This window comes from Massilia sp. 01N410 (assembly GCF_056399665.1).
This window is the reverse complement of sequence record NZ_JBFTRV010000017.1, coordinates 1-54,397: the sequence shown is the minus strand read 5'-3', so window position 1 is coordinate 54,397 and position 54,397 is coordinate 1. Positions and strand designations below refer to the sequence as shown.

The window sequence follows — 54,397 nt, the reverse complement described above, 5'->3', positions numbered from 1 at the left end:
TGGCCCTGGGCGGCACCCTGAAGCAGGAGGAGCTGCTGAGCGTGGACGTGGAGACCCTGTTGAAGCGCCTGTTCTGGGAAGAGACGATCCGCGTGTTCGATCCGCTGCATCCGGAATTCCACTGCAGCTGCTCGCGCGAAAAGGTCGGCAATATGCTGAAGATGCTGGGCAAGGAAGAAGTCGATTCGGCCCTGCACGACCTCGGCCAGCTGGCCATCAACTGCGACTTCTGCGGCAAGCACTACGAGTTCGATGCGGTCGACTGCGCCCAGCTGTTCGCAGCCGACCTGACTGCCGACGCGATCGCGCCGGCCTCCGATGTGAAGCACTAAAAGGTCCGCATGCGCGACACGCCCCGCTCCGCCTTCCCGCATTTTTGCGAGATCGCTACCCGCTGGATGGACAACGACGTCTACGGCCACGTCAACAACGTCCATTACTACAGCTACTTCGATACGGCGGTGAACCGCTTCCTGATCGAACGGGGCGTGCTCGACATCCGTGGCGGCAAGACGGTCGGTTTCGTGGTCGAGACCGGCTGTTCCTATTTCCGCTCGATCGCCTTCCCGGACACCGTCCACGTGGGCGTGCGCGTGGCCAGGCTGGGCAACTCCAGCGTGCGCTACGAGATCGGCCTGTACCGCAACGACGACGAGCTGCCGGCGGCGGCCGGGCATTTCGTGCATGTTTATGTGGATCGGGAGAGCAACCGGTCGGTGCCGATTCCGGAAGAAACCAGGGCACTGCTCGGCACGCTTTCCTAGGGCGGGCTCTGCGAGCCCACGCGAACGCATGCATATCCATTTGTTGTTGCATTGACACATACATAATCCCCATACTTGGCAGCAATCCATCACCAAGGAGCTGCCATGCCGTCCCTGCGCCACCTCATCCTGCCCGCCCTGCTCGCGGGCCTGTCCCTGTCTTCCCAGGCCGCCGTCCACCAGGTCGACGTCGGCACGCCGCTGCCGCGCTTCGACCTGCTCAAGCCCGGCACCCACCACTATCTCCGCTACGTCAGGACGCTGGACGGCGCCAACACGCCGGTGGACATCTGGGCGCGCGAAGTGCGTTTCGATGAGCGCGACGGCAAGCGGCAACTGCACATCGTGCAGCGCTGGGATGGCGCGGCCGCTGCACCGGCCTCGCCAGGCTATGTCAGGAAGCTCGACTCCTGGTTCGACACCGCCACCTTCCGTCCGCTGAGCCACGTGCGCGTCACCGAGAAGGAGGGCAAGAAGGTGGTCGAAGGCTTCCTGTTCGCGCCGGACCGCGTGAGCGGCATGCAGGACCTGGCCGAGAACACGCAAAAGGCGCTGTCGGTCGCATCGGGCGAGCCGACCTTCAACTTCGAGACCGACATCGAATTCCTGCAGGCGCTGCCGCTGGCCGAAGGCTATGAAGCCAGCATCAATTTCTACCATCCGGGCGGGCCGGCGCCGAAACGCTACAACTTCAAGGTGGCGGGCTCCGAGCGCATCGCCGGACCGGGCGGCCCGATCGACTGCTGGGTGGTGACGACCGATTACGGCACGCCCGGCGCCGATGCGAAGTTCTGGTTCGCCAAGGGCAGCCAGGTGATGGTGCGCCAGGAAAGCGCGCCGCGCGACGGCAAGGTGATGGTCAAGGCCCTGATCGACTAAGAACCAATCCCAGCAGGGAATGAGTCGTTGCTGACGCGCCTGACAAGCGGGTGCTGCGTTGCTCGTCGTTGCATGGCGCGCCATGCGGCCTCCTCGCGCCTTGCCCGCGCTTGCCATGCTTCGTCATCAACTTCGCCCTCCCTACTGGGATTGGTTCTAAGAACCAGAAAGCGCTGTGTCGGAATTCCCTGAATCAAGAACGTGATTCCGGACAAGTTGAGCAACATCAATTGGTTTGAATCAACAATGCGGTCCAATGGCGGCCAGTGTACGAACCCGTGCACACCGTGCCGGGACAATGTCGCTTTTTTACAAAGGCGGCATTGGCCCGGTCAGTCGAATCCGTCGTTTTGGAGATCAGGATGAACAAGGCAGCACTCAAGGACACTTCGCATATTTTGCTCTCGCAGACACCGTACGGCGCCGCCCCGCTGCCGCGCAAGGTCGTCGCCCGCTACCCGATCGCGACCATCGGCTCGCGCACCAGCCGCGGCGGCGAGGTGGTACTGGCATCGAACGACCAGGTCGCCGACGATTACCGCATCGCCTGCGTCGGCGACCGCGTACGCTACCCGGACGGCAGCGAAAGCGTGATCACCTCGGGCGCCGGCCACGCATCGACCTTCGCCAACCGCCCGATCGCCCTGGTCGGCAGCCATGTCGCCAACGGCGACCGCATCGTCACCCGCGCCCAGAGCATCGGCGAAATCGTCGTCCTGGAAGGTGAGCCGGTGCCCGGCCTGCTGGAACCCGGCTACGTGCCGCCGCTGGCGGGCAGCGCCGCCTGAGCATCCGGCGCCCGGGCTGCCGTCGCCGGAGCGGCGTCGGCGGCTCAGGCCGGATTCGCCTTTCTGCTGATCTCGGCAAAGGTGACGATGTCGAGTGCGCCGGAAAACTCGATCACGTCGCCGCCCTTCACGCGCTCCGGATCGATCCTGAGGACCTTGCAGTTGCCGATGGTGGCGTCGGCCACCGATTTGCCGTCGATGAGGATGTCGCCGCCGGCGTCGAGGAAGCAGGCTTTAATGGCGTCGTGCTTGTCGCGCTTGAGGTGACGCAGGCGCTGGTTGAAGTAGGAAATCTTCCCCAGCAGCGTATCGATCTGCTGAGAGGCCTTGCCGAGGTCGGCGTAGCGGATGCGCTGGCCGGCGCCGACGCGCAGCGAAAAATACAGGTACAGGGGCTTGGTGGTCGGCTCCCTGAACAGGATGCTTCCCTCCTCCGTATATGCGGCCTCCAGGTCGGGCGGCACGAAATAGCCGCCGCGGCGCACCGGCACCGTCACGTCCACCGAGCGGCTGACGATGGCCACGCCCCACTTCTTGGGCAGGTAGGCGTCCTGTTCGACGTCGGACATCGACGGATAGCGTGCCCGCACCAGCACGTCGACCAGCCGCGGTTCCGGCGGCTGGTAGGACTGCAGCAGCCGGAAGCTGTCGATGAAGGGACGGTAGGGCAGCTCGCCGAATTTCCTCGATTCCTTGATCGTGACCGTGAACGCGGGCTTGGCCTCGGCCTCGGGCGCGGGCGCTTGCGGGGATGGCTCATGCTCCTGGGCCGCGCCATGGGCGGCGCCCAGGCAGGCCAGGATGCCGCACACGAGACGGGGAAGTGTCCAGAGGGGGACGAAATGCAAAAGGTCTCCTAAGCAATTGGCTTAAAGGAAACTATTGTATTTTAGAATGATTTAAACGTCACTTATTGTCGACTTAAAAGCGGGCGGCTTAAAAGCCAGCTCTGTCACGGCATGTGCAGGTCGATCACCTTCATGATCGCCAGCGTGGTGTCGAGGCTCATCTCGCCTGCGCGCATGGCGTCCGCGAGCTGGGCGCGCGGCAGGCTGGCGGCGGCTGCAAGCAGCGGCAGGCCGTCGGAGTCGGCCACCTTGGCCAGCGCCGCACTCATGGCGTCGGCATCCCCGCTTTCGAAGGCGGCGGCCAGGCAGGCGGCGACGGATTCCAGTGTGTTCAGGGTGTCGGACATGGGTTCAGTCGTCGGGCGGCTTTTGCGGTTTGGCGCCCTTGGCGCCCTTGGGTTCGCGCGGCGGCGGCGGCGGGGTCATCATGACCGCCGGCTTCTCGTCCTTGCGCAGCACCTGCACGAAGATCTCGTTCTGCTTGATCATGCCGAGTTCGTAGCGGGCACGCTCTTCGACGGCTTCGGTGCCGTCCTTCAGGTCGCGTACTTCGGACTCGAGCTTGGCGTTGCGCGCCTTCAGCTGGTCGGTGCGGGCGCGGCTGGCGGCGAGCGTGCGTTCCAGCTCGCCGACGTCGAGCCAGCCCCCTTTTCCCAGCCAGAGCGGGTACTGAATCAGCAGCAGCAAAGCGGCAAGGGCAAGGGTAATAATGCGCATGGTGAGGATGATGTAAAAATTCGGAAGACAATCCGGCCGGCCTTTGGCCGTGCGGAATGGCTCCCGAATCTTCGGCTACTGCATGACCCGATTACTTCAGGTTGTAGAACGCGTCGCGGCCCGGGTAGCTGGCGATGTCGCCCAGGTCTTCCTCGATGCGCAGCAACTGGTTGTACTTGGCCATGCGGTCCGAACGCGACATCGAGCCGGTCTTGATCTGCAGGGCGTTCAGGCCAACCGCGATGTCGGCGATGGTCGAGTCTTCGGTCTCGCCCGAACGGTGCGAGATCACGGCGGTGTAGCCGGCGCGCTTGGCCATCTCGATGGCGGCGAAGGTCTCGGTCAGGGTGCCGATCTGGTTGATCTTGATGAGGATCGAGTTGGCGATGCCCTTCTGGATGCCCTCTTTCAGGATCTTGGTGTTGGTGACGTACAGGTCGTCGCCCACCAGCTGCACCTGCTTGCCCAGGCGGTCGGTCAGGATCTTCCAGCCGTCCCAGTCGCCTTCGGCCATCGCGTCCTCGATCGAGATGATCGGGTACTTGTCGCACCAGGTGGCCAGCATGTTGGTGAAGTCGGTTGCCGACAGCTGCAGGCCGCCTTCGCCTTCCAGCACGTACTTGCCGTCCTTGTAGAACTCGCTGGCGGCGCAGTCCAGGCCGATCGCGATCTGGGTGCCGGCTTCGTAGCCGGCCTGCTCGATCGCCTGCATGATCAGCTTGATCGCTTCTTCATGGTTGGCGACCGACGGAGCGAAGCCGCCTTCGTCGCCGACGGCGGTGTTCAGGCCCTTCGAGTGCAGGATCTTCTTCAGGGTGTGGAACACCTCGGCGCCGTAGCGGACCGCTTCCTTGAAGGACGGGGCGCCGACCGGGATGATCATGAATTCCTGGATGTCCAGGTTGTTGTCGGCGTGGGCGCCGCCGTTGATGACGTTCATCATCGGCACCGGCATCTGCATCGCGCCCGAACCGCCGAAGTAGCGGTACAGCGGCAGGCCGGCTTCTTCGGCGGCTGCCTTGGCCACGGCCATGGAGACGGCCAGCATCGCGTTCGCGCCCAGGCGGCTCTTGTTCTCGGTGCCGTCCAGGTCGATCAGGGTGCGGTCCAGGAATGCCTGTTCGTTGGCGTCCAGGCCCATGATGGCTTCGCTGATCTCGGTGTTGATGTTCTCGCAGGCCTGCAGCACGCCCTTGCCGAAGTAACGCTTCGGATCGCCGTCACGCAGCTCGATCGCTTCGCGCGAACCGGTCGATGCGCCCGACGGCACGGCGGCGCGGCCCATCACGCCAGATTCCAGCAGCACATCGCACTCGACGGTCGGATTGCCGCGCGAGTCGATGATTTCGCGGCCGATGATATCAACGATAGCACTCATGGTTCTCAGTCTCCAGAAAGTAAAGAAATCGTTACCCGTCGTTCCCGCGGAGGCGGGAACCCAAGTTTGCAAGAGCAGTCGAGATGCAAGCAGAACCTGGCCCCCCGCCTTCGCGGGGGCGACGTAATTTATACGTGCGTGTTCTTAATACGTGCAGCAGCTTATTCGAAGTTGGATTCGATAAAGCCAGCTTTTTTAACGATACGATCGATCTCGACCAGGGTCGTCAGCAATTCCTTCATGCGTCCCAGCGGCACCGCATTCGGACCGTCCGACAGCGCGCAGGCCGGGTTCGGGTGGGTCTCCATGAACAGGCCCGACACGCCGGCGGCCACCGCGGCGCGCGCCAGCACCGGCACGTGCTCGCGCTGGCCGCCGGACGAGGTGCCCTGGCCGCCCGGCAGTTGCACCGAGTGGGTCGCGTCGAACACGATCGGGCAGTTCGATTCGCGCATGATGGCGAGCGAGCGCATGTCCGACACCAGGTTGTTGTAGCCGAACGAGACGCCGCGTTCGCAGGCCATGAACTGGTCCGGCAGGCCCACTTCCGCAGCCGCCGCGCGCGCCTTGTCGATCACGTTCTTCATGTCGCCCGGCGCCAGGAACTGGCCCTTCTTGATGTTGACCGGCTTGCCCGAACGCGCGACGGCGTTGATGAAGTCGGTCTGGCGGCACAGGAAGGCCGGGGTCTGCAGGACGTCGACCACGCTGGCCACCATCGGAATCTCTTCCTCGGTGTGGACGTCGGTCAGGACCGGCACGCCGATCTCCTTGCGCACGTCGGCCAGGATCTCCAGGCCCTTCTCCATGCCCGGACCGCGGAACGATTTACCGGACGAGCGGTTGGCCTTGTCGAACGACGATTTATAGATGTACGGGATACCCAGCGCGCTGGTGATTTCCTTGAGCTGGCCGGCGACGTCCATCGCCATCTGGCGCGATTCGATCACGCAGGTACCGGCAATCAGGAAGATCGGTTGGTCGAGGCCGACTTCGAATCCGCAAAGCTTCATGCCACTTCTCCTTGCACGGCCGGGGTGTTCGCGGCCTGTTTGTTGTCGGCCTGGTGGACCAGGGCCGCCTTGATGAACGAGGTGAACAGCGGGTGGCCGTTACGCGGGGTCGACTTGAATTCCGGGTGGAACTGCACGCCGATGTACCACGGGTGGTTTTCGCGCGAGAGTTCCATGATCTCCAGCAGGTCTTCGTTCGGCGTACGGGCCGACACCACCAGGCCGGCCGCTTCGATCTTCGGCAGGTAGTAGTTGTTGCCTTCGTAGCGGTGACGGTGGCGCTCGGTCACGACGTTGCCGTAGATCTCGGCGGCCAGCGTGCCCGGATTCACCGCGCAGGTCTGGGCGCCCAGGCGCATGGTGCCGCCCAGGTCCGAATTCACGTCGCGCTTCTCGACCTTGCCGTCGTGGTTCTGCCACTCGGTAATCAAGGCGACGACCGGCTGGTCGGTTTCCGGATCGAACTCGGTCGAGTTGGCGTTCGGCAGGCCGGCCACATGGCGCGCGTATTCGATCAGCGCAACCTGCATGCCCAGGCAGATGCCGAGGTAAGGGATCTTGTTCTCGCGGGCATAGCGCGCGGCCATGATCTTGCCTTCCACGCCGCGCTTGCCGAAGCCGCCCGGCACCAGGATGGCGTCGTACTTGGCCAGGTGGGCGCAGCCGGTGCTCTCGATCTCTTCCGAGTCGATGTACTCGATGTTGACGCGGCTCTCGGTGTGGATGCCGGCGTGGCGCAGCGCCTCGGTCAGCGATTTATAGGACTCGATCAGGTCGACGTACTTGCCGACCATGCCGATGGTCACTTCGTGCTTCGGGTTTTCCAGCGTGTGGATCAGCTTGGTCCACATCGACAGGTCGGCCGGCGGCGCATCGATGCCCAGCGCTTCCAGGATGATGTCGTCCAGGCCCTGGTCGCACAGCACCTGCGGCACCTTGTAGATGGTGTCGACGTCCCACACGGAAATGACGGCCTGCTCTTCGACGTTGGCGAACAGCGAGATCTTCGCACGCTCGTCGTCCGGGATGCGGCGGTCGGCGCGGCACAGCAGCGCGTTCGGCGAAATGCCGATCTCGCGCAGTTTCTGTACCGAGTGCTGGGTCGGCTTGGTCTTGAGTTCGCCGGCGGAGGCGATCCAGGGCACCAGGGTCAGGTGGACGAAGGCCGCGCCCTTGCGGCCCGAGCGCAGCGACAGCTGGCGCGCGGCTTCCAGGAAGGGCAGCGACTCGATGTCGCCGACGGTGCCGCCGATCTCGACCAGCGCCACGTCCACGCCTTCGGCGCCGCGGCGGATGAAGTCCTGGATCTCGTTGGTGATGTGCGGGATCACCTGCACGGTCTTGCCGAGATACTCGCCGCGGCGTTCCTTGCGGATCACCGATTCATAGATCTGGCCGGTGGTGAAGTTGTTCACCTTGCGCATGCGGGTGCTGATGAAGCGCTCGTAGTGGCCGAGGTCGAGGTCGGTCTCGGCGCCATCGTCGGTGACGAACACTTCGCCGTGCTGGGTCGGGCTCATCGTGCCCGGGTCCACGTTGATGTACGGGTCGAGCTTCAGGAGGGTGACTTTGAGACCGCGCGATTCGAGGATCGCGGCGAGGGAAGCGGCCGCGATCCCTTTACCCAGGGAAGACACGACGCCGCCAGTGACGAATACGAATTTGGTCATTGTGCAGAAGGTGCCGAACGGCACGCGCGGGAAATTGAAATTATACCTTAATCCTGCAAATACTTCTTCAATACAACTTGGCAACAGGTCGTAAAGGCGCACCACGGCGTCGCTTTCGCGCCAAGACGTGGCATATCCGACTCAGCCTGCATCGACAGCTCTTGCAAAAATTGCCAAAATGTGAAGACGGGCCTTACACTTGCATCTTTCTTCCATGCCAACATCGAACCCGGACCATGATCGAGCAAACCCTCGAAACGGACACCCCCCTGCAGCTGGATGACGAGGCGCCGCCGGCCTTCGGTTTCAGCGGCAGCGGCGCCGAATATTTCCGCATCTGGATCGTCAACCTGCTGCTGACCGTGGCCACGCTCGGCATCTACTCGGCCTGGGCCAAGACCCGCCGGCTCCAGTATTTTTACCGGAACACCCAGCTGGCCGGCGCGAGCTTCGACTTCCGCGGCGATCCGAAGGCCATCCTGCGCGGCCGCATCCTGGCCGTCGTACTGCTGGTGGCCTACCACTATGCCTTCGGCTTCTCGCTCGAGGCCGGGGTGGCCGTGGTCGCCGTGCTGCTGGCCGGGCTGCCCTTCATGATGCTGTCGGCGCTGCGCTTCCGGCTGTCGAACGTCTGGTACCGCGGCCTGCCCTTCGGCTTTCGCGGCAGCGTGCGCGATGCCTACCGCGTCTACCTGTTGCCGGTTGCCGTGTTCGTGCTGCCCGGCGCCATGATCGCGCTCATGCCCAATAGTAAATTCTCCGGCGCGGCCTTCCTGCTCTACCTGGCCTGGCCGCTGATCCACGGCGCCACCCGCTGCTACCAGCAGGAGCACCTCATGTACGGCAACCAGCGCGCCGGCTTTTCGCTGACCACCACCGAACTGGCGACACCCTATCTGCAAGCCGTGTTCGCCGCCATGGCATTGCTGCTTCTGTTCGCCGTCACGGTCATCGTAGGCATGAGCCTCGGCAAGCCGCAGGGCATGAACCGCTTCGTGTACGTCCTTATCGTCATCGTGCTGGCCTACCTGATGATCGTGCTGACCGGACCGCTCATCGTGGTACGCATGAACAACCTGGCGTGGTCGGCCACCGCCTTCCCCGGCGTCGAGATCGCCTGCACGATGCGCGCCCGCACCTACCTGCGCCTGCAGACCGTCAACGTGGTCCTGACCCTGCTGACCCTGGGGCTGTTCCGTCCCTTCGCCGCGGTGCGCACCTGGCGCTACCGGGTGGCCCACCTGAGCGTATCGGCCCCGGCCGGCCTCGAGCAGGCCGCCCGGATGGCGGTGCCGCGCAGCACGGCGGCCGGCGACGGCGTGGCCGATTTCCTCGGCGTCGACCTGTCCTGGTGAAGCGCATGATGACCGCTCACTTCTTCGACGGGCGCAGCGCGCGCCTGCATCCCGCCCGACTCGACGTGCAGGCCGGGCAGCTCCACGTGTCGACGCCCTCGTTCGTGCGCAGCTACCCGCTCGACGGCGTGCGCCTGGCCGAACCCTTCGCCGCCGCGCCCGCCGTACTGCGCTTCGAGGACGGCGCCAGTTGCGAAGTGCCGGCCGGCGACGCCCAGCGCGAACTGCTGGCGGCGATCGGCTACCGCAAGAGCCGCGTGATGCGCTGGCAGGAGCGCTGGCCGCTTGCCCTGCTGGCCCTGGTCCTGTTGCTGTCGCTGCTCGCCTTCGTCTATTTCCGCGTGCTGCCGGCAGCCGCCGAACGCATCGCCGCCAGCCTGCCGCCCTCGGTCGACGCCTCCCTCGGCAAGAGCGCGCTGGCCGCCCTCGAGGCCCGCGGCCTGCTGGCGCCTTCGCGCCTGAGCGACGAGCGCATCGCCGAGGTCCAGGCCCTGCTGCCGCGCGTGCTGCCGCGCCATCCGCGCATCCCGGTGCGCCTCATCGTGCGCGACGCGCCGAGGTGGGGCGCGAACGCCATGGCCCTTCCGGACGGCACCATCGTCGTCACCGACATGATGGTGCGCCTGGTCCAGAACCGCCGCAACGAACTGACGGACACCGGCCGGGAACAGCTGGTTGCCGTGCTCGGACACGAGGTCGGCCACCTGGAACTGAGGCACAGCGCGCGCATGCTGGCCAGGTCTTCGCTGACCGCCGCCCTGTCGGCAACGCTGTTCGGCGACTTCAGCGCGGTGGCGGCCGGCCTGCCGGCCGCTCTGTCGCAGGCGGAATATTCGCGCGCGATGGAAAGCGACGCCGACCGCTACGCCCTGGCCGTGCTGCGCCATAACCGGATTCCGGTGATGTCCTTCATCGAGGCGCTCGGCAAGCTGGAAGACCAGCACCGCGCGCGCGGCATTACGCCGCAATGGCTGCGCGAGGGCATGGACTATATGTCGAGCCACCCGAAGACGGCCAAGCGGATCCTGGACCTGCAGGACGCAACCGACGACGAGAAAGAGGAAGCTCGGCTTGCCGGAAAGGAGATTGAAGAGCTATTCCATGCGAAAGGCATGAATTGATAACGAACGGCTAAGGGATGTTGGGCCGATGCCGCAGAATGTTGCCAAGATGTTCCCAAAAGCAACAGGGATTACTGCATCGAAAGTACAATCTTTTGTGAATATTCACTAATGGTTTCGCTTTCGAGGACAGTCATGGGTTTTTTCAGTCAATTCAATATCGGTAAACGGCTCGCCATCGGCTTCTCGCTGACCCTGGTGATGGCCGTGCTGATCGCCGGCGTCGGCATGTCGCGCCTGGCCAAGGTGGCCAACGAATCCACCCAGGTGCTCACCGTCCCCCTGGCCAAGGAGCGCCTGGTCAATGAGTGGTACGTGCAGATCTTCGCGGCCGTGCGCCGCACCGCCGCCATCGTCAAGAGCAGCGATCCCTCGCTGGGCGACTACTTCAAGGAAGACGCGGCCGCCACCGGCAAGCGCGCGGCCGACCTGGTCAAGCAGATCGAACCGCTGATCGCCGCCGGCGAAGAAAAGGCGCTGTGGGACCGCATCGGCGAACTGCGCAAGCGCTATTCGACGGCGCGCGACGCCGCGGTCAAGGCCAAGGCCGACGGCGACACCGAGCAGGCAAGCAAGATCCTCGACGAGAAATTCACCCCGGCCGCCAAGGCTTACCAGGAAGCCGTGCAGCAGCTGGTGGCCATGCAGAACGCGCGCATCGATGCCGCCAAGAGCGACATCCAGGCCGGCGCCGGCGCCAGCGAACGCCTGATCACCGTGCTGACCGTGTGCGCGGTCGCCCTCGGCGCGATCAGCTCGATCCTGCTCACCCGCGGCATCGTCGGCCCGATCCGCGAAGCGGTGGAAGTGGCCGAGACCGTGGCTTCCGGCGACCTCACCCGCCACATCGAGTCGGACGCGAAGGACGAAACCGGCGCCCTGCTGCGCGCGCTGCGCCACATGAACGACAGCCTGGTCGGCATCGTCGGCGAAGTCCGCGGCGGCACCTCGGCGATCCACGGCGCGGCCGGCGAGATCTCGGCCGGCAACCTCGACCTCTCCTCGCGCACCGAGCAGCAGGCCGCCGCGCTGGAACAAACCGCGGCCTCGATGTCCCACCTGACCGACACCGTGCGCCAGAACGCGGACAACGCGCGCCAGGCCAACCAGCTGGCGATCACCGCCTCCAGCGTCGCCACCAAGGGCGGCGACGTGGTCGGCCAGGTGATCCTGACCATGGGGTCGATCAACGAATCGTCGAGGAAGGTCGTCGACATCATCGGCGTCATCGACGGCATCGCCTTCCAGACCAATATCCTGGCCCTGAACGCGGCGGTGGAAGCGGCGCGCGCCGGCGAGCAGGGCCGCGGCTTTGCCGTGGTGGCGAGCGAAGTGCGCACCCTGGCCCAGCGCTCGGCGGCGGCGGCCAAGGAAATCAAGGCCCTGATCGACGACTCGGTCGGCAAGGTCGATGCCGGCGCAAGGCTGGTCGACCAGGCCGGCGACACGATGGGCCAGGTGGTGGATGCGATCCAGCGCGTCACCGACATCATGGCCGAGATCGCATCCGCCAGCCAGGAACAGACCGACGGCATCGAACAGGTGAACCAGGCCATCGCCCAGATGGACGAAACCACCCAGCAGAACGCGGCGCTGGTCGAGGAATCGGCGGCAGCCGCCGGCTCGCTGCAGGACCAGGCTGCCAAGCTGGCCCACGCCGTGGACGTGTTCAAGGTCGAGCGCCAGGCCCGCCTGGCCCCGGCCGCACCCTCGCGCATCGAACCGGCCGCCGGCCTGCCCGCCGTGCGCCCGCAGCCGGCGCCGAATTCGACGCGCTCTGCAGCCGCCGTCGGCGATGGCTGGGAAGAGTTCTGATTCGTAGGGTGGGCTCTCCGAGCCCACGCCGTATCTGCCGCGCGTGTGCACGGTGTGCCCACCCTGCCTCCGTCTGAAGACCGTGCGCGTCCGAACAGAGTTTGTCCCGACTCGGGTTATCCTTGCGCTTCCAGATCAAGGAGGTGGAGATGTCCTACGAGGAAAGAGACGACTACGGCATGTACAAGAACAAGCACGGCAAGGGACCGGGCCCGGAAATGATGGGCGCGAATACCCTGATCGGCGACCATGTCCATAACCTGCAGAACGAGCACCTGGGCGTCATCAAGGAGTTCATGGTCGACATGCGCAGCGGTGCCATCGCCTACGCGGTGATGTCCACCGGCCGCTTCCTGGGCCTGGGCGAAAAACTGTTCGCGGTGCCCTGGCAGGCCCTCACGCTGGATACGCGGCACAAGCGCTTCACGATGGACATTCCAAAAGAGCGCATCGAGAACGCGCCCGGATTCGATACCGACCACTGGCCGGACATGGCCGACCTCGAATGGGTCGGCGCGGTGCATGACTACTTCGGTACGCAGCCGGTGGAAACCGGCGCATAAAAACGTCGCATGAAAAACGTCATCCCCGCGAAGGCGGGGACGACGGATCAAACGCTAACGGTGCTGACGATTACTTCTTCGGCGCCATCAGATCCAGCAGAATCGCAGTCTCGGCCTTGATGGTATTCACCACGGTCGGCTTGAAGTCCGGCGCCCATTGCGGCGAGTGGGTGCCCGGCAGCGGTTCGCCGGCCTTCCTGGCGGCTTCCAGGCGCTTGCCATCGACCGCGCCGACGTGCAGCAGGATCGCCTTCACGCCCGGCTGCAGGCCGTACTGCGAGAAGTCTTCCGAGGTCATCTTGGCCGGCATCTCCTTCACGAACTCGGGGCCGACGGCGCCCTGCACCACCTTCACCATGCGGCCGATCAGCTCCGGATCGTTGTAGACCGAATCGGTGCCCGGCTCGACTACCACCAGCGGCTCCTTCGGCGCGCCGGCGGCCATGGCTTCGCCCTTGGCTTCGCGCGCGATGCTCGCCAGGATGCGCTTGCGCACTTCCGGCTTGAAGGTACGCACCGACAGCTGCAGCTTGACCTGGTCCGGAATGATGTTGGCCACGGTGCCGCCGTGGATGCTGCCCACGGTGATGACGGCCGGATCGATCGGGTTGTTCTCGCGCGAGACCAGGGTCTGCAGCGCCATCACGATGCGCGCGGCGATCACGATCGGGTCGCGCGCCTCGTGCGGCACGGCGCCATGGCCGCCCTGGCCATTGACGGTGATGGTGACCACGTCCGACGAAGCACGGAACGGGCCGGCGTGGTACATGATCGTACCCGACGGCATGGTGGCGTCGTCGTGGAAGGACAGTGCGTAGTCAGGCTTCGGGAAGCGCTTGAACAGGCCGTCCTTCAGCATCGCTTCGGCGCCGTGCACGGTTTCTTCCGACGGCTGGCCGATCAGCATCAGGGTGCCGCTCCAGGCCTTGCGGTTTTCCGCCATCAGCTTGGCGGTGCCGTACCAGGCCGACATGTGCAGGTCGTGGCCGCAGGCGTGGGCCAGGGCGACGGTCTCGCCGGCGGCGTTCTTGGTGGTCGCCTTGCTGGCGAACGGCAGGCCGGTCTTTTCCTGGACCGGCAGCGCGTCCATTTCGGTGCGCAGCATCACGGTCGGGCCGGGGCCGTTCTTCAGGATCGCCACCACGCCGGTGCCGCCGACGCCGGTGGTGACCTCGAAGCCCAGGTCCTTGGCCAGCTTGGCCAGCTTGGCGGCGGTCTGGTGTTCGGCGAAGCCGATTTCCGGGTTGCGGTGCAGGTCCTGGTACAGGCTTTCGATCGCCGGGTAGTTGGCGTTCAGCTGTTCCGCGAACGGTGCGGGCAGCGTTGCGGCGCCGGCGCTGCCGCCGATGAGTCCGGCCAGGAACAGGGTGTTACGGAGGATGCTGGATGACTTCATTGCGTATTTACTCTTTGCGTGATGAGACAAAAAAAGCGGCGGACGAGCCCGGCCTTCTTTTTTACGCTAACAGATCATTCAGGATGTAACAATGTTCAATTTAACAATCCCACGGGTAAAGTGTCGGATATTCCCTACAAAATGTTGCAAAAATTTTTCCATAAAGAATTTTTTCATTCCTGAAAGAAATTTCCGTCAGTACAATTCAGTCTTCTCCGGCCCAGCCCCCAAGACACGTGTCCACGCTCCAGTTCGAGCTGCTTCCTTCACGCGTGGCCGGCCGCAATTCGTACAAAGGAATATCGATGGGATTCGTTGCAAACATCAAGATCGGCAAACGCCTTGGACTCGGCTTTGCCGTCATTCTCGCGATGACGGTGGTCATTTCCGCCGTCGGCGCCTGGCGCATGGCCCAGGTGGCCGACGCGACCAGGAACATGATGGCCGTGCCGCTGGCCAAGGAACGTTTGATTACCGACTGGTACACGCTGAACTTCGCGTCGATCCGCCGTACCGCGGCCATCGCCAAGAGCTCCGATCCGTCGCTGGGCGCCTACTTCAAGGAAGACTCGGCCGCCTCGGTGAAGAAAGCCGCCGAGCTGCTCAAGCAGATCGAGCCGCTGATCGCCGCCAGCGGTCCGGAAAAGGAGCTGTTCGCGAAGATCCTGGAACAGCGCAAGGTGTACAGCGCCTCGCGCGACGGCACCGTCAAGGCCAAGGCCGACGGCAACGCGGAAGAAGCGGCACGCATCCTCGACAAGGAATTCACCCCGGCGGCGCAGAAATACCAGGACCTGCTGCAGCAACTGGTCACCATGCAGCGTGACAGCATGGACGCCACCGCCAGCGGCATCGACGGCAACGCCGACGGCGCCACCAAACTGATCGTGATCCTGTGCGGCTGCGCGGTGCTGCTGGGCGGCGTGATCTCCTGGGTGCTCACCCGCGGCATCGTGCTGCCGATCCGCCAGGCGGTCGGCGTGGCCGAAACCGTGGCAAGCGGCGACCTGACCCACGACATCGTGGCCAACACCAAGGACGAAACCGGCGCCCTGCTGCGCGCCCTGCGCCACATGAACGACAGCCTGGTGGGCATCGTCAGCCAGGTCCGCGGCGGCACCGACACCATCGCCACCGCTTCGCGCGAGATCAGCGCCGGCAACCTCGATCTCTCCTCGCGCACCGAGCAGCAGGCGGGCGCGCTGGAAGAGACGGCGGCCTCGATGGAAGAGCTGACCACCACCGTGCGCCAGAACGCCGACAACGCACGCCAGGCCAACCAGCTCGCCATCGCTGCCTCCCAGGTGGCGACCCAGGGCGGCGCCGTGGTCGGCGAAGTCGTTACCACCATGGGCGAGATCAACGATTCGGCCAACAAGATCGTCGACATCATCAGCGTCATCGACGGCATCGCCTTCCAGACCAATATCCTGGCGCTGAACGCGGCCGTGGAAGCGGCCCGCGCCGGCGAACAGGGCCGCGGCTTCGCGGTCGTGGCGGGCGAAGTGCGCACCCTGGCCCAGCGCTCGGCTGCGGCCGCCAAGGAAATCAAGGAACTGATCACGGCCTCGGTGGCCAAGGTCGACACCGGCGCCAGGCTGGTCGACCAGGCCGGCGCCACCATGGAACAGGTGGTGACCAGCATCCGCCGCGTGACCGACATCATGGGCGAGATCACCAGCGCCAGCCAGGAACAGACCGGCGGTATCGAACAGGTCAACCAGGCCATCGGCCAGATGGACCAGGTGACCCAGCAAAACGCGGCCCTGGTCGAAGAAGCGGCGGCCGCCGCCGCCTCGATGCAGGACCAGGCCGCCAAGCTGGCCGAAGTGGTCAGCGTGTTCAAGCTGGATCGCTCGCACGACTTCGGCGCGGTGGCTGCGGCGCCGGTCAAGGCCGTGCCGGCGCGGCCGGCCCTGCCGCGCGCAAGCACCCAGGTGGTGAAGGCTGCGTCCGCCAGACCGGCGAGGACGTCGAAGCAGGCGGTTGAGGCGGATTGGGAAGAGTTTTAAGCGTTAGCTTGTAAACGTCGCCCCCGCGAAGGCGGGGGTCCAGGTTCTGCCGGCGCAGTCGAAACGCGAACAAACTTGGGTCCCCGCCTTCGCGGGGACGACGGTGGAGTTTCGCGGGAATGACGGCTACACGCTAACAAAAATCCCGGCTGCGCGTATCCAGATTCCCCAGCAGGTGCGACATATCCACCAGCCGCTTGGCTACCAGGTGGCGTACCTCCCCTTCCCTCTGCCAGATCCCGTACACGCCCAGCAGGTGCGCATTCAGCACCTCGCGGCGCTGCCGTTCGACCAGGCTGGCCCACACGATCACGTTCACGTTTCCGGTCTCGTCCTCGATAGTGAGGAAGAGCACGCCCTTGGCCGTGCCCGGGCGCTGGCGCACGGTGACGATGCCGCAGGCGCGCGCCAGCTGGCCGTTGGCGAAGTCCATCAGCACCTCGGCCGGCAGGAAGCGCTTCGCCAGTAATTGCGGCCGCAGCAGCGCGAGCGGATGGCGGCCCAGCGTGAGTCCCTGGGCGCGGTAGTCGCCGACGATCTCCTGTCCCTCGCTGGGCGCCGCCAGCACCGGCACGTCTTCTTCCAGCGAGGCGGGTCGCAGCAGGTCCTTGTCCGGCACCGACCCCACCGCCTGCCACAGGGCCTGGCGCCGGTGTCCGGCCAGCGCCTGCAGCGCATTCCCGCCGGCCAGCACCTGCAGGTCGCCGCGGTCCAGGTTCGCGCGCCGCGCCAGGTCGGCCGTGTCAAGGAAGGGGCGGATCGCGCGCGCCAGCTCGATGCGCTCGGCCGCCTCCTTGCCCATTCCCCTCAGCAGGTGCAGGCCGAGGCGCACCGCCGGCTGGGTGGACGAGGCCTCGCCCCTTTCTTCCAGCGCCGACTCCCAGCCGCTGACGGCGACGTCCACCGGGCGCACCTCGATGCCGTGGCGGCGCGCATCCTGCACCAGCTGCGAGGGACTGTAGAAGCCCATCGGCTGGCTATTCAACAAGGCGCACAGGAAGGCCGCCGGCTCGTGGCACTTCAGCCAGGAGCTGGCATAGGCCAGCAGCGCGAAGCTGGCCGCATGCGATTCCGGGAAGCCGTATTCGCCGAAGCCCTGGATCTGGCTGAAGATCTGCTCGGCGAACGTCAGGTCGTAGCCGCGCTTCAGCATGCCGCCGACGATGCGCTCGTAATACTTCTCGAGCCCTCCCTTGCGCTTCCAGGCCGCCATCGCGCGGCGCAGCTGGTCGGCTTCGCCGGGCGTGAAGCCGGCCGCCAGGATCGCCACCTGCATCACCTGCTCCTGGAAGATCGGCACGCCCAGCGTGCGCTCCAGCGCCACCTTCATTTGCGGACTCGGGTAAGTCACCAGCGACGGATCCTCGCGCCGCTTCAGGTAGGGGTGCACCATGCCGCCCTGGATCGGCCCCGGACGCACGATGGCCACCTGGATCACCAGGTCGTAGAACTGCCGCGGCTTCATCCGCGGCAGCATGCTCATCTGGGCACGCGACTCGATCTGGAATACGCCCACGGTATCGGCCGCGCGGATCATGCGGTAGGTGGCCGGGTCGTCGTGCGGGATGTCCTGCAGTTCGAACACCATGCCGTGGCGCCGGCCGACCAGCTCCAGGCAGCGTCTCAGCATCGACAGCATGCCCAGCGCCAGCACGTCGACTTTCATCAGGCCCAGCTCCTCGAGGTCGTCCTTGTCCCACTGGATCACGCTGCGCTCCGCCATCGTCGCATTCTCGATCGGCACCAGGCGCGAGAGCTTCCCGCGCGCCATCACGAAGCCGCCCGGGTGCTGCGAGAGATGCCGCGGAAATCCGAGCAGGCGCTGGGCCAGCGAAGCCCACTGCTGCGACAGCGTCGCTTCCGGATCGAGGCCGCTCTCGGCCAGGCGGTTCAGCAGGTCCGCCTTGCCGTCGAACCAGTGGTGCTGCTTGCAGACCTTCTCGATGATGGCGAGGTCGATGCCGAGCGCCCGCCCGCTGTCGCGCAGCGCGCTTTTCGGACGGTAGCTGATCACCACCGCCGCCAGCGCGGCGCGGGTGCGCCCGTATTTCTGGTAGATGTACTGGATGACTTCTTCGCGGCGCTGGTGTTCGAAGTCGACGTCGATGTCGGGCGGCTCGTTGCGCTCCTTCGAGATGAAGCGTTCGAACAGCAGGCTGGCCCGCGCCGGGTCGACCTCGGTGATGCCGAGGCAGTAGCAGACCGCCGAATTGGCGGCCGAACCGCGGCCCTGGCAGAGGATGTGCCGGGAGCGGGCGAAGCGCACGATGTCGTACACGGTCAGGAAGTAGTGCTCGTAGCGCATCTCGGAGATCAGCTGCAGCTCGTGCTCGATCTGGGCCTGCACCCTGGCCGGGATGCCGTCGCGGAAGCGCCGGTGCGCGCCGATCCAGGTTTCGCTGCGCAGGTAGCTGGTGGCCGTGTGGCCGGGCGGGACCACTTCGTCCGGGTATTCGTAGCGCAGCTCCTCCAGCGAGAAGGTGCACAGGCCGGCGATGCGCAGGGTTTCCTGCAGCGCCGCGCGCGGATAGATGTTGGCGAGGCGTACCCGCGAACGCAGGTGCTGCTCGGCGTTCTGGGCCAGCTGGTAGCCGCATTCGGCAACCGGCTTGCCGATCCGCGTCGCGGTAAGTAGATCCTGCAAGGGCTTGCGGGAACGTACGTGCATCACCACGTGGCCGACGGCGACGATCGGCAGGCCGTGCTGCCAGCCGACTTCCTCGACGGTGGCGCGGTGGGCGTCGTCGAAGGCGCGGTGCAGCAGGTTCAGGCCGATCCAGGCGCGGCCCGGAAAGGTCAGCGCCATCCAGGCCGCCTGGGCGTGCAGGCGGTCGACGCCTTGCTGGTCGTGGCCCGGATAGGCCGGCAGCAGGATCGCCAGGCAGTCCGGCATGCCGTTTTCCAGGTCGGCGGGATGCAGCAGGTAAGTTCCTTTCCCGCTGCGGGTGCGCCCGAGCGTGATCAGTTCCGACAGGTTGCCGTAGCCGTTGCGGTTCCGGGCCAGCAAAATGAGGGACAGCGCATCGGCGCCGTCCGCGTGCTTCAGGTGGAAATGGGCGCCGATGATGAGCGGCAGTTTTGCGCCCTTCGCCTCCGCATGCGCGCGCACCACGCCGGCCAGCGAGCACTCGTCGGTGATGGCCAGCGCCGCATAGCCCAGCTGCACGGCGCGCGCCACCAGTTCTTCCGCGTGCGATGCGCCCTGCAGGAAGGAGAAGTTCGACAGGCAGAACAGCTCCGCATACTGGGGCAGGCCAAGGTGCAGGCCAAATTGGGAAGATGGCTCGGATGGCATCGTGTGTCTGGGCAAATAGATCTACAATGGTCTTGGAAAAAGACAATACTGTATAAAAACACAGTATAACTGACGACTTCAGCATTTGCGAACATGCACGTACACGAATTGATTTGCTTCGGGGCCCACCCCGGCGACGGCAACCCGGCGCTGGTGATCGAAGACGACGGCATGGCCCCGGCCGCACGCCAGGCCTTTGCCGCCGCGCGCAACACCACCTGCGTCTTCCTGTCCCGGGACCGGGAGGTCGACTACTTCTATCCGCACATGCGCAGTCCGCTCTGCCTGCATGCGACACTGGCGGTGGCCGCCGTCCTGCTCGAACGCGAGCAGGACGCGCAGGCGATCACCGTGCGCACCGCCATGAAGGGCCAGGCACTGGAACTGTCGCGCGAGGACGGGCGCTATTTCGTGAAGCTGGCGCCGCAGACGGTGCCGCAGGCCGCCATCGGCGGCGACGGGATCGCGGCCCTGCTGAACGCACCCGGCCTGGTCCTGGCCTCGCGGCCGCGGGTGGCCTCGGTCGGCAGCCCCAAGCTGCTGGTCGAAGTGGAGGATGCGGACACGCTGTACGGCCTGGCGCCCGACCTGGCCGGCATCGCGGCCTGGGGCAAGGCGAACGGCGTGAACGGCCTGTATGTCTACTGCCGCTTGGAGGAAGGCGTTTATGAAGGCCGCAATTTCAACCACCTCGATGCGGCGCTGGAAGACAGCGCGACCGGGGTCGCGGCCGGCGCGCTGGCCGCGGCGCTGGGGCATGGCCTGGTGCTGCGCCAGGGCCGGGCGACGGGACGGGATTGCCTGATCCAGGCGCGGGTCGAGGATGGGGCCATCCTGGTCGGCGGAGCGGCCGAGGGCTAGCATGCATCCGGCCATCAGGTTCATCTCGCTTGCCGCCCTGCTCGCCCTGGGTGCCTGCGCCTCGAAGACGGTGTCGCGGATGGGCAGCGCCGCCGCCGCCCCGCTCAACGATCTCGGCATCACGAAACAGGATGTGCCGGCCGTGCTCGAGAAAGCCAAGGAAAATCCCTACCGGCCGCCGGAGAACCGCAGCTGCACCGCCATCGCGCGCGAGATCCGCGAACTCGACGAGGCGCTCGGTCCCGACTACGATGCGCCGCCCTCGGCAAAAGACGAGGACACTTTCATGAACAAGGCGTCCGACGTGGCGGAGGACCAGGCCGTCGGCGCGGTCCAGCGGACCGCCGAAGGCCTGATCCCCTTCCGCAGCTGGGTGCGCAAGCTCAGCGGCGCCGAGCGGCATTCGAAGCACGTGTCCGCCTGCATCACGGCAGGGTCGGTGCGCCGCGCCTACCTGAAAGGCCTGGCCGCCTCGCAGCGCTGCGCCTTCATGCGCAGGCCGGCGCCTTCGCCCGCTTCGGCTTCGTCTTCGTCTTCGTCTTCGCAGACGCATTGAGCGCGGCCGCGGCGCGGATCAGCGCCTTGAAGGCCTCGGCATCGACCTCCTCGCCTTCGCGGATGTCGATCGCGCGCCGCGCATTGCCGTCCAGGCTGGAATTGAACAGCTTCGCGGGATCGTCCAGCGAGGCCCCCTTCAGGAAGGTCAGCTTCACCCAGGACTTGTAGGACTCGCCGGTGCAGAGGATGCCGCCGTGTTCCCAGACCGGCGTGCCCATCCACTTCCAGCTCTCCACCACATCGGGGATGGCTTCGTGGATCAGCGCGCGCATCCGCGCCAGGGTGGTGCCGCGCCAGTCCCGCAGGCTGGCGATGCGTCCGTCGATCAGTACGGAGGCCTCGCTCATGCCGCCGCTCCCAGCCCCGCCAGCACCTGGTCGAGCGACGCGAAGAACTTGTTCCAGCCGTACCGGGCGCCGTGGTAGGCCTGGTCCTGGTCCGGACGGAAGCCGCTCTGTTCCATGCGCAGGCGGGTGCCGGCGCCGCTGGGCGTGAGGGTCCAGGTGACCACGCTGTCCAGGCCCATCGCGGCCCAGGTATAGGACAGGCTGCGCTGCGCTTCGATCTCGAGCACTTGGCAGTCGACCGAGCCCCAGTCGCCGTGCAGGCTGAAGCGGTGGTTCGCGGCCGGCACGAAGTCGTTCTTCATCAGCCAGGCCTCGATCAGGTGCGGCTGGGTGAGCGCGCGCCAGATCTTCTCGGGCGCATGCGCGAACTCGCGTTCGACGGTGACGGTGCGGAGTTCAGGAGCAAGCTGCGGCGAAGCATTCATCATTGGTCCATCCTTTTCAAAAGGTCATCGAGGTCATCGAACCGGTCTTCCCAGAACCGGGACATCTGCTGCGTCCAGTCGACCAGCGGGGCGAGCGCTTTCAACCGGGCGGAATAATGGGTCTGGCGTCCCTCGTGCCGGTCGCTGACGAGTCCGGCCTGCTTGAGGATGCCGAGGTGCTTCGACACGGCCGGCTGCGAGATCCCGGCCTGGGCCGTCAAGGCCCCGACGGTCTGCTCCCCTTCGCGGCACAGCCGTTCGAACAGGGCCCGGCGGGTGGGGTCGGCGAGGGTCCTGAAAATGGCGTCGGGGGTGTCGGGTGTCTGTTCCATCTGAATTCATAACTGCATGGTTATGGATTAAGTATAACCACGCGGTTATGAATAGGTCAAGCGGAACTAAAGCCATGTCTGCCAACTCTGCTAACAAGGGACGATGGACAAGGAGGAGCTCACGATGAACGGATCCGGAAAACTCGCCGGCAAGCGGATTGCCGTGCTGGCGGCGGACGGTGTCGAACAGGCGGAACTCGATGCCGCGCTGATGGCGCTGAAGAACGCGGGCGCGCAATCCGCACTGGTGGCCCTGCGCGCCGGCCGGATCCGCGGCATGAACGGGCACCAGCCCGCCGAGCTGGTGCGGGTCGACCGGACCATCGACGCGGTCCGCGCGGACGACTACGACGGCCTGCTGATTCCCGGTGGCTACATCGCGCCCGACCTGCTGCGCCAATCTCTCTCCGCGCGCGAGTTCGTGCGCGCCTTCGATGCCGCCGGCAAGCCGATCGCGGCGATGTCGCACGCGGCCCTGCTGCTGGTCTCCTGCGGGCTGGCGGCCGGGCGCACCCTGACCTCCTGGCCGGGCGTGCGCGACGACCTGGTGAATGCCGGCGCCATCTGGCGCAACCAGCAGGCCGTGCGCGACGGCCGCCTCCTGACGAGCCGGACGCCGCAGGACGCGATCGCCTTCGCCCATGAGCTGGCGCCCTTCCTGGCCGGCGAGGCCGCGCCCGTTCCTATCGCCACGCCCACCGATTCCGATCCGCCCCAGCAGGCGCCGTCCGAACTGCCCGACCAGTCGCTGCGCTGGCTGGCCGCGCCCTCGCTCGGCGCCATGCTGAGCCTGGCGATCGTCGGCGTCGGCGTGGTCGCCGCCAACCGCAGCCTGCGCAAGCGCGAAGCCCGCGAAGCGGCGTCCGTGCCGCCCTCGCCCCCGGCCGGCCCGGACGGCTGAGACCCGGCCGCGGATTGCCGTCACGCGCTTCTGGAGCAGGCACCGTCCTTCATGATATCTTCGCAAAAGCTGGCTAGCCCATCCATCGGAGCTGGCCCGCCTCTCCAGGAGCGTGTTCATGCGGGTCGTGCGCGTCATCGTGCTTGCCGTGCTGTGTCTTCCAGGCCTCGTTTGCGCGGCGCCGGTTCGTGTCGTGCTGGACGAAAACTATCCCCCCTTCGTCCACCGCAATCCCGACGGCTCGCTGGAAGGTTACACGGTCGACCTGTGGCGCCTGTGGGAGCGCAAGACCGGCAGGAAGGCCGAGCTGGTCGCCGTCAACTGGGCCCAGGCCCAGCCGATGCTGGAAGCCGGCCGCGCCGACGTGATCGACACCATCTTCCGCACCGACGCCCGCACCGCCACCCTCGACTTCTCGAAGGCCTACGCGACGGTCGCCACCGCCATCTACGCCGACGCCTCGATCGGCGGCATCCACGACATCGCCAGCCTCAAGGGTTTCGAGGTGGGAGTACAGGCCAACGACGCCTGCGCCGAGGAGCTGCTGCGCGAGGGCGTCACCGGCGTGCGGATCTACCCGACCTACCGGGCCCTGGTCGACGCCGCCGCCCGCCAGTCGATCAAGCTGCTGTGCATGGACGAATACTCGGCCGACTACCGGCTCTACCAGCTCGGCCTGCAGCGCCAGTACGTGAGGGCCTTCGAGGTCAGGCGCAACGGCCTGCGGCGCGCCGTCAGGAAGGGCGACGGCGCCACCCTCGCCATGGTCGAAGACGGCATGGCGAAGATCACGCCGGCCGAACTCGGCGCCCTGCACGACAAGTGGATGGGCAAGCCCCTGCCCTTCATGCGCATCGCCGAACGGCTGCTGGCGGCCCTGCTGGCGCTGGGCGTGCTGGTGCTGATGCTGGGCTTCTGGCTGCGCTCGGTGCGCAAGGCGGTGCGCGTCCGCACCGCCGAACTCGAACGCGAGAAGGCACTGCTGCGCACCCTGGTCGAGAGCAGTCCCGACGTGATCTGGCTGAAGGACCAGGCCGGCACCTACCTGGCCTGCAATGCGCGTTTCGAAGAATTGGTGGGCAAGCCGCGCGAGGAGGTCATCGGCAGGCGCGACGAGGACCTGTTCCCGCCGGCCTCGGCCGAATACATGCGCAGCACCGACCTCGCCTCCCTCGATTACGGCAAGCCGCTCGCCCACGACACCCACGTGACCTCGGCGAAGGATGCGAAAGAACATACCTACGAAACCATCAAGACCCCCATCGTCGAGGCGGACGGCAAGGTCCTGGGCGTACTGGGCTTCGCGCGCGACGTGACCATGCGCATCGAACACGAACGCACCATCCGCCGGCAGGAACGCCTGCTCACGGAGATGAGTTCCCTGGCCCGGATCGGCGCCTGGGAGCTCGAACCGGCGACCGGCCACCTGGAATGGACCGACGAGGTGATCCGCATCTACGAGCTGCCCGCCGGCCGCCCGGTGACGCTCGAAGCCTGCCTGGCCTGCTGCGTCGTGGACGACCGGATCCAGGCCGAGCGCGCGCTCGCCGAGGCCGAGACCGAGGGCAAGCCTTTCGACCTGGAGCTGCGGATCGTCACCCCCGCCGGCACCCGCAAATGGATACGCGTGCTGTGCAGTCCGATCACGGCGGACGGCCGCACGATCCTGAGCGGCACCGTGCAGGACGTGACCCACCAGCGCGACCTCGAAGAATCGATGCGCATGGCGAACCTGATCTACCAGACCAGTTCGGAAGCGGTGCTGGTCACCGACGAAGCCAACCGCATCGTCGACGCCAACCCGGCCTTCACGCAGCAGACCGGCTACACGCTGGACGAGGTGGCCGGCCGCGAACCCCAGCTGTTCGAGTCGAGCATGCACGACCAGGACTTCTATGCCTGCCTGCGCGGGACCCTGGCCGCCCGCGACCACTGGCAGGGCGAGATCCAGGACCGCAACAAGGACGGCAGCGTCACGCCGAAGTTCGTCAACATCCGCGTGATCCGCCATCCGGACGGCCGCATCTACCGCCATGTGATCCAGTTCCGGGACATCGGCGAGCAGAAGCAGAAGGATGAAGTCATCTGGCGCCAGACCAACTTCGATCCGTTGACCGGCCTGCCGAACCGGCGCCTCTTCCTCGACCGCCTGGGGCAAGAGATGCGCAAGGCCCAGGGCGCCGGGCAGCGGCTGGGCGTGCTGCTGCTCGACATCGACCGCTTCAAGGACATCAACGACGCCTACGGCTATGCCAGGGGCGACGAGGCCCTGATCCAGCTGACCCGGCGCATGGTGCGCCGCGTCCCGGCCGACGCCGGCATCGCGCGCCTGGGCGGCGGCATGTTCGCCATCGCGCTCGGCCAGGGCGACCAGCAGCTGCACCTCGAGACCGTCGCCGGCGCCCTGATCGACGCGGTGGCGGCGCCGCTCGGCCTCGGCAGCGACGAACTGGCCTACCTGTCGGCCAGCATCGGCATCAGCGTCTATCCCGACGACGCCTGCGACCCCTCCACCCTGCTGGCGAATGCCGAGCACGCGATGTACCTGGCCAAGCGCGCCGGGCGCGGCCACTTCCAGTATTTCACCGCCTCCCTGCAGCAGCAGGCCTCCTTCAAGCTCAGGCTGACCAACGAGCTGCGCATGGCGCTGGCGCGGCGCCAGCTGCACGTGCACTACCAGCCCATCGTCGAGACCACCACCGGGCGCGTGCGCAAGGCCGAGGCCCTGCTGCGCTGGGAGCATCCGGAGTTCGGCGCGGTCAGCCCGGCCACCTTCATCCCGCTGGCCGAGGAGACCGGCCTGATCGGCGAGATCGGCGACTGGGTGCTGGGCGAAGCCATCGCCGACATCGAGCGCTGGCGCCGGAAATACGATTGCACGATCGAGCTGAGCGTGAACATCTCGCCGCTGCAGTTCGAGCGCCAGGGTCCGCTGCCATGGCTGGAGCGCATCCTGCGGTCCGAGCTGCCGTCCTGTATTACCGTGGAGATCACCGAAGGGGTGCTGGTGAGCGACACCGGCCAGGTCTCGCGCTGCCTGGGCGCCCTGCACGAGGCCGGCGCCAGGGTCTCGATCGACGATTTCGGCACCGGCTTTTCCTCGCTCGCCTACCTGAAGCATTTCGACGTCGACTACCTGAAGATCGACAAATCCTTCATCGACCAGCTGGCCGACGACGACGGCGACAAGGCGCTGACGGAGGCCATCGTCGGCCTCGCCCACCGCCTCGGCATCGAAGTGATCGCCGAGGGCGTCGAGACCGGCGTCCAGCGCGACCTGCTGGCCGCCTTCGGCTGCGACTACATCCAGGGCTGGTTCCATGCGAAAGCCCTGCCGCGCGAGGCCTTCGAAGACTACCTGGAACGGCATATGGCGTTATCATAAGAGTATGAACCCACCTGCCAGCCAATACACCCTCCAGCAAAAAGTCTTCCTTTCCCTCCTGGCCGTCGTCACCATCGGCTTCGTCTGGATCCTGACGCCCTATTCGGGCGCGGTGTTCTGGGGCGTGGTACTGGCGATCCTGTTCATTCCCCTGTACCGCCGCCTGTTGCGCGCCACCGGCCAGAAAGCCAACCTGGCCGCCCTGCTCACGCTGGGTTCGATCGTGGTGATGGTGATCATCCCGGTGGCCCTGATCAGCGCCTCGCTGGTCCAGCAGGCGGTCGGGCTGTACAACATGATCAGTACCGGCCACATCGACTTCGGCACCTACTTCCGCCAGATCATCGGCGTGCTGCCCGACTGGTTGACCGGCCTGCTGGAACGCTTCGACCTCACCAACCTGGCCACCATCCAGGAAAAGCTGTCGAGCGTCGCCGCCCAGGCCAGCCAGATCGCGGCCAAGTACACGCTCAACTTCGCCAGCAATACCCTCGACTTCCTGGTCAGCCTGACCATCATGCTCTACCTGCTGTTCTTCCTGCTGCGCGACGGCCATTCACTGGCGGGCCGCATCAGGACCGCGGTGCCGCTGAGCCGCAAGTACAAGCAGCGCCTGTTCACCCATTTCACCACCGTGATCCGCGCCACCGTCAAGGGCAATGTGCTGGTCGCGATGGCGCAGGGCGCGCTGGGCGGCCTGATCTTCTGGATCCTGCACGTGCAGGCGCCATTGCTGTGGGCCGTGGTGATGGCCTTCCTGTCGCTGCTGCCGGCGGTCGGCGCCGCCATCGTGTGGGCGCCGGTGGCCGTGTACTTCCTGGTGACCGGCGCGATCTGGCAGGGCGTGGTGCTGATCCTCTTCTGCGTGTTCGTGATCGGCCTGGTCGACAATTTCCTGCGCCCCATCCTGGTCGGCAAGGACACCAAGATGCCGGATTACGTGGTGCTGCTGTCCACGGTGGGCGGCATGGCCCTGTTCGGCCTGAACGGTTTCGTGATCGGACCGGTGATCGCGGCGCTGTTCATCGCCGCCTGGGATTTGTTCTCGACAGCGGAAGAATTCCATCAGGAATAAGAGCGTCTGTACGAGATTGGGCCATCAAAAACGAGATCCTGTGAAAAGGATACTTGCAATCTTCTTGTTTGCTCTGGCGAGCACTGGTTCGGTTCCGATCCCATATCCTTGCTCGCCGAATTCAGAAATTTGAAGGCAAGACAGGAACCGGTTACAGGCAAATAAATCCCGGTTCGATTCGTTTGTCTACCTGTTCCCCACATCGAGTTTTTTGTATGATTTTGGCAGAGGATTCGCAAATGGGGTAATGCAGGGTCATTGAGACCCGGTTTGAACTTCTGCGTGTGTTTTATATGAAAAACCCCAAAAAGTGACACTCGACTTTTCGGGGTCCGTTCACCCTGCCGGGCAACCTGCAATTCGCTGACTATTTTTTACGGCGGCTGCTTGCGATGCCCAGTGCGCCAATGCCAAGCAAGGCCAGGCTAAAGGGCTCTGGAACCTCACTGGTATCGGCAGCAGCGACGGTAAGATTATCAATGCTGAAATGACTTCCGGTATTCGTCAGATGTACGCGATAAATGCCATCGAAACCCGCGAAGCCGGTGTCGGTATGAAGCGTAGTGCCAGACATGGCATAGCTGGCGACGAGATTGTTCGCAGCATCATAGGCCGTCCAGGTGCCAATTGCGCTGGAGCTGGCAAACGATACATCGACGGATACGAGGTTGAAAGCCTGGCCACCGAACGTAAAGTCATAGTCGGAATCGCCGAACCCGGCCGGATCCAGATGGAGTTGCCCGGCGCTGGGGTAGCCCCAGAAAACGCCACCGTTAGTCGATACTGCCGTTATGCCGTCTTCATTGTAACTCGCCAGCGTTACCTGATTACCCGGAATGCCGACGAAGGTCATAACTGCCGCAGACGCTGCACCGCTTACGCAGGCAAGCATCGAAGCGGCGAGTATCGCCTTTGCGATCTTTGCTTTCAAAAATTCCCCGTTTGCCCTGGTTTTCATTTGATCTCCTAAGTGAATGAATGTTGCGAAAAGTGCTCAGCAATATCCATGCCAAATAAAAAAAACCAGTTAAATCAAAAAGATATATCAATTCGGCGCAAATGAAAACCATAAGTGTAAAATAATTCGACGACTTCCAGTTATGAAAATCGGATATTCATAGCCAAATCAGCCCGAGCCGGGCCAGAAGCTGCCTCTCGATTCGCACTTCGTTTGGTCTTCAGTAAAAATCCTGCGGCGTCGATAATTCGGTGCAGGTGCGCTCGTTTAACCCAACTCAATCCGGATCCGCCTCCTGCAAACGGTGCGCATCCTTCGCCTCCAGCGTCATCCCGTAGATCCGTTTCAAATCCTGGATGCGGGACAGGCTCTCCTCGCCAAACGCGCTCTTCCCCTCGAAGGCATGCAGGACGATGCCCTCCACCAGGTCGCCGAGGCTCATGTCGTGGTATTCGGCCAGCCCCTTCAACACCTTCAGCATCCGCTTCTCGATGCGCAGGCCGGTCTGGACCCGCTCCACCGTCACTTTCTCAGCCATGCCTGCCTCCAGCGTTGACGAGGTCCGGCATGGCGAAGGTCTTGCGCGCGGCGCCGGAGGCCAGCAGCGCCGCCGAATAATAGCTGTCCAACAGCCCGCGCCGGCACAGCTCCGGGTGGGCGGCGATGAAGCCCTCCCAGTCGCCCGCACCGGACGACCGTTCCGCCACCAAGGCCATGAAGGCCACCGTCACGGTCTCGTGGTAGAGGTCCGGCTTGCCCAGCTTGCCGGCCAGCGCCTGCAGGCCGTCGCGCATCGCGATACAGGCTTCGAGGAAGGGACGTGAACGCAGCAGCAGGAAGGCGGCGCGCAGGTGGGCGCGGTGGTCGAATCCCGCCGGCGCGAGACGCCCGGCGACGAACGCGGCGATGAATTCCTGATCGGTCATGGCTGCCTCCAAAAATGGTCAATCATGTTACCAATGTACCAAAATAGCGTCAATATGAGACTGCCCTACAATATGAGTTCAACTTATAAGCATCACTGTTGTAGTTATGAGACGTTTAACTTATTGCCTCAGGTTGCCAGCTGGTAAATTCATGGAAATGCAATATTTTCCAAGGAGCCAGCACTTGAAACCCAACGCGATTCGTCAATCCCTTCTGCTCGCCTTTTACGGCAGCGCCGCCCTCGCCGCCATGCCGTCCGCCGCACTGGCCCAGAGCACGGCGCCGGCCGCTGCCGACGCCACCAATATCCAGAGCGTGAACATCGTCGGCTCGCGCCGCGTCGGCAACACCTCGGCCACCGATACCACGGTCCCGGTCGACTACATCCCGCTGACCAAGTCCGCCGAGCAAGGCGGCCAGTTCGACCTGGCCCAGACCCTGGCGAACATCTCGCCCTCGTTCAACTCGACCCGCCAGACCGGTGCTGACGGCGCCGACCTGGTCGACTCGGCGGCCCTGCGCGGCCTCGGCTCGGACCAGACCCTGGTGCTGGTGAACGGCAAGCGCCGCCACACCACCGCCCTGGTCAACCTGTTCGGCGCGCGCAACCGCGGCAATACCGGCACCGACATGAACGCGCTGCCGCTGCTGGCGATCAAGGACGTGCAGGTGCTGCGCGACGGCGCCGCCGCGCAGTACGGATCCGACGCCATCGCCGGCGTGATCAACGTCGAACTCAAGAAGAACCTGGGTTGCGAATCGATCGCCGGCTTCGGCGAGTACTCGAAGCACGACGGCAAGAACTGGCTGGCCTCGGCCTACTGCGGCATCGCGGTCGCCGATGGCGTACTCGGCATCACCGGCGAATACTATGACCGCGGCCGCTCCAACCGCGCCGAACCGGACAACCCGCGCACCATCGGCGACACCAAGGTCAAGAACCAGACCGTCTACGTGAACGGCGAATTCCCGATGGGACCGGGCAAGCTCTACCTGACGGCCGGCGCCCAGACCCGCGACGCCTCCTCGGCCGCCTGGGCGCGCGGCGGCATCGGTTCCGACGACATCCCCTCGCGTAACTCGGCCGCCATGTACCCGAACGGCTTCGTCCCCTACATCAACGGCGACATCGACGACCGCTACGGCATCCTCGGCTACCGCACCCGCATCGGAGAATGGGCCGGCGACTTCTCGCAGACCTATGGCTACAACCGCATGCGCTACAACATCGCGCACACGCTGAACGCCTCGATCGCGAATCTCGACCTCAGCAAGGGCGGCAAGGGCATCAGCCCCTCGCAGTTCGACGCCGGCGGCTTCTCCTTCCGCCAGCTGACCACCAACGCCGACTTCAGCCGCTTCTATCCTGAAGTCCTGGGTGGCCTGAACGCTGCCTTCGGCTTCGAATACCGCGCCGAGAACTACCAGATCTTCGCCGGCGAGCCGGGCTCTTACGTCGACGCCGACGGCGTGGGCGTGGGCGGCAATGCCGGCAGCCAGGGCTTCCCGGGCTTCCAGCCCGGCGACGCCACCAACCGCGACCGCCACAGCAGCGCCGCCTACCTCGACTTCGAGGCCGACCTGAACGCCCGCACCAAGCTGCAGGCCGCCGTCCGCCACGAGCGCTATTCGGACTTCGGCTCGACCACCACCGGCAAGCTGGCCGGCTCCTTCAAGGCCACCGACGATGTCCTGCTGCGCGCCTCGGCCAGCACCGGCTTCCGCGCGCCGTCGCTGCAGCAGGTCTACTTCTCGTCGACCTTCACCGACTTCATCAGCGGCGTGCCGATGGACGTGGTGCTGGCGCCGAACGGCGGCAAGGTCGCCAACGCGGCCGGCATCCCGCAGCTGAAGGAAGAGAAATCGAAGAGCTACACCCTGGGCCTGACCTGGACCCCGAGCAAATCGGTCTCGGTGACGGCCGACCTGTACCACATCGACATCGACGGCCGCATCGTGCTGTCGGGCCGCTTCGACGCCGACAACTACCCGGCGCTGGGCACGACCCTCCAGGCGCTGGGCGTGGGCCAGGCGCAGTTCTTCGTGAACTCGATCGACACCCGCACCCAGGGCCTGGACCTGACCGCCTCGCACCGCATGGACATCGGCGGCGGCAAGCTGGCCACCTACCTGGCGATGAACTTCAGCCGCACCGAAGTCACCGGCGTGCACGCACCGAGCGCGCTGGCCGGCTTCGAAGACGTGCTGCTGTCCGAGCGCGAGCGCCTGTTCATCGAACAGGGCGGCCCGCGCCGCAAGGCCACCCTGGACTTCGACTACACCAAGGGCAAGCTGGAAACCGACTTCCGCATCGTCCACTATGGTCCGCAGACCCTGGGCACTTTCTCGGGCCCGCCGGTGCCGAACCAGCACTACGAAGCCAAGACCTCGGCCGACCTGTCCTTCACCTGGTCGTTCACGGACAAGACCAAGCTGACCGTCGGCGGCACGAATATCTTCAACGTGCATCCGACCGTGCAGAATCCGGACGAGACCGACAACGGCTTCAAGTACGAGAGCGTGCAGTTCGGCCTGAACGGCGCGGCTTACTTTGCGCGCGTGGCGCACAAGTTCTAAATCCACCCGTCGAGCCGGGCATTGCCCGACCCGGCTTCCCGTGCAGGCGGGGACCAAGCTTGCAAGCCGCGCCATTCCGGCGCGGCTGCCTTTCGCTGCGCGCCAACGAGGCGAGCGCCTTTCACGAGTAGAATCCGTTTTCAATTCACGAACTACAAAGGGAAGCGATGAAAAAGACAGACCTGGCAAAGAGCGATGCAAAGAAATTGATGAACCAGATGGCTGCCAAGGGCGCTACTTTCGGCGCAGCCGCATCCGGACCTGCGCCCGACCGCCGCGAACAGCGCGAGCGTGAGCGCGCCCTGGGACTGGTACCATTTGCCGTCAAGCTGAACAGCGGCCTGGTACAGCAGTTGCAGACGCTGAGCAAGGAACGCGGGGTCGAGTTGAACCAACTGGTGGCGGAGCTGCTGCAAAAAGGCCTGTCCGCCTGACACTCCCGGCACCCCGGCGCATCGCGCGATACCCAAGGTGGCGGCACGCAGCCCCCAAGGGAAAGCGCTGACGCCGGTGCGCAAGCCTGCCAATAATGGCTGCATTTCCAACTCCGGAAGCGCGCCATGCCCCCACGTTACAGCCCCTCGCTCGTCAACGATATCCATTCCGCCCTGAACCTGACACGGGTCGCGGGCATCCACCAGCCGGACAGCATTGCCGGCATCCGCGCCATCGTTGCGGATGCGGCGCGGCGCGGCTTGCCGGTGGCGGTCTGTGGCGGGCGGCATGCGATGGGCGGCCAGCAGTTCGCCGCCGATGGCGTCCTGCTCGACATGCGGCACATGCGCCGCGTGCTGGCCTTCGACGCCGACGCCGGCCTGATCGAGGCTGAAGCCGGCATCGAGTGGCCGGAACTGATCGATTATCTCGACAGCGCATCGAAGCCCGACGGCCCACGCTGGGGCATTCGCCAGAAGCAGACTGGGGCCGACCGGCTGTCGCTGGGCGGCTGCCTGTCCGCGAACATACACGGACGCGGCCTGCGCTTGCGCCCCTTCATCGGCGACGTCGAGGCTTTCACACTGGTCGATGCGAACGGCAGCGTGCAGCACTGCAGCCGCACCGCCAACCCCGAACTGTTCTCGTTGGCGATCGGCGGCTACGGCCTGTTCGGCATCATCGCCAGCGTGACGCTGCGCCTCGCGCCGCGCCGGAAGATGCGGCGCGACGTCAGGCTGCTCCAGCTGGACGAACTGATGCCGGCCTTTGCGGAACGCATCGCCGCCGGCTATGTCTTCGGCGACTTCCAGTTCGCCATCGATCCGGACAGCCGCGACTTCATGCAGCGCGGCGTGTTTTCCTGTTACCTGCCGGTCGACGACGACACGCCGTCCGGCGCCGCGACGAAGGAGCTGTCCGAACGGGACTGGCGCGCGCTGCTGCGGCTGGCGCACACCGACAAGAGCGCGGCCTTCGAGCACTACGCACGCCATTACCTGGCGACGGACGGCCGTCACGACTGGAGCGACCGGCTGCAGCAGAGTACCTATCTGGACGGCTACCATGCCGGGATCGACCATGCGCTCGGCCATTGCGGCTCGGAGGTGATCGGCGAGATCTACGTGCCGCGCGAACGCCTGGCGGACTTCATGCGCGCCGCGGCGGCCGATTTCAGGCACCATGGCGTCGATCTGATTTACGGGACCGTCCGCCTGATCGAGCGCGATACGGAAAGCTTCCTGCCATGGGCGCGCCGGGACTACGCCTGCGTCATCTTCAACCTGCACACGCCGCACACCGCGGACGGCATCGAGGCGACGCACCAGGCCTTCCGCCGCCTGATCGACATGGCGATCGCGCGCGACGGCAGCTTCTACCTGACTTACGCGAGAGCCGCGAGCGCGGCCCAGGTCAGCGCCTGCCATCCGCGCTTCGCGCAGTTCCTGGAAGCGAAACGCCGCTTCGACCCGCAATTGCGCTTCCAGAGCAACTGGTATCGTCATTATGCGGCGCTGTTCGGCAGGGTGCCGGCGGAGCTGGCGGCATGAAGCCGGGCCGCCCCAGCAGGACCGCGCTGGTCGTCGCCGGCGGACTGCAGCTGGCCGGCGCACGCCCGGGGCTGCCCGCCGCCGCGCCGCTCGCTGCGCTGCGCCACGGCGAACGGGTGCTGCGCAGCGCCTGTCCGCGCCTGGCCGGCCTGCTGCGCCAGGCATGGTTCCGCGGCCTGTGCGGCCTGCTGGAAGCCGCCACCCTGCCCGGCATTTGCCTGCATTTCGCGCTGCGCAAGCGGCTGCTGCGCCGGCACGCGCAGGAACTGCTGGCCGCCAGCTGCACGCAAGTGATCGTGCTCGGCGCGGGCTTCGACACCCTGTGCACGGAATTGAAAGCGATCCGGCCGGACCTGTGCTGCATCGAGATCGATCAAGCCGCCACGCAATCGGCAAAGCGGGCCGCGGCCGGCAGCGGCATCGGCTACATCGCGGCCGACCTGGCGCGGGAAGAGCTGGGTGCGCTGCTGGCAAGCCATCCGGGCTTTCGCGCGGATGCCCCTACCCTGTTCGTCGCGGAAGGACTGCTGATGTACATGCCGATGGAAGCGGTGCGCGGGCTGTTCAAGCAGATGGCGGCTGCCGCGCCGCGCAGCCGGGTGGCTTTCACCTGGCTCGATCCCTTGCCGGACGGGCGTCCTGGATTCCGCCGCCGCAGCCGCCTGGTCGACGCCTGGCTGCGATGGCGGGGCGAGCCCTTCCTGTCGAGCCAGGCGCGCGGCGGCCTGGCGGACTTCCTGGCCGATGCCGGCTTCGTGCTGGAAAAGCTGAACGACAGCGGCGACCTGCTGGACGGCGCGGAGATGGCCGCGCGCCCCATCGAAGGCGAGTACATCGCACTGGCCTCGGCGGCCCCGCCGGCAGGCGGGTAGTTAGGCCGCCACGCTCTCCACCCGCCGCATCCCCAGCGCCTCGTACAGCGCGATCGCGGCGTGGTTGCCGGCGTCGACCTTCAGGGCCACCGCATGCGCGCCGCGCTTGCGGAAGGCCTGGCAGGCGTGGCCCATCAGGGCCGAGCCGAGGCCCAGGCGGCGGTGGACCGGCAGCACGACGAGATCCTTCACGAAGCCGGAGGTCCAGGCGATGCAGGCGGCGGCCAGGGTGCCGACCGGCGTCTCGACCAGCAGCACCAGGCGGGCGTCGAATTCCGGGTCGGTCGACAGCACGCGCCACCATTCCTCGCGCGGCGCGATGGCGCCGCCATTGGTGGCGTAAGCCTCCTGCAACAGCGCGTGCAGGGCCGGCACGTCGGCGGCGGACCGGAAGCTGCGCATCGTATACGGGTAGACGGAGACGGGCTCCTCGAGGGATGGGCCGAGTTCGCGGCGGTATTGGTGGATTTGCATGGCGCTCACACAGGTGGGATCGGGAGCGCTGATTCTACGGCCGCGAAAGGCGGCGCGAACGGCGGTGCCGGGCTTTCCCCCATGCGTGGTGTGGCGCCGATGCCTATCGCTCGCGCCACCAGGCCGGGCCGGCCTCCGGGCGCGCGACCGCCAGGGCGGCGCCGATCTCCGGCGTCGCCAGCGGCACGCCGGCAACCCCGGCCAGCGCCGCTATGCGCTCCAGCGGCTCATACCAGGGGTGGAAGGCCAGGTCGAAGGTGCCGTTATGGATGGGCATCAGCCATTTTCCCCGCAGCTCGAGGTGGGCCTGCAGGGTCTGCTCGGGATGCATGTGGACGTCGGCCCATTGCAGGTCGTAGCCGCCGGTTTCCAGCATGGTGAGATCGAAGGGACCGTAGCGTTCGCCGATCTCCCTGAAGCCGGCGTGATAGCCGGTGTCGCCGCTGAAGAACAGGCGCACGTCGCCGGCGTCGATGACCCACGACACCCACAGGCTGCGGTCGCTGTCGCCCAGGCCGCGGCCCGAGAAATGCTGGGCCGGCACGGCCGCCAGGCGCACGCCGCCCAGCTGGGTTTCCTGCCACCAGTCGAGCTGGCGCACCTTGCCCGCATCGACGCCCCAGCGGACCAGGCGGTCGCCGACACCCAGCGGCGCCAGGAACAGTCCGGCCTTCGGCGCCAGGCGCAGGATGGCGTCGTGGTCGAGGTGGTCGTAGTGGTCGTGCGAGAGGATCACGGCGCGCAGCGGCGGCAGGTCGTCGATCGCCAGCGGCGGCGCGTGGAAGCGCTTCGGCCCGGCGAAGGAAAACGGCGAGGCGCGCTCGGCGAACACCGGGTCGGTCAGCCACCAGCCGCCGTCCAGCTTGATCAGCACGGTCGAATGGCCGAGGCGGAACAGGGTCGCATCCGGCGCCCGTTCGAGCGTGGCCGCATCGAGCTTGCGCACCGGGATCGGCCGGTCCGGCACCGTCGTCGCCGGCTTGGCGGTCAGCATGCGCCAGACCAGGCCCAGGGTTTTACGCAAGCCCATCGCCTGGCGCGGGACCACGTTGCGGTAGGCGCCGTCGGCGCGGCGCAGCGAGCCGGCCTGCGCCGCCGCGATGGCGTCAAGGGAGGAAAGGTCGTTCATGCCGGGAAGCGCACCACCGCCTCGAGCCCGCCCAGGCGGGCCGACTCGCCCAGCGACAGGGTAGCGCCGTGGCGCTCGGCGATCGCCTTGATGATGGCCAGGCCCAGGCCGCTGCCGGCGGCCTCGCTGCCGGGCACGCGGTAGAAGCGGTCGAACACGCGCTCGCGCTCTTCCGCCGGGATGCCGGGGCCGCTGTCCTCGACCCTGACGCAGAGCTGCTTGCCGGCCGCGTCCTGCTCCGCCGTCACCGACACGTCGACCGTGCCGCCGCCCGGGGTGTACTTGATCGCGTTGTCGACCAGGTTACGCAGCAGGATCATCAGGGATTCCGGCTGGCCTTCGACTGCGCCGGGATCGGCGCGCTGCAGGCCGAGGTCGATGTGCTTGTTCTGCGCGACGCCGATCAGGTCGGCCACCGCGCGCTTCGCCAGCTCGGCCAGCATGACCGGCTGGTGCGGGGCGGCGCTGGCCTCCTGGCGCGCCAGCACCAGCAGCTGCTCGACCAGGCGGGTGGCGCGTTCGATGCCGGCCGACAGGCGCGAGATCGCCAGCTTGCGTGCTTCGGCACTGTCGACGCGCTGGTCGGAACGCTCCAGGCTCTGCACCTGCAGCTTGAGCGCGGCCAGCGGCGTGCGCAGCTCGTGGGCGGCGTCGGCCACAAAAGTCTGCTGGGTGTCGAAGGCCTGGCGCACGCGGCCGAACAGCAGGTTCAGTTCCTGCACCAGCGGCCTCACCTCGTCGGGCAGGCCGGCGTCCGACACCGGCGACAGGTCGTCGGCCTGGCGCGAAGCCAGCTGCTTGCGCACCCGCGCCACCGGCTCCAGCGAGCCACTGATGACCCACCACACGACCAGCATCAGGATCGGCATCATCACCGCGATCGGTCCCAGCGTGCGCAGCGCCAGGTTGCTGGCCATGCTCCTGCGCACGGCCAGGTCCTGGGCCACCTGCACGGTCTGGGCGCTGGTCTGGATCGAGAAGATGCGGTAGGTGGTGCCGTTGGCGCGCACGTTGGAAAAGCCGAGCACCGCGCGCTGCGGCAGGCGCGCGTGCGAGGCGCTGCGGAACACCTGCACGCCGTCCGGCGACCACACCTGCACCACCAGGTCGTCGCTGCCGCTCAGCGGGGTATCGACGTTGCCGGGTTCCTCGCTGTTGGCCAGCGGGACGCGCGAGCGCAGCGACAGCGCCATCTGCTGCATGTGGTAGTCGAAGATCTGGTCGGCGTCGGCCAGCGCGGTGCGGTAGGCGATCGAGGCCTGGGCCACGGCGGCGATGGTAATGGCCGCCAGCACGTACCACAGCAGGCGGCCGCGCAGGGAGTGCGTGAGCCGGCGCCGCGCTTTTTTCGGACTCATACCTTCGGCACCATGTAACCCACGCCGCGCACGTTCTGGATCAGGTCACTGCCGAGTTTCTTGCGCAGGCCGTGGATGTAGACCTCCACCGCGTTGCTGCTGACTTCATCGCGCCAGCTGTACAGCTTTTCCTCGAGCTGGGCGCGCGACAGCACCGCGCCCGGACGGGCGACCAGGGCTTCCAGCACGGCCCACTCGCGCGCCGACAGCACGACCGGCTGGCCGTCGACCAGGGTCTCGCGGGTGGCGGGATTGACGGAGATGTTCTTGTATTCGAAGACGGGTTCGGCGCGCCCGGCGGCACGCCGCAGCAGCGCACGGATGCGCGCCAGCATTTCGTCGAGGTCGTAGGGTTTGAGGACGTAGTCGTCGGCGCCGGCGTCGAGCCCGGCGATGCGCTGGGCGACCGAGTCGCGCGCGGTGGCGACCAGTACCGGGGTGCGGTCCTTGCGGGAACGCATGGAGCGCAGCACTTCGAGCCCGTCCTTGCGCGGCAGGCCCAGGTCGAGCAGCACCAGGTCGTAGTTCTGGTTCTGCATCAGGGCCGTGTCGGCCATCTCGCCGTCCTTGACCCAGTCGACGGCGTAGTGCTCGGCCCGCAACAGGTCGAGCACCACTTCGCCGATCATCGTATCGTCTTCCACCAGCAACAGCCGCATCAAATCCCCCGATTCTCAGAAAACCATGCGGATAGAAGAATCTTTCGAGCTTTCAGTTTACCGAGGGGAGCTTAAACTCCCCTTAAACCATCCTTAGCCAATCCGCACGGGAATAAAGATTTTGTCATCTCCACGCTGGATCAGCAAGGCAACCGACTTGCTGGACTTGCCGACCACGTCGCGCACCTGCTCGACGCTGTTGACCGGCTTGCCGTTCACCGACAGCAGCACGTCGCCCGGCTGCACGCCGGCCACCTGGGCCGGACCGCCCGCATCCTCGACCAGCAGGCCGGAAGGAATGCCGGCCTGGCGGCGCTCGGTCGGGTCCAGCGGACGCAGGGCCAGGCCCAGCTTGGCGCCCTTGTCGGTGCTGGCCAGGTTGTCGCGGTTGGCCGGGTCCGGCTTGTCGTTGGCGTTCGCCAGGGTCGCGTTCAGCTGGACGGCGTGGCCGTCGCGCCAGACGTCCAGCGCCAGCTTGTCGCCCGGCTTGGCGACCGCCACGATGGAGCTCAGGTCGCCGCCGCCGACGATAGGCTGGCCGTTGACCTTGCGGATCACGTCGCCCGACTTGAGCCCGGCCTTGTCGGCCGCGCTGCCGCGCTCGACGTTCCGCACCAGCGCGCCGTCCGGCGAGTCCAGCTTGAAGGAATCGGCGAAGTCCTGGCCGACGTCCTGCAGGCCGATGCCCAGCTTCGCATGCTGCACCTTGCCGGTGGCGACGATCTGGTCCTTGATGCGGACCGCGACGTCGATCGGGATCGCAAACGACAGGCCCTGGTAGCCGCCGGTCTGGCTGTAGATCTGCGAGTTGATGCCGACCACCTCGCCGCGCGTGTTGAACAGCGGGCCGCCCGAGTTGCCGGGGTTGACCGCGACGTCGGTCTGGATGAACTGCACGCCGTTGGTATCGATGTTGCGGCCTTTCGCGCTCACCACGCCGGCGGTCACGCTGCTTTCCAGGCCGTAGGGCGAACCGATCGCCAGCACCCATTCGCCGACCTGCAGGTTACGGGTATTGCCGAGCGGGACCACCGGCAGGTTCTTCGCATCGATCTTCAGCACGGCGACGTCGGTCTTCGGGTCCGAGCCCAGGACCTTGGCGCGGTATTCGCGGCGGTCCTGCAGCTTGACCGTGACCTCGTCGGCATCGCGCACCACGTGCGCATTGGTCAGGATGACGCCGTCCGGGCTCACGATGAAGCCCGATCCGGCGCCGTAAACGAGTTCGCGTCCGCCTCCGTTGCCGCCGTGAGGAGGCGTAGGCTGGAAGCGGCGGAAGAATTCAAAGAAAGGATCGTCCTCGTCGAACTGCGGCATCTGGCGCTGGGCCACCTTGGTGGTGCCGACGACGCGCACGTTCACGACGGCCGGGCCGTTGTGGGCGACGATCCTGGTAAAGTCGGGCAGGCCCACTGCCGACGAATTGCCTGCGACAGGCGCCGGTGCGGCCGCCACCGGGGCTGCCTGGTTTTGCGCCAGGGCCGCGGCTTCCGCGGCGGCGGTGGCATTGTTATGGTTGACTGCGACCGCGCCCACCGCTCCGCCAATGACACCGGCCGCGCACAGGGCCAGGGTGAGACGTTTTGCGGTGATGGCGGTGACTGCACCTTCGTTAGCCATTACGTACTCCTGGATTGGAAAAGAGGTTTGTGGAGACTGCTGTTTTGATGCGAGTAGTTTCTCGCAATACCCTTAAATCACTCTTAAGCTTGAGCTTAGGACGGGCTTAAATCGACGGACGTAAAAAGAGGCGCTCGTGGCGCCTCGATTTTTCATGGTGGGCACACCGTGCCCACCTTACGCTTATGCGGCTTGCTGTTGCGGCTGCTCCAGCACTTGCACGTTGTCGGTGTTGCCGTTCGCATCGGCGATCGCGATCTTGCGCGGCTTCAGGGCCTCGGGCACTTCACGCACTAGTTCGATGGTGAGGATGCCATTGTCGAAGGCGGCGCTGACGACCTTCACGTGGTTGGCCAGCTGGAAGCGCTGCTCGAAATCGCGCTGGGCGATACCGCGGTGCAGGTAGTGGCGCTGGACCTCGTCCTTCTGCTTGCGGCCGGTCACGTGCAGGGTGTCGCGTTCGGAGACGATCTCGATCTCGCTGCGGCTGAAGCCGGCGAGCGCCATCACGATGCGGTATTTGTCTTCGCTGACCAGTTCGACGTTGTACGGCGGGTAGCTCGGCGCGGCTTCGGCGCGCTGCTCGAGCATATTGACCAGGCGGTCGAAACCGATGGCGGAACGATACAGGGGGGTCAGGTCAAAAGTACGCATGGCAAGTATCCTTTTCAAGTAAGCGATAAGTTTCCGGACCTCATCGTGAGCATCCGTTGGGACCAATCTAATGCCCCCTGCATGCGTTTTCAAGGCATACAAAATATCGTTTTTAATATTGTTTTTCGAATTTTATTTGCATCGATGCGGCTGAGCATCTACCCTTGGCGAGCGATGCTACACTCGGCCATTTGTTGCATTTTTGATTCACCCACGACCGTTTTCTCAGCCATGACCGCACACCATCCGCATCGCCGTTTCAAGACGCTGGCCAGCCGTTCCGCCACCGCGCTTCTCTCTACTGCTGCCCTGGCGCTCACACTCGCCGGCCCGGCCCGCGCCGACGTCCCCGCGCCCGTCGACCAGCCCTATCCCGGCACCATCGTCCTGAACGTCGATGCGACCAATCTGTCGCAACAGATCTTCCGCATGCGCATGAGCATCCCGGTCAAGCCGGGTCCGCTGACCCTGCTGTACCCGCAATGGCTGCCGGCCAACCACGGCCCCAACGGCCCGATCACCCAGCTGGCCGGCCTGAAGTTCACGGCCAACGGCAAGCCGGTCGAATGGACCCGCGATCCGGTGCAGGTGTTCGCCTTCCACCTGAACGTGCCCGAGGGCGCCAGCGTACTGGAAGCCGAGTACCAGTACCTGTCGCCGCTCGACACCTCGCAGGGCCGCATCACCATGACCGACGAGATCCTCGGCGTGCAATGGGTGTCGATGACCCTGTACCCGGCCGGCTACGTGGCGCGCCGCATCACCGTGCAGCCGAACCTGAAGCTGCCCGCCGGCTGGCAGTACGCCACCGCGCTGGAGACCGCGAACCGCCAGGGCGACGAAGTCCACTTCGAGCCGCACGACCTCGAAACCCTGATCGACTCGCCGCTGTTCGCCGGCCGCTACTACAAGCAGTTCGACCTCGATCCGGGCGCCAAGGTGCCGGTGCGCCTGAACGTCTTCGCCGACAATCCGGAAAGCCTGGAAGCCAAGCCGGAACAGATCGAAGCCCACCGCAAGCTGGTGCAGCAGGCCTATAAGCTGTTCCGCTCGCACCACTACAAGCACTACGATTTCCTGTTCGCGCTGTCGGACGAATTCGGCGGCATCGGCCGCGAACACCACCAGTCGAGCGAGAACGGCGTCAAGCCGGGCTACTTCACGGAATGGGCCAAGGGCGAAGCCGGCCGCGACCTGCTGCCGCACGAGTACACCCACTCGTGGGACGGCAAGTTCCGCCGCCCGGCCGGCCAGGACGTCCCCAACTTCAACACCCCGCTGCAGAACGAGCTGCTGTGGGTCTACGAAGGCCAGACCCAGTACTGGGGCAATGTGCTGGGCGCCCGCTCCACCCTGGTGTCGATGGCCGGCGCACGCGATGCGCTGGCGGCCACCGCCGCGCGCTACGACCACGTCGCCGGCCGCGCCTGGCGCGCCATGCAGGACACGGTCAACGACCCGATCCTGAACGCGCGCCGCCCGCTCGGCTGGGCCAACTGGCAGCGCAGCGAGGACTACTATTCGGAAGGCCAGCTGATCTGGCTGGACGTCGACACCCTGATCCGCGAAAAATCGGGCGACAAGAAATCGCTGGACGACTTCGCCCGCCTCTTCTACGGCATCGACGACGGCAGCTTCCTGCCGGCCTTCTATACCTTCGACGACGTGGTGGCGGCCCTGAACAAGGTCGTGCCCTACGACTGGGCCGCCTTCCTGCGCGCACGCGTGGACGGCCACGGTCCGGGCGCCCCGCTGGACGGCCTGGCGCGCGCCGGCTGGAAGCTGGTCTACACCGACACCCCGACCGACACCATCAAGAGCTACGACGACCGCCTGAAAGGCGCGGACCTGAGCTACTCGGTGGGCTTCACCGTGACCTCGGACGGCAGCGTGCGCAACGTGATCTGGGACGGCCCGGGCTTCCGCGCCGGCCTGGCCGCCAACACCAGCATCGTCGCCGTCAACAACCGCGTGTTCAAGCCGGAGCTGCTGAAGAAGGCGATCAAGGAAGCCAAGGACGGCAAGGAGCCGATCCAGCTGCTGGTCAAGAAGGGCAACGTGCTGCGCACGATTTCGCTCGACTACCACGGCGGCCTGCGTTATCCGCGCCTGGAGCGCATCCCGGGCACCAAGGACCGTCTGGAGGGAATCTATTCCGCACTGAAGTAAAAGTAAAAAAGGAGACAGAGATGGACATGATGCCGATTCTGCCGGAAACCGAGGTCGAAGCGACAGCCGCCCTGCACCTGGGGCGCCTGCTGTTCGTGTTCGGCCGCCTGGAGTTGAACCTGGGGCTGGCCCTGGTGCATACGGGACCGGCGGATGAAGTCGGGCGAGCGTCCGCCAGGATCGAGCGTCTGTCCTTCGACGAGAAGCTGCGCGAATGCGAGGCCGAGGTCGCGCGCCGCCATGCCGGCGATGCCGCGCTGCTGGCGCGCTGGCAGCGCTGGTTCGCGGCGGCGCATGGCCTGCGCAAGCTGAGGAAGGCTTTCGCGGAAGGCTGCTGGGGCTTCCGCAACATGCAGCAGGAGATCGTCCATGCCTCCACCCTGCCCTGCAACCCGGAGCAGGACGAGGTCCGCTATACCCTCGCCGGGTTCGCGGCCCGCGTCGTCGAAGCCGAGGACCTGGCCGAGGAGTTCTGCGCGCTGACGGACCTGTACCGGGTCGATCCGGGTCGTCGATCGGTCAGCGGCTGCGAAGGCGACACCGTCTAGGCGCCCATGATCTCCCGCAGCTCGGCGGCGATCTGCCGGGCCAGCAGGTGGATGTGGTAGCCGTCGACGAAACCGTGGTGGGCCTGCACCGAGAACGGCAGCTCCAGGCGGCCGTCCTGGCCGTCGCGGAACCTGCCCCAGGCCAGCGACGGAATGTCCGGCGTGGCCAGGGCGGCCATCGGATGCTGGATCGAGGTGAAGTCCAGCCAGGGCATGCAGGTCACGAAGACCTGGTCCTTGGCGTCGCGCGGGGACATGCCGCGGTACTTCCGGTTCAGCTCCAGCATATTGCCCGCTTCCTCGCGCGCCGCCAGGCCGTTGGCGACGAATTCGCGCACGTCGTCGGACCAGTCGAACTGGGCGAAATTCAGGTCGAAGTGCTGGTTGACCACCGTGAACGAGGGATGCAGGCGCTCGATGCGGATCACCTCGCCCTCATGCACGCGGTAGCGGAAGTTCTCGACCTTCAGGATGGAGCGCAGCACGGCGCACAGCAGCACGTGGAAGGGCGCCAGGCCCTGCTCCTTGCACCAGGGCCGGAAATCCGGCAGGTCCATGCGGAAGCAGATGTTGACCGCCGGGCTCTCCATGTGGTCGAAAAACTCGAAGCGGTCGCGCCGCCGTTCAAACTCTTGCATAGCTATCATGATGATGATGAGTGATCAGATGTAACGCGCGCTCCAGGCCGCGATGATGCCCGCCACATAGGCCGCATCAATCCTGCCCGTCACCAGGTGGTCGATGCCGTCGAGCGAGATGAAGCTCTTCGGATGCTGGGCGATGCCGAAGATGCGGCCGGCATTGTCGACGTCGACGGTCGAATCCTGCGGCGCATGCATCACCATCAGCGCGCGGCCCAGGTTGGCGATCCTTTCATGCAGCTGGTGCCGGCTCGCATCCTCGACGAAGTGGCGGCGGATATTGAAATCGCGCCCCGCCAGCTTCACGCGCGCCTCACCGAGCTGCTCGATGGTGTCGACGTGCTCGGACAGCAGCTTGTCGACCACGTAGTGCGGATCGCTGGGCGACGCGATCGTCACCACGGCGGTCGATTCGGGAATGCGGTGGGCGGCCGCCAGCACCGCGGTGCCGCCCAGGCTGTGGCCGATCAGTAGTTTGGGTGCGGCGAATTTCTGGCGCAGGAAATCCGCCGCGGCCACCAGGTCTTCCACGTTGGACGAAAAATTGGTGTCGGCGAATTTGCCATGACTGTTGCCCAGGCCGGCGAAGTCGAAGCGCAGCACGGCCACGCCGAGGTCGGCCAGCCCCTGCGAGATGCGGGTCGCCGCCAGCACGTCCTTGCTGCAGGTGAAGCAGTGGGCGAACAGCCCATAGGCGCGCGGCGTGCCGTCGGGCGCATCGAGCTTGGCCGAGATCTTGCCGTGCGGCCCCTGAAAATCCATACGTTCGGTAAGCATACCTTCCTGTCCTTGCTGAAGATGGCGCCACTGTGCACGGGATTGGCCATGCTTGCAACGCGCCTGAGTATTTGTATATACTTCGTATATGGACTATATATGGAACATACAATGGGCATCGTAAACATCGACGACGAGCTGCACGACCAGATACGCAAGGCCACCTCGGTCTCGTGCCGCTCGATCAATGCGCAGGCAGCATTCTGGATCAAGATCGGCATGCTGTGCGAAATGCACCCGACCCAGAGCTTCAACGAGATCGTGGTGCGGGAGTTGCGCGAAGCGGGAGTCGAGGCCATGGCGCCCAGAATGGCCGTGTCATGACCAAGCGCCCCGAAGAAATCGTCCTGATGGCGGCGGCGGGCAAGCTGCTGGCGGAAGTGTTCGGCCACCTGGACAAGCTGGACCTGATCGGCATGTCGACGATGGAAGTCAACGATCTGGCCGAGCGCTTCATCGTCGAGACGCTCGCGGCGCGCCCGGCCAGCAAGGGCCAGTACGGCTATGCCTACGCCCTGAACTCCTCGCGCAACAACGTGGTGTGCCACGGCGTGCCCTCGGCCGCCGAGATCCTGCAAAGCGGGGATATCGTGAATTTCGATATCACGCTGGAGAAGGACGGCTACATCGCCGATTCCAGCAAGACCTACCTGGTCGGCGAGGTGGCGCCGGCGGCCAGGCGGCTGGTGCAGGTGACGTACGAGGCGATGTGGAAGGGGATCAGGGCCGTGCGTCCGGGCGCCCGCCTCGGCGACGTCGGCCATGCGATCGAGCGCCACGCGCGCCGCAACGGCTACTCGGTGGTCAGGGAATATTGCGGCCACGGGATCGGCCGCGAAATGCATGAGCCGCCCCAGGTGCTGCATTGGGGGAAGCCGCAAACCGGCCTGATGCTGCGCGAAGGCATGGTGTTCACCATCGAGCCGATGCTGAACCAGGGCCGCGACGACGTGTTCACCGAGGACGATGGCTGGACCGTCGTCACGCGCGACGGCAAGCTGTCCGCGCAGTTCGAGCATACGGTGGCCGTGACGCGGCAAGGCGTGCGGGTGCTGACCTTGCGCGCCGGGGAGAAGATGCCCGCATGATCTGGATCGTCACGAAATACCTGGTCACGGCCGCCGTGGTCGTCGCGGTATCGGAATTCGCAAAGCGCAGCGACAAGCTGGGCGCCCTGATTGCCGCCCTGCCGATGGTGACGGTGCTGACCCTGATCTGGCTGCACGTGGAAAAGCAGCCGGCATCGAAGGTCGCCAACCATGCCTGGTACACCTTCTGGTACGTGGTGCCGACCCTGCCCATGTTCCTGGCGTTTCCCGCGCTGCTCGCCAGGCTTGGGTTCTGGCCCACGCTCGCGGTCTGCGTGGTGCTCACGATCGTCTGCTTCGCGCTGTTTGCGATGTTCGTCAGGCGCTTCGGCATCACGCTCATGTAAGCGTGCGAAGTGCGGCGCCGAATGCGGCGTAGAATGCAGCTCATGCATGAAACCACTCTTCCGATCCGCACCCCGCTGACCCGCGACTTCATCCACGGCGCGCTCGACGTCGAGCAGACCGAAGCCGGCATCCTGCCGCACCGCCTGCCCGCCTGGGCGCGCGTGCAATGCCCGGACGCGCAGCTGGCGATGGCGGAATCGCAGCCGTCCGGCGTGCGCCTGGTGTTCCAGACCGCGGCCACCGCGGTGGAGCTGGACGTGCTCGCGACCAAGCGCGTCTACAGCGGCCTGGGCCCGCGCCCGGACGGCATCTTCGACCTGTTCATCGGCGGCCAGCTGGCGCGCCAGGGCAGCGTGCAGGGAGGCCGGATCCTGCACATCGACATGAGCACCGGCGCGACGACCGTCACCGGCGGCGAGGCGCGGACCCTGCTTTTCGGCGGCCTGCCTCCCGGGCAGAAGACGATCGAGATCTGGCTGCCGCACGACGAGATGACCGAGCTGGTGTCGCTGCGTTCCGACGCGCCGCTGGATCCGGTGCCGGCCGTGGGCAGGCGCCGCTGGGTGCATCACGGCAGCTCGATCAGCCAGGGTTCGAATACCACCCACCCTTCCGGCACCTGGCCTGCGGTCGCCGCCGTGCGCACCGGCTTCGACCTGCTGAATCTCGGCTACAGCGGCAATGCCCTGCTGGATCCTTTCGTTGCCCGCGCCATCCGCGAGCTGCCGGCCGACGTCATCAGCCTCAAGATCGGCATCAACCTGGTCAACAAGGACCTGATGCGCCTGCGCGCCTTCGGCCCGGCCATGCACGGCTTCCTCGACACGATACGCGAAGGCCATCCGGACACGCCGCTGCTGGTAGTTTCGCCGATCTTCTGCCCCATCCACGAAACCCTGCCAGGGCCATCGGTGTACGACATGGATGCGCTGGCCGAAGGCCGCCTGCTGTTCAAGGCGGGCGGCAGCGCCGACGAGGGCCGGCAGGGCAAGCTGACCCTCGGCGTCATCCGCGAGCAGCTGCGCGCGATCGTCGGGCAGCGCCGCGCCGGCGATCCGAATCTTCATTACGTCGATGGCCTCGAGCTGTACGGCCCGAACGACAACCTGCGGCTGCCGCTGCCGGACGAACTGCATCCGGATGCGGCCAGCCACCGGCTCATCGGCGAGCGCTTCGCCGGGCTGCTGCGGTCCGCCTCGCTGCGCTAGGCAGCCGCCGGATGATTCATGAAGAAGCGCAGCATTTCCTCGCTGGCGTTGGGGCCCTGGATATCGGTGTAGCTGCCATGCGGGTTGCCGCCCGACCAGACGTGACCGGTACCGTGCACGGTCCATTGCTCAGCCAGCACGCTACCGTTTTTTTTGCGGTGAATCTGGCGAGTGAACTTGCGTCCGCCGCTGCAGCCGGTTTCTTCCACGATCGCGATGTCGGCATGCTTGCCCCGCCTGTGCGCCGGATCGCTGTCGACGGATTGTCGCACCACGCCGTTGCTGTTCTTTCGATTCACCGTGGCGTCGGCATCGCCGTGAAAGACGATCACCGGCGGATTGGCGTGCGGGACGGTCGGCGCCAGCGCGGCCGGATCGTGACCGTCGCGCATGGCCAGCATCGCGCCGATGCCGCTGGTCGCGCTGCCGTGCGCCAGGCCGGAGTGGCAGCCGACCGCGCTGAACAGATCGGGATAAGTGCGTCCCAGGATCACAGCCATCGCGCCCCCCGATGACAGTCCGGCGACCGCGACGCGCCTGGCATCGACCGCATGCTCGACCATGATGCGCCGGGTGAGTCCTGCGATCAGCGCCGGCTCGCCTTCGCCGCGCCGCTGGTGGTCCTGATCGTACCAGTTCCAGCACCTGTTCCAGTGCGCGCTGCAGGACTGCTCGGGATACAGGACCAGGCAACCGTATTCCTCGGCCAGCGTGTTCATGCCCGTGCCGCGGGCGAAGTCGGCGGCGTCCTGCCCACAGCCGTGCAGCATCACGACCAGCGGCATCGGCTCGCTGCGCGCGTCGCTGGGAATAAACAGTCGGTAGCGGAGGGTTTGCCCTTCCTCCTCGTGGTATCCGGACGCGAATTCTCCGGCCGGCGGGGACGGGGCCGCATGACCGTTCCCCGAGAAAATGGCGAACGGTGGCCAAGCGTCGAATACTGTATTGAACATGGGCTGATTCCTGGGTGAGCTGATACGAGTCTCCTGTAGAAATGAAAAGCGGCGGCGAGACTGCGTGGTCATCGACGCCGCGAGGGATGGCCCTGCAAAAGCAGGGCCGGAAAAGGAGGTCAGCGCGGCTTGGCGGGATTCTTGTTGACGGATTCGTGCGCCTGGTTGCCCTGCATATTGCCCTGGGCGCTGACTTTGCCGGCCGGTCCCTCGGCCTCTACGCGGACACCGGCATCGCGTCCGCCGCTTTGCAGATTGCCCTGGAACTGAGCGCCAGCCCTTTCACCGCGCTTGCCTTCCTGCTTGAAAAGGTCGCGAAAGTCTTTCGCGGCTTCTTCTTGCTGGCGCATGCTCTTGCTCGTTTCTTCGACGGCGGCACGCGTCACGTCGTCCGCCAGCGCGCGGGCGGTACGCGACGTCTCCGGCACATGCCGTTCGGAGACTTGGGTCAGGTCGACCTGGGTGGCGGAAGCGATCTGGGAAAGATGCTGCTGGTAGACGCGCAGCGTTTCGGTGGCCGGCTGGGCGCGCGCTGCCGCCAACGACATCGCTTCGGTCGGATGCTCGGTCGTCAGCAAATGCTGGCCGGCCTTGGTGGCTTGCTCGAACAGAGACTGGGTCAGCTGCATGTTCAGTTGGCCGATCTGCTGGAAAGAGCGCGACATGGCCTGGGACAGCTCGTTGAAGAATGCGACCTGGGCATCGATGTGCAAGCGGAGGGCGGGATTGACGGATTGCGGGAATGGATACATGGAGTACCTTTAGAAAAACATACATGGAGTACGGAACATCCCGGATGGGATGGGCCGATGCGCCTGGGGGATTCATGGACAGGGCAGCACAGACTGCCTGGAGGGATCGCGATCCTGAAGACCGCGTGCAGAAGACATACTATGCGCTCTTTTCGACACGTGTGCCGAAAACGTGCAGGAGTATTTTTGTGTATTGGTTGCCGGAAAAAGCAGGCTCCGGGCGCGCCTTCCGGCGACGGTCAGGCAGCGGCGCTTCTAGCTTTCCTGCCTGCCTTCCGTCCCTACGAGTCCCGGTTCGTGCTTTGCATACTCGAGTGCGGCAGACAGCAGATCGTAGCGGTAAGGACCGTACAAGTAGTGGCCGCGCTCGTACACGATGCCATGCGCCGCCATTTGCAGCCGATCTTGCGGCGTCGGTCCGACCCATTGCTTCCAGTGGCGCGGCGTCTGGTCTTCGCGGAAACCGGGTCTGGCCCGGTCCAGCTTTGCGTAGCCGAACGCGTCCTCGAGCCGGTCGTAGCTGTACTCCCGGTAGTGGTACGTCCGTCCGTCGAAGCAGATGCCGACAGCGGCCGCGGCCGGTGGCAGAACAGATGATGAGTCCACGATGTCCTCACAGGAAGTCGTCGCGCACGAAGCTGGCGGGGAAAATAACAATACACCCGCGGCCCTTGCTTCACCTAGCATTTTTGGACTGCCACCGCGGACTTATCCGAACAGGCCGTGCAGGAACCAGCGCGGCTCGGACTCGTCTGCCCCGATCCTTTCCCGGTACACCCAGTACAGAGCGTGATCCTGCCCCTCGGCGATGAAGTAGTCGCGGGTCTCGGGTCCATTCCACCAGCCTGCCTCGATCCGCTCCGGGTTCGAGGCCATGCGCAGCGGCGATCCATAGAAGGGCCGGTGTTCGCGCATCAGCAGCGCGATCGGCTTGGCCAGCAGCCAGGTCGGACGCGGCAGGCTCATCACGTCGGGCGGCATCTGCGCATTGCGCGCGCGGTCGCTGACCTTCTGCTGCACCGGCACCCAGACATTCGCCTGCTCCGGACGGTAATCGGCCATCGGCCGCGCCTGCAGCACGTTGTCCGCGCCCAGGCGCGCCACCAGCAGCTCCAGCATGCGCATGCGGTCTTCCTCGCTGCCGCCCGGCTCCGGGAACAGGGAGTCGCTCAAGGGCGCCATCGGCTGCAGCTGCTTCGCCTCCAGGCCGAGGCCGATCACCGGCGCCTCCAGCACCAGCTTGGCCAGGCGTTCCTTCAGCAGGCGCACCAGATGCTCGTCGCGCCAGGCCGGCTCGGCCAGCGCCACCTCGACGCAGGTCGGCGGCCGCGCTTCCCTGCCCCGCTCGTGTTCGAGCCTGAGCACGATGCGCTCGACCGCCAGCTGGCGCGCGCACAGCCAGCCGGTCAGCTGCAGCAGCAGGCGGCGGGCGCCCGCCAGCAGCAGCTCGGCATCGTCGATGCGGTCGAACAGTTCGATACGCGCGGCAAAGGTTTCGGGGGCGGCGATCCACTCGTACAGTTCCGGACTCAGGCCGTAGGCGGCGTCCAGCAGGTCGAGCAATGCGCGCCCGCAGCGCCGCTGCAGGCCGGGACGCGGCAGGCGCCGCAGCTCGCCCAGGCTGGCGCAGCCGATGCCTTCGAACCAGGCCGCGAAGGGCCGCGCCGACGGCGCCAGCAGCAGGTCCAGCAGGTCGAGGCGGCGCACCAGGGTCGGCATCTTGAGCGTGCGCCGCATGCTCCTGTGACCGCCGGCGCGCGCCAGCAGCCAGGCGCCGCGCGCGGTCGGGGCGCAGGCGAGCGAGGCCGTGAAGCCCAGCGCGCGCACGTCCGCGCGCACGCGCCGGCACAGTGCGCGCACGCCGCCGAACAGGCGCAGGCTGGCGCCGACGTCCATCAGCAAGGTCCCCTCCTCGGCCTCGGCCACCTGCGGCGTGTACTGCAGCATCGCCAGCGCCACCGCATACAGGGCCTCGGCTTCACGCGGCGGCGAGCGCTCGTGGACCCTGGCATCGGGCATCAGCATCAGCACGCCGCCACGGCGCATGCCGGGCTGGACGCCGGCGGCGCGCGCCGTGGCGGACAACGCCAGCACGCGCTCCTGCTCGAGCACGACGCTGCCGGCGTCAGTGCACCAGCTGGGGCTGAAGACCTCGAGCGGCAGCCGGGGCAGGGACAGGCCGATCCACAGGCGCATGACGTTGCGGTTGAGTTTGTACCAGGTGGGAGGAAAGCGGCAGGAACAGCGGCGCATCGCGCTGCGGTCCCCGGCGCTTGACGAAGTCGATCTCGAGGCCGCCGGCCTGGGGCCGCAGCGCCAGGCGCAGCGGCGCGGGCGAGGCGTCCTGCCGGGAGGCCAGCGGGCGCATCATGAAGAACAGGGTCTCGCCGCCCTGCGCCGCCAGGTGCAGGCGGCGCAGGCTGTCGCCGCGCACCTGGCTCTGCCGCTCGAAGCCCGGCCAGAACAGCAGCGCGCCGCAACTGCCGCTGCGCAGCACCTGTTCGGCCGCCCATAGCGCATCGGCCATGCGGCTGGTGCGCAGCCAGATCAGCTGCGAAGGCGGCACGCCCAGCGCGGCCAGGGCCAGCGCCTGCGGCGGATGGGGCGGCTGCAGCAGCACGATGCGGCGCGCCGCCACCTCCGCCAGGGCCGGACGCAGCAGGCGCATCTCGCCGATGCCGGGCTGCTGCAGCAGCAGGTCGACCAGGGCGCCGGCCGGCCAGCCGCCGCCCGGCAGCTGCGCCGACAGGGCCGCGTGGCCGGTATCCACGCAGCGGCTTGAAGAACGCGCCAGCTGCGAGGCGCGCCAGAGCGACGGATGCAAGGATTCCGGCGCTGCTGAGGTGGAATCTGAGCAGTTGATCATAGGGTGATGCGAAGAAATACTGTATGTTTATACAGTACTATTCTCTTCAGGTTTTGGCAAGGTTTATCTTTTGGAACGCGCTGCCGGCTTCAAAAGCCATTGTTGTAAACCAAACCCGCCCACGCGCGACAATCCAAGCGTTTCAGTTTTACTGCATGCGATACTGTGCGAAGAGCTGAACTTCGGCACAGTGACGAATCAGCGACCGCCTGGTCGGATCATCACTATTTCGCTGCTGGCCGGCAGGAATTTCGCGAGTGCTGACTTATGTATTACGGCGAACGCCTCAACAGTGTCACGCATACCATTGGCGCGGTCCTGGCTGCGGCCAGCGGCGCGCTGTTGATCGTGGTGGCGGCGCGTGGCGGCGATCCCTGGAAAATCGCCAGCTTCAGCATCTACGCCGCCATGCTGCTGATCCTGTACCTGACGTCCACCCTATATCACAGCACTCGGGGCGCAGCCAAGAACGTACTGCGAAAGATGGACCATTGCGCCATCTATCTCTTAATCGCAGGCAGCTATACGCCATTCACTTTAGTCACGCTGCGTGGAATCTACGGTTGGTCGATGTTCGGCGTGGTCTGGGGATTGGCTGTATTCGGTATTGTCCAGGAAATCTGGTATGCCAAGGGCGCGCGTATTCTGTCGCTCGTCATCTATTTGATGATGGGCTGGCTTGCTGCGTTTGGCATCATGCCCCTGATTAGAGTCCTGGGCTGGCAGGGCTTTGCCTGGCTGGCAGGTGGAGGCTTGTTTTACACAATCGGCATCGTCTTTTACGCTACCGACCACAAAGTGCGCCATGGCCACGGCATCTGGCACTTGTTCGTCCTCGGCGGCAGCATTTGCCACTACATCGCCGTTTTCTTTTACGTCGCCTGAAACCCGGCCTGCCACGTACTCCGGCGCTCTTCTACTCAGCAGCCTTCCATGTCCTTGACGATCCGTGTGATGCTGATGGCAGGCGGATCGCTTGCCGGAAACGATTCTTCCAGTCCTTCATCCAGCAATTCATTCTTGTGCTTCGGACTTGTTTCATCGACTTCGTGAAACCGGTTCGACGACGCACATCGTGTTTCACCAGCCCGACCCGCATGGAGACGGATATTCGATTTTCCGGCCGGCATTTTGGAGAGCAGCAAGGGCTCGACCACTTCCACATATTCCATCATATGACTCCCACTTTTCCATGCTTCATCGCAGTCGGGTCGTGGCAGGCTGTCTCAGGCGACTTGTTTCGAATCTTGCGCCGGTCGTCGAGGCGGCCGGCTTACCTGCCGTGGATCATCAGAAAAACAATGAAGTAGTTTCACACGCAGGACGATTTTACGCGCCTTATGAATTCACGCACGAATCTCAGCGCGGATACACGAAGCCGGTGCGGATATCGGTCGGCAGCAGGCGCTTGCCATCGCGTACCATCAGGCGCTGGGGCGGCTCGTCGCCGGCCAGCGCACGCCATATCACGGGCAGCCCTTCGCCCTTGCGCAACAGCTCGTCGCTGCGTTCGAATACGTTGAGACAACCCGTGGCGGCCAGCAGCGCCTGCACGATGGTCACCTTCCACAAGTCGACACCGGCAGCATTGAACTGGCATACCAGGTAACCGCCGGTCCCGCCATAGCTGTGCACCAGCAGGCCCGGCAAGCCGTCTTTTTCGCCATCGATCACCAGCGCCAAGGCTTGTGGATCGGCGCCCTGCACGGCAGCGGCGCGCCGCGAGACCGCGGCCTGCACCCGACGCTTGATCATTGCGTGGTCGACCGGCTCGTCCTCGCGCAGGGTCCAGACGCGGGCTGCGATCTGCGACCTGGCGTTGTACGCCGCGCGCGCCAGAAACCGGCGCGACGACGACTGCACGAGCGCCGTGGCGCCGGCCTTGTTGCGTTCCTGGGGCCGCCCCTCGACCTTGGCGATGGCCGAAAGGTAAATCCACGGATCGCCGGACAGCAGGCCTGTTTCCTTGCCTTGTTTGATGGTGATGATGAGCATATGAAGGCTTCGTTTTCAGAAGCCGAATGATACAGCAAGGCTTTGTCGCCCCCAGGCCGGCCAATCAATTGGCGCTGTTCGCGCTAAGTGTTGAATCTGCCGAGCGCCGCTCTCAAAAAGGCGTCTGGACTGGCAATGCGCTGGCCATCCAGCGCCCAGCGCCAGCCGAAGTAGTGGTCCAGGTATCGGCTCGCGACGCCGCGGAAAGGCAGCAGCCAGGTGCGCATCCGGCTGTGATAGGCGTTCACGTTCTGGATGTGCAGCGCACCGCGCTTTCGTTCGCCGGCGCTCGCGTTGATGGCTTCATGCGAAATCCCGACCTCCCGCGCGAATGCCGGGTA

Annotated in this window: 54 protein-coding genes and 1 pseudogene (1 of these 55 cut by a window edge); 25 read left to right on the top strand and 30 right to left on the bottom strand. The window is 65.8% G+C overall.

Features of this window, described 5'->3' with window-relative positions:
• The 4 genes from hslO to AC1DOP_RS20545 all read left to right on the top strand — a co-directional run.
• Positions 1-332, top strand: partial view of an Hsp33 family molecular chaperone HslO gene (hslO, locus tag AC1DOP_RS20560; RefSeq protein ID WP_442123494.1) — the final stretch only. Its footprint begins 625 nt before the window's first position; 332 of the gene's 957 nt are visible here — the last part of the coding sequence; the start codon falls outside the window, past its left edge; its stop codon occupies positions 330-332.
• A gap of 9 nt (positions 333-341) precedes the next feature.
• Positions 342-764, top strand: a complete 423-nt coding sequence (locus AC1DOP_RS20555; RefSeq protein WP_477253040.1) for an acyl-CoA thioesterase — start codon at positions 342-344, stop codon at positions 762-764.
• Between the two features lie 105 nt (positions 765-869).
• Positions 870-1,643, top strand: coding sequence for a DUF3108 domain-containing protein (locus AC1DOP_RS20550; protein WP_442123492.1), 774 nt, complete (start codon positions 870-872; stop codon positions 1,641-1,643).
• A gap of 362 nt (positions 1,644-2,005) precedes the next feature.
• On the top strand, positions 2,006-2,431 hold the full coding sequence (locus tag AC1DOP_RS20545; RefSeq protein ID WP_442123491.1) for a PAAR domain-containing protein: 426 nt from the start codon (positions 2,006-2,008) through the stop codon (positions 2,429-2,431).
• Positions 2,432-2,475: 44 nt separating this feature from the next.
• Here AC1DOP_RS20545 and AC1DOP_RS20540 read toward each other — a convergent pair whose 3' ends face one another.
• The 6 genes from AC1DOP_RS20540 to AC1DOP_RS20515 form a co-directional block, all read right to left on the bottom strand.
• Complete coding sequence (locus AC1DOP_RS20540) at positions 2,476-3,279, bottom strand: hypothetical protein (protein ID WP_442123490.1); 804 nt, start codon at positions 3,277-3,279, stop codon at positions 2,476-2,478.
• Positions 3,280-3,383: 104 nt separating this feature from the next.
• Positions 3,384-3,626, bottom strand: a complete 243-nt coding sequence (locus AC1DOP_RS20535; protein ID WP_442123489.1) for a helix-turn-helix domain-containing protein — start codon at positions 3,624-3,626, stop codon at positions 3,384-3,386.
• A gap of 4 nt (positions 3,627-3,630) precedes the next feature.
• Entirely contained in the window at positions 3,631-3,996 is a 366-nt protein-coding gene (ftsB, locus tag AC1DOP_RS20530; RefSeq protein WP_442123488.1) for a cell division protein FtsB, read from the bottom strand.
• 91 nt (positions 3,997-4,087) lie between these two features.
• Complete coding sequence (gene eno / locus AC1DOP_RS20525) at positions 4,088-5,374, bottom strand: phosphopyruvate hydratase (protein WP_442123487.1); 1,287 nt, start codon at positions 5,372-5,374, stop codon at positions 4,088-4,090.
• A 161-nt stretch (positions 5,375-5,535) separates the two neighbouring features.
• Entirely contained in the window at positions 5,536-6,387 is an 852-nt protein-coding gene (kdsA, locus tag AC1DOP_RS20520; RefSeq protein ID WP_442123486.1) for a 3-deoxy-8-phosphooctulonate synthase, read from the bottom strand.
• Positions 6,384-8,057: a CTP synthase gene (locus tag AC1DOP_RS20515; protein WP_442123485.1), complete on the bottom strand. Its 1,674-nt coding sequence runs from the start codon at positions 8,055-8,057 to the stop codon at positions 6,384-6,386. Before AC1DOP_RS20515 ends, kdsA begins: the two co-directional genes overlap by 4 nt.
• A gap of 236 nt (positions 8,058-8,293) precedes the next feature.
• Here AC1DOP_RS20515 and AC1DOP_RS20510 point away from each other — a divergent pair, with 236 nt between their 5' ends.
• The 4 genes from AC1DOP_RS20510 to AC1DOP_RS20495 all read left to right on the top strand — a co-directional run bounded on the left by AC1DOP_RS20510 (position 8,294) and on the right by AC1DOP_RS20495 (position 12,911).
• Positions 8,294-9,412 carry a YjgN family protein gene (locus AC1DOP_RS20510; protein WP_477253036.1) on the top strand — a complete coding sequence of 373 codons (1,119 nt, stop codon included), beginning with the start codon at positions 8,294-8,296 and terminating at the stop codon, positions 9,410-9,412.
• A gap of 5 nt (positions 9,413-9,417) precedes the next feature.
• Positions 9,418-10,533, top strand: coding sequence for a M48 family metallopeptidase (locus AC1DOP_RS20505; protein WP_477253034.1), 1,116 nt, complete (start codon positions 9,418-9,420; stop codon positions 10,531-10,533).
• 135 nt (positions 10,534-10,668) lie between these two features.
• Complete coding sequence (locus AC1DOP_RS20500; RefSeq protein WP_477253032.1) at positions 10,669-12,348, top strand: methyl-accepting chemotaxis protein; 1,680 nt, start codon at positions 10,669-10,671, stop codon at positions 12,346-12,348.
• Positions 12,349-12,497: 149 nt separating this feature from the next.
• On the top strand, positions 12,498-12,911 hold the full coding sequence (locus tag AC1DOP_RS20495; protein WP_442123482.1) for a PRC-barrel domain-containing protein: 414 nt from the start codon (positions 12,498-12,500) through the stop codon (positions 12,909-12,911).
• A gap of 70 nt (positions 12,912-12,981) precedes the next feature.
• Here AC1DOP_RS20495 and AC1DOP_RS20490 read toward each other — a convergent pair whose 3' ends face one another.
• Positions 12,982-14,307 (bottom strand): amidohydrolase, encoded by a 1,326-nt coding sequence (locus AC1DOP_RS20490; protein ID WP_477253029.1) that lies wholly within the window; start codon positions 14,305-14,307, stop codon positions 12,982-12,984.
• 305 nt (positions 14,308-14,612) lie between these two features.
• Here AC1DOP_RS20490 and AC1DOP_RS20485 point away from each other — a divergent pair, with 305 nt between their 5' ends.
• A complete protein-coding gene (locus AC1DOP_RS20485) occupies positions 14,613-16,319 on the top strand; it encodes a methyl-accepting chemotaxis protein (RefSeq protein WP_477253027.1) in 1,707 nt (568 codons plus the stop codon).
• A gap of 133 nt (positions 16,320-16,452) precedes the next feature.
• Here the strand turns inward: AC1DOP_RS20485 and AC1DOP_RS20480 are convergent, their stop codons facing one another.
• A complete protein-coding gene (locus AC1DOP_RS20480; RefSeq protein WP_442123479.1) occupies positions 16,453-19,614 on the bottom strand; it encodes an error-prone DNA polymerase in 3,162 nt (1,053 codons plus the stop codon).
• Between the two features lie 93 nt (positions 19,615-19,707).
• Here AC1DOP_RS20480 and AC1DOP_RS20475 point away from each other — a divergent pair, with 93 nt between their 5' ends.
• Both AC1DOP_RS20475 and AC1DOP_RS20470 read left to right on the top strand, forming a co-directional pair.
• Entirely contained in the window at positions 19,708-20,475 is a 768-nt protein-coding gene (locus AC1DOP_RS20475; RefSeq protein ID WP_442123478.1) for a PhzF family phenazine biosynthesis protein, read from the top strand.
• Between the two features lies 1 nt (position 20,476).
• On the top strand, positions 20,477-21,031 hold the full coding sequence (locus tag AC1DOP_RS20470) for a hypothetical protein (RefSeq protein ID WP_477253025.1): 555 nt from the start codon (positions 20,477-20,479) through the stop codon (positions 21,029-21,031).
• On the opposite strand, the gene AC1DOP_RS20465 is transcribed toward AC1DOP_RS20470, so the two are convergent.
• Genes AC1DOP_RS20465 through AC1DOP_RS20455 form a run of 3 tightly spaced genes read right to left on the bottom strand, consistent with a single transcriptional unit; the run spans position 20,964 to position 22,137 of the window.
• Complete coding sequence (locus AC1DOP_RS20465; protein WP_477253023.1) at positions 20,964-21,380, bottom strand: DUF1801 domain-containing protein; 417 nt, start codon at positions 21,378-21,380, stop codon at positions 20,964-20,966. The genes AC1DOP_RS20470 and AC1DOP_RS20465 overlap by 68 nt on opposite strands.
• Positions 21,377-21,805: an SRPBCC family protein gene (locus AC1DOP_RS20460; RefSeq protein ID WP_442123540.1), complete on the bottom strand. Its 429-nt coding sequence runs from the start codon at positions 21,803-21,805 to the stop codon at positions 21,377-21,379. The genes AC1DOP_RS20465 and AC1DOP_RS20460 overlap by 4 nt, the downstream gene beginning before the upstream one ends.
• Positions 21,805-22,137, bottom strand: a complete 333-nt coding sequence (locus AC1DOP_RS20455) for an ArsR/SmtB family transcription factor (RefSeq protein ID WP_442123475.1) — start codon at positions 22,135-22,137, stop codon at positions 21,805-21,807. Before AC1DOP_RS20455 ends, AC1DOP_RS20460 begins: the two co-directional genes overlap by 1 nt.
• Before the next feature lie 124 nt (positions 22,138-22,261).
• Between AC1DOP_RS20455 and AC1DOP_RS20450 the strand changes: the two genes are divergently transcribed.
• The 3 genes from AC1DOP_RS20450 to AC1DOP_RS20440 all read left to right on the top strand — a co-directional run bounded on the left by AC1DOP_RS20450 (position 22,262) and on the right by AC1DOP_RS20440 (position 27,498).
• Positions 22,262-23,038 (top strand): type 1 glutamine amidotransferase domain-containing protein, encoded by a 777-nt coding sequence (locus tag AC1DOP_RS20450; protein ID WP_442123474.1) that lies wholly within the window; start codon positions 22,262-22,264, stop codon positions 23,036-23,038.
• A 118-nt stretch (positions 23,039-23,156) separates the two neighbouring features.
• A complete protein-coding gene (locus tag AC1DOP_RS20445) occupies positions 23,157-26,423 on the top strand; it encodes an EAL domain-containing protein (RefSeq protein ID WP_442123473.1) in 3,267 nt (1,088 codons plus the stop codon).
• A gap of 4 nt (positions 26,424-26,427) precedes the next feature.
• Positions 26,428-27,498 (top strand): AI-2E family transporter, encoded by a 1,071-nt coding sequence (locus AC1DOP_RS20440; RefSeq protein ID WP_442123472.1) that lies wholly within the window; start codon positions 26,428-26,430, stop codon positions 27,496-27,498.
• 367 nt (positions 27,499-27,865) lie between these two features.
• Here the strand turns inward: AC1DOP_RS20440 and AC1DOP_RS20435 are convergent, their stop codons facing one another.
• The 3 genes from AC1DOP_RS20435 to AC1DOP_RS20425 form a co-directional block, all read right to left on the bottom strand.
• The gene (locus AC1DOP_RS20435; RefSeq protein ID WP_442123471.1) at positions 27,866-28,456 is read right to left on the bottom strand and encodes a PEP-CTERM sorting domain-containing protein; all 591 of its coding nucleotides are present in this window, start codon (positions 28,454-28,456) and stop codon (positions 27,866-27,868) included.
• Between the two features lie 277 nt (positions 28,457-28,733).
• Complete coding sequence (locus AC1DOP_RS20430; RefSeq protein ID WP_442123470.1) at positions 28,734-28,994, bottom strand: hypothetical protein; 261 nt, start codon at positions 28,992-28,994, stop codon at positions 28,734-28,736.
• Positions 28,987-29,382 carry a hypothetical protein gene (locus AC1DOP_RS20425; RefSeq protein WP_442123469.1) on the bottom strand — a complete coding sequence of 132 codons (396 nt, stop codon included), beginning with the start codon at positions 29,380-29,382 and terminating at the stop codon, positions 28,987-28,989. The genes AC1DOP_RS20430 and AC1DOP_RS20425 overlap by 8 nt, the downstream gene beginning before the upstream one ends.
• A 250-nt stretch (positions 29,383-29,632) precedes the next feature.
• Between AC1DOP_RS20425 and AC1DOP_RS20420 the strand changes: the two genes are divergently transcribed.
• The 4 genes from AC1DOP_RS20420 (at position 29,633) to AC1DOP_RS20405 (ending at position 34,817) form a co-directional block, all read left to right on the top strand.
• Positions 29,633-31,960, top strand: coding sequence for a TonB-dependent receptor plug domain-containing protein (locus AC1DOP_RS20420; RefSeq protein WP_442123539.1), 2,328 nt, complete (start codon positions 29,633-29,635; stop codon positions 31,958-31,960).
• Between the two features lie 167 nt (positions 31,961-32,127).
• Positions 32,128-32,394, top strand: a complete 267-nt coding sequence (locus AC1DOP_RS20415) for a hypothetical protein (RefSeq protein WP_442123468.1) — start codon at positions 32,128-32,130, stop codon at positions 32,392-32,394.
• A gap of 126 nt (positions 32,395-32,520) precedes the next feature.
• The gene (locus AC1DOP_RS20410; RefSeq protein ID WP_477253019.1) at positions 32,521-33,945 is read left to right on the top strand and encodes an FAD-binding oxidoreductase; all 1,425 of its coding nucleotides are present in this window, start codon (positions 32,521-32,523) and stop codon (positions 33,943-33,945) included.
• Entirely contained in the window at positions 33,942-34,817 is an 876-nt protein-coding gene (locus AC1DOP_RS20405) for a class I SAM-dependent methyltransferase (RefSeq protein ID WP_477253017.1), read from the top strand. Before AC1DOP_RS20410 ends, AC1DOP_RS20405 begins: the two co-directional genes overlap by 4 nt.
• On the opposite strand, the gene AC1DOP_RS20400 is transcribed toward AC1DOP_RS20405, so the two are convergent.
• The 6 genes from AC1DOP_RS20400 to AC1DOP_RS20375 all read right to left on the bottom strand — a co-directional run bounded on the left by AC1DOP_RS20400 (position 34,818) and on the right by AC1DOP_RS20375 (position 40,711).
• Positions 34,818-35,291 carry a GNAT family N-acetyltransferase gene (locus AC1DOP_RS20400; protein ID WP_442123465.1) on the bottom strand — a complete coding sequence of 158 codons (474 nt, stop codon included), beginning with the start codon at positions 35,289-35,291 and terminating at the stop codon, positions 34,818-34,820.
• A gap of 103 nt (positions 35,292-35,394) precedes the next feature.
• Positions 35,395-36,420, bottom strand: a complete 1,026-nt coding sequence (locus AC1DOP_RS20395) for an MBL fold metallo-hydrolase (RefSeq protein WP_442123464.1) — start codon at positions 36,418-36,420, stop codon at positions 35,395-35,397.
• Positions 36,417-37,778 (bottom strand): ATP-binding protein, encoded by a 1,362-nt coding sequence (locus AC1DOP_RS20390; RefSeq protein ID WP_442123463.1) that lies wholly within the window; start codon positions 37,776-37,778, stop codon positions 36,417-36,419. The genes AC1DOP_RS20395 and AC1DOP_RS20390 overlap by 4 nt, the downstream gene beginning before the upstream one ends.
• On the bottom strand, positions 37,775-38,437 hold the full coding sequence (locus AC1DOP_RS20385; protein ID WP_442123462.1) for a response regulator: 663 nt from the start codon (positions 38,435-38,437) through the stop codon (positions 37,775-37,777). Before AC1DOP_RS20385 ends, AC1DOP_RS20390 begins: the two co-directional genes overlap by 4 nt.
• Before the next feature lie 93 nt (positions 38,438-38,530).
• Positions 38,531-40,057 carry a Do family serine endopeptidase gene (locus AC1DOP_RS20380; protein WP_442123461.1) on the bottom strand — a complete coding sequence of 509 codons (1,527 nt, stop codon included), beginning with the start codon at positions 40,055-40,057 and terminating at the stop codon, positions 38,531-38,533.
• Between the two features lie 183 nt (positions 40,058-40,240).
• Positions 40,241-40,711 (bottom strand): Hsp20 family protein, encoded by a 471-nt coding sequence (locus tag AC1DOP_RS20375; protein ID WP_442123460.1) that lies wholly within the window; start codon positions 40,709-40,711, stop codon positions 40,241-40,243.
• A 231-nt stretch (positions 40,712-40,942) separates the two neighbouring features.
• Here AC1DOP_RS20375 and AC1DOP_RS20370 point away from each other — a divergent pair, with 231 nt between their 5' ends.
• The gene (locus tag AC1DOP_RS20370; protein WP_442123459.1) at positions 40,943-42,880 is read left to right on the top strand and encodes a M61 family metallopeptidase; all 1,938 of its coding nucleotides are present in this window, start codon (positions 40,943-40,945) and stop codon (positions 42,878-42,880) included.
• Positions 42,881-42,906: 26 nt separating this feature from the next.
• Positions 42,907-43,428 carry a hypothetical protein gene (locus AC1DOP_RS20365; protein ID WP_442123458.1) on the top strand — a complete coding sequence of 174 codons (522 nt, stop codon included), beginning with the start codon at positions 42,907-42,909 and terminating at the stop codon, positions 43,426-43,428.
• On the opposite strand, the gene AC1DOP_RS20360 is transcribed toward AC1DOP_RS20365, so the two are convergent.
• The gene (locus AC1DOP_RS20360; RefSeq protein WP_442123457.1) at positions 43,425-44,066 is read right to left on the bottom strand and encodes a CatA-like O-acetyltransferase; all 642 of its coding nucleotides are present in this window, start codon (positions 44,064-44,066) and stop codon (positions 43,425-43,427) included. The genes AC1DOP_RS20365 and AC1DOP_RS20360 overlap by 4 nt on opposite strands.
• A gap of 24 nt (positions 44,067-44,090) precedes the next feature.
• Entirely contained in the window at positions 44,091-44,846 is a 756-nt protein-coding gene (locus AC1DOP_RS20355; RefSeq protein ID WP_442123456.1) for an alpha/beta hydrolase family protein, read from the bottom strand.
• Positions 44,847-44,957: 111 nt separating this feature from the next.
• Between AC1DOP_RS20355 and AC1DOP_RS20350 the strand changes: the two genes are divergently transcribed.
• From AC1DOP_RS20350 to AC1DOP_RS20335, 4 genes are read left to right on the top strand one after another with little or no spacing between them, the layout of a single operon-like run.
• Positions 44,958-45,170, top strand: coding sequence for a ParD-like family protein (locus tag AC1DOP_RS20350; protein ID WP_442123455.1), 213 nt, complete (start codon positions 44,958-44,960; stop codon positions 45,168-45,170).
• On the top strand, positions 45,167-45,934 hold the full coding sequence (gene map, locus AC1DOP_RS20345; protein ID WP_442123454.1) for a type I methionyl aminopeptidase: 768 nt from the start codon (positions 45,167-45,169) through the stop codon (positions 45,932-45,934). The genes AC1DOP_RS20350 and map overlap by 4 nt, the downstream gene beginning before the upstream one ends.
• Positions 45,931-46,281 (top strand): DUF3147 family protein, encoded by a 351-nt coding sequence (locus tag AC1DOP_RS20340; protein WP_442123453.1) that lies wholly within the window; start codon positions 45,931-45,933, stop codon positions 46,279-46,281. Before map ends, AC1DOP_RS20340 begins: the two co-directional genes overlap by 4 nt.
• Positions 46,282-46,323: 42 nt before the next feature.
• The gene (locus AC1DOP_RS20335) at positions 46,324-47,490 is read left to right on the top strand and encodes an SGNH/GDSL hydrolase family protein (RefSeq protein WP_442123452.1); all 1,167 of its coding nucleotides are present in this window, start codon (positions 46,324-46,326) and stop codon (positions 47,488-47,490) included.
• Here the strand turns inward: AC1DOP_RS20335 and AC1DOP_RS20330 are convergent.
• The 5 genes from AC1DOP_RS20330 to imuA form a co-directional block, all read right to left on the bottom strand.
• The gene (locus AC1DOP_RS20330; protein WP_442123451.1) at positions 47,487-48,443 is read right to left on the bottom strand and encodes an extracellular catalytic domain type 1 short-chain-length polyhydroxyalkanoate depolymerase; all 957 of its coding nucleotides are present in this window, start codon (positions 48,441-48,443) and stop codon (positions 47,487-47,489) included. The two genes, AC1DOP_RS20335 and AC1DOP_RS20330, sit on opposite strands and share 4 nt — an antisense overlap.
• A gap of 119 nt (positions 48,444-48,562) precedes the next feature.
• Positions 48,563-49,195, bottom strand: coding sequence for a phasin family protein (locus tag AC1DOP_RS20325; RefSeq protein ID WP_442123450.1), 633 nt, complete (start codon positions 49,193-49,195; stop codon positions 48,563-48,565).
• 255 nt (positions 49,196-49,450) lie between these two features.
• Positions 49,451-49,801, bottom strand: coding sequence for a hypothetical protein (locus tag AC1DOP_RS20320; protein WP_442123449.1), 351 nt, complete (start codon positions 49,799-49,801; stop codon positions 49,451-49,453).
• A 102-nt stretch (positions 49,802-49,903) separates the two neighbouring features.
• Positions 49,904-51,391, bottom strand: a complete 1,488-nt coding sequence (locus AC1DOP_RS20315) for a Y-family DNA polymerase (protein WP_477253010.1) — start codon at positions 51,389-51,391, stop codon at positions 49,904-49,906.
• Positions 51,321-52,061, bottom strand: a complete 741-nt coding sequence (gene imuA, locus AC1DOP_RS20310) for a translesion DNA synthesis-associated protein ImuA (RefSeq protein WP_442123447.1) — start codon at positions 52,059-52,061, stop codon at positions 51,321-51,323. The genes AC1DOP_RS20315 and imuA overlap by 71 nt, the downstream gene beginning before the upstream one ends.
• A 267-nt stretch (positions 52,062-52,328) precedes the next feature.
• On the opposite strand from imuA, the gene trhA reads away from it, so the two are divergent.
• Entirely contained in the window at positions 52,329-52,946 is a 618-nt protein-coding gene (gene trhA / locus AC1DOP_RS20305; protein ID WP_442123446.1) for a PAQR family membrane homeostasis protein TrhA, read from the top strand.
• A gap of 35 nt (positions 52,947-52,981) precedes the next feature.
• On the opposite strand, the gene AC1DOP_RS20300 is transcribed toward trhA, so the two are convergent.
• The 3 genes and pseudogenes from AC1DOP_RS20300 to AC1DOP_RS20290 all read right to left on the bottom strand — a co-directional run.
• Entirely contained in the window at positions 52,982-53,236 is a 255-nt protein-coding gene (locus AC1DOP_RS20300; RefSeq protein ID WP_442123445.1) for a hypothetical protein, read from the bottom strand.
• Positions 53,237-53,420: 184 nt separating this feature from the next.
• The gene (locus AC1DOP_RS20295; protein WP_442123444.1) at positions 53,421-54,056 is read right to left on the bottom strand and encodes a class I SAM-dependent rRNA methyltransferase; all 636 of its coding nucleotides are present in this window, start codon (positions 54,054-54,056) and stop codon (positions 53,421-53,423) included.
• 83 nt (positions 54,057-54,139) lie between these two features.
• Positions 54,140-54,397: pseudogene (locus AC1DOP_RS20290) on the bottom strand (hypothetical protein); the annotation flags it as partial.

What these genes read in the sequence shown, in the direction of transcription:
- AC1DOP_RS20390 (WP_442123463.1), bottom strand. Translation starts at nt 37,778, where the DNA reads ATGAGTCCGAAAAAAGCGCGGCGCCGGCTCACGCACTCCCTGCGCGGC.
- AC1DOP_RS20385 (WP_442123462.1), bottom strand. Translation starts at nt 38,437, where the DNA reads ATGCGGCTGTTGCTGGTGGAAGACGATACGATGATCGGCGAAGTGGTG.
- AC1DOP_RS20420 (WP_442123539.1), top strand. Translation starts at nt 29,633, where the DNA reads ATGCCGTCCGCCGCACTGGCCCAGAGCACGGCGCCGGCCGCTGCCGAC.
- AC1DOP_RS20505 (WP_477253034.1), top strand. Translation starts at nt 9,418, where the DNA reads ATGATGACCGCTCACTTCTTCGACGGGCGCAGCGCGCGCCTGCATCCC.
- AC1DOP_RS20365 (WP_442123458.1), top strand. Translation starts at nt 42,907, where the DNA reads ATGATGCCGATTCTGCCGGAAACCGAGGTCGAAGCGACAGCCGCCCTG.
- AC1DOP_RS20410 (WP_477253019.1), top strand. Translation starts at nt 32,521, where the DNA reads ATGCCCCCACGTTACAGCCCCTCGCTCGTCAACGATATCCATTCCGCC.
- AC1DOP_RS20425 (WP_442123469.1), bottom strand. Translation starts at nt 29,382, where the DNA reads ATGACCGATCAGGAATTCATCGCCGCGTTCGTCGCCGGGCGTCTCGCG.
- AC1DOP_RS20515 (WP_442123485.1), bottom strand. Translation starts at nt 8,057, where the DNA reads ATGACCAAATTCGTATTCGTCACTGGCGGCGTCGTGTCTTCCCTGGGT.
- AC1DOP_RS20430 (WP_442123470.1), bottom strand. Translation starts at nt 28,994, where the DNA reads ATGGCTGAGAAAGTGACGGTGGAGCGGGTCCAGACCGGCCTGCGCATC.
- AC1DOP_RS20360 (WP_442123457.1), bottom strand. Translation starts at nt 44,066, where the DNA reads ATGCAAGAGTTTGAACGGCGGCGCGACCGCTTCGAGTTTTTCGACCAC.
- AC1DOP_RS20455 (WP_442123475.1), bottom strand. Translation starts at nt 22,137, where the DNA reads ATGGAACAGACACCCGACACCCCCGACGCCATTTTCAGGACCCTCGCC.
- eno (WP_442123487.1), bottom strand. Translation starts at nt 5,374, where the DNA reads ATGAGTGCTATCGTTGATATCATCGGCCGCGAAATCATCGACTCGCGC.
- imuA (WP_442123447.1), bottom strand. Translation starts at nt 52,061, where the DNA reads ATGATCAACTGCTCAGATTCCACCTCAGCAGCGCCGGAATCCTTGCAT.
- AC1DOP_RS20335 (WP_442123452.1), top strand. Translation starts at nt 46,324, where the DNA reads ATGCATGAAACCACTCTTCCGATCCGCACCCCGCTGACCCGCGACTTC.
- AC1DOP_RS20340 (WP_442123453.1), top strand. Translation starts at nt 45,931, where the DNA reads ATGATCTGGATCGTCACGAAATACCTGGTCACGGCCGCCGTGGTCGTC.
- AC1DOP_RS20440 (WP_442123472.1), top strand. Translation starts at nt 26,428, where the DNA reads ATGAACCCACCTGCCAGCCAATACACCCTCCAGCAAAAAGTCTTCCTT.
- trhA (WP_442123446.1), top strand. Translation starts at nt 52,329, where the DNA reads ATGTATTACGGCGAACGCCTCAACAGTGTCACGCATACCATTGGCGCG.
- AC1DOP_RS20470 (WP_477253025.1), top strand. Translation starts at nt 20,477, where the DNA reads ATGCATCCGGCCATCAGGTTCATCTCGCTTGCCGCCCTGCTCGCCCTG.
- AC1DOP_RS20395 (WP_442123464.1), bottom strand. Translation starts at nt 36,420, where the DNA reads ATGAACGACCTTTCCTCCCTTGACGCCATCGCGGCGGCGCAGGCCGGC.
- AC1DOP_RS20445 (WP_442123473.1), top strand. Translation starts at nt 23,157, where the DNA reads ATGCGGGTCGTGCGCGTCATCGTGCTTGCCGTGCTGTGTCTTCCAGGC.
- AC1DOP_RS20355 (WP_442123456.1), bottom strand. Translation starts at nt 44,846, where the DNA reads ATGCTTACCGAACGTATGGATTTTCAGGGGCCGCACGGCAAGATCTCG.
- AC1DOP_RS20495 (WP_442123482.1), top strand. Translation starts at nt 12,498, where the DNA reads ATGTCCTACGAGGAAAGAGACGACTACGGCATGTACAAGAACAAGCAC.
- AC1DOP_RS20315 (WP_477253010.1), bottom strand. Translation starts at nt 51,391, where the DNA reads ATGCGCCTGTGGATCGGCCTGTCCCTGCCCCGGCTGCCGCTCGAGGTC.
- AC1DOP_RS20295 (WP_442123444.1), bottom strand. Translation starts at nt 54,056, where the DNA reads ATGCTCATCATCACCATCAAACAAGGCAAGGAAACAGGCCTGCTGTCC.
- AC1DOP_RS20510 (WP_477253036.1), top strand. Translation starts at nt 8,294, where the DNA reads ATGATCGAGCAAACCCTCGAAACGGACACCCCCCTGCAGCTGGATGAC.
- AC1DOP_RS20415 (WP_442123468.1), top strand. Translation starts at nt 32,128, where the DNA reads ATGAAAAAGACAGACCTGGCAAAGAGCGATGCAAAGAAATTGATGAAC.
- AC1DOP_RS20450 (WP_442123474.1), top strand. Translation starts at nt 22,262, where the DNA reads ATGAACGGATCCGGAAAACTCGCCGGCAAGCGGATTGCCGTGCTGGCG.
- map (WP_442123454.1), top strand. Translation starts at nt 45,167, where the DNA reads ATGACCAAGCGCCCCGAAGAAATCGTCCTGATGGCGGCGGCGGGCAAG.
- AC1DOP_RS20500 (WP_477253032.1), top strand. Translation starts at nt 10,669, where the DNA reads ATGGGTTTTTTCAGTCAATTCAATATCGGTAAACGGCTCGCCATCGGC.
- AC1DOP_RS20555 (WP_477253040.1), top strand. Translation starts at nt 342, where the DNA reads ATGCGCGACACGCCCCGCTCCGCCTTCCCGCATTTTTGCGAGATCGCT.
- AC1DOP_RS20350 (WP_442123455.1), top strand. Translation starts at nt 44,958, where the DNA reads ATGGGCATCGTAAACATCGACGACGAGCTGCACGACCAGATACGCAAG.
- AC1DOP_RS20465 (WP_477253023.1), bottom strand. Translation starts at nt 21,380, where the DNA reads ATGAGCGAGGCCTCCGTACTGATCGACGGACGCATCGCCAGCCTGCGG.
- kdsA (WP_442123486.1), bottom strand. Translation starts at nt 6,387, where the DNA reads ATGAAGCTTTGCGGATTCGAAGTCGGCCTCGACCAACCGATCTTCCTG.
- AC1DOP_RS20380 (WP_442123461.1), bottom strand. Translation starts at nt 40,057, where the DNA reads ATGGCTAACGAAGGTGCAGTCACCGCCATCACCGCAAAACGTCTCACC.
- AC1DOP_RS20330 (WP_442123451.1), bottom strand. Translation starts at nt 48,443, where the DNA reads ATGTTCAATACAGTATTCGACGCTTGGCCACCGTTCGCCATTTTCTCG.
- AC1DOP_RS20545 (WP_442123491.1), top strand. Translation starts at nt 2,006, where the DNA reads ATGAACAAGGCAGCACTCAAGGACACTTCGCATATTTTGCTCTCGCAG.
- AC1DOP_RS20490 (WP_477253029.1), bottom strand. Translation starts at nt 14,307, where the DNA reads ATGAAGTCATCCAGCATCCTCCGTAACACCCTGTTCCTGGCCGGACTC.
- AC1DOP_RS20400 (WP_442123465.1), bottom strand. Translation starts at nt 35,291, where the DNA reads ATGCAAATCCACCAATACCGCCGCGAACTCGGCCCATCCCTCGAGGAG.
- AC1DOP_RS20480 (WP_442123479.1), bottom strand. Translation starts at nt 19,614, where the DNA reads ATGCCATCCGAGCCATCTTCCCAATTTGGCCTGCACCTTGGCCTGCCC.
- AC1DOP_RS20435 (WP_442123471.1), bottom strand. Translation starts at nt 28,456, where the DNA reads ATGAAAACCAGGGCAAACGGGGAATTTTTGAAAGCAAAGATCGCAAAG.
- AC1DOP_RS20370 (WP_442123459.1), top strand. Translation starts at nt 40,943, where the DNA reads ATGACCGCACACCATCCGCATCGCCGTTTCAAGACGCTGGCCAGCCGT.
- AC1DOP_RS20405 (WP_477253017.1), top strand. Translation starts at nt 33,942, where the DNA reads ATGAAGCCGGGCCGCCCCAGCAGGACCGCGCTGGTCGTCGCCGGCGGA.
- AC1DOP_RS20460 (WP_442123540.1), bottom strand. Translation starts at nt 21,805, where the DNA reads ATGAATGCTTCGCCGCAGCTTGCTCCTGAACTCCGCACCGTCACCGTC.
- AC1DOP_RS20475 (WP_442123478.1), top strand. Translation starts at nt 19,708, where the DNA reads ATGCACGTACACGAATTGATTTGCTTCGGGGCCCACCCCGGCGACGGC.
- AC1DOP_RS20550 (WP_442123492.1), top strand. Translation starts at nt 870, where the DNA reads ATGCCGTCCCTGCGCCACCTCATCCTGCCCGCCCTGCTCGCGGGCCTG.
- AC1DOP_RS20375 (WP_442123460.1), bottom strand. Translation starts at nt 40,711, where the DNA reads ATGCGTACTTTTGACCTGACCCCCCTGTATCGTTCCGCCATCGGTTTC.
- ftsB (WP_442123488.1), bottom strand. Translation starts at nt 3,996, where the DNA reads ATGCGCATTATTACCCTTGCCCTTGCCGCTTTGCTGCTGCTGATTCAG.
- AC1DOP_RS20300 (WP_442123445.1), bottom strand. Translation starts at nt 53,236, where the DNA reads ATGATGGAATATGTGGAAGTGGTCGAGCCCTTGCTGCTCTCCAAAATG.
- AC1DOP_RS20485 (WP_477253027.1), top strand. Translation starts at nt 14,613, where the DNA reads ATGGGATTCGTTGCAAACATCAAGATCGGCAAACGCCTTGGACTCGGC.
- AC1DOP_RS20325 (WP_442123450.1), bottom strand. Translation starts at nt 49,195, where the DNA reads ATGTATCCATTCCCGCAATCCGTCAATCCCGCCCTCCGCTTGCACATC.
- AC1DOP_RS20535 (WP_442123489.1), bottom strand. Translation starts at nt 3,626, where the DNA reads ATGTCCGACACCCTGAACACACTGGAATCCGTCGCCGCCTGCCTGGCC.